This window comes from Azotobacter armeniacus, assembly GCF_054779355.1.
Window position 1 is genome coordinate 11,080 of record NZ_BAAGYK010000018.1, and the last position, 53,217, is coordinate 64,296.

General features: G+C 64.9%; 57 protein-coding genes, 1 other RNA gene and 3 pseudogenes (1 of these 61 only partly in view). 29 read left to right on the plus strand and 32 right to left on the minus strand.

From position 1 onward, the window contains the following. Positions 1-248 precede the first annotated feature (248 nt). Both apbC and ACYVD0_RS04175 read left to right on the plus strand, forming a co-directional pair. Complete coding sequence (gene apbC / locus ACYVD0_RS04170; RefSeq protein ID WP_460425635.1) at positions 249-1,343, plus strand: Mrp/NBP35 family ATP-binding protein; 1,095 nt, start codon at positions 249-251, stop codon at positions 1,341-1,343. 87 nt (positions 1,344-1,430) lie between these two features. After that, positions 1,431-1,912, plus strand: a pseudogene (locus ACYVD0_RS04175) (sterol desaturase family protein); the annotation flags it as partial. On the opposite strand, the gene ACYVD0_RS04180 reads toward ACYVD0_RS04175, so the two are convergent. Both ACYVD0_RS04180 and fni read right to left on the minus strand, forming a co-directional pair. Further along, positions 1,869-2,021, minus strand: coding sequence for a hypothetical protein (locus ACYVD0_RS04180; RefSeq protein ID WP_460425699.1), 153 nt, complete (start codon positions 2,019-2,021; stop codon positions 1,869-1,871). The pseudogene ACYVD0_RS04175 and the gene ACYVD0_RS04180 sit on opposite strands and share 44 nt — an antisense overlap. Positions 2,022-2,174: 153 nt before the next feature. Then, entirely contained in the window at positions 2,175-3,221 is a 1,047-nt protein-coding gene (gene fni, locus ACYVD0_RS04185; RefSeq protein ID WP_460425636.1) for an isopentenyl-diphosphate delta-isomerase, read from the minus strand. 266 nt (positions 3,222-3,487) lie between these two features. Between fni and ACYVD0_RS04190 the strand changes: the two genes are divergently transcribed. The 3 genes from ACYVD0_RS04190 (at position 3,488) to ACYVD0_RS04200 (ending at position 4,991) form a co-directional block, all read left to right on the plus strand. Further along, positions 3,488-4,096 carry a hypothetical protein gene (locus tag ACYVD0_RS04190; protein WP_460425637.1) on the plus strand — a complete coding sequence of 203 codons (609 nt, stop codon included), beginning with the start codon at positions 3,488-3,490 and terminating at the stop codon, positions 4,094-4,096. Further along, entirely contained in the window at positions 4,093-4,659 is a 567-nt protein-coding gene (dcd, locus tag ACYVD0_RS04195) for a dCTP deaminase (protein WP_460425638.1), read from the plus strand. The genes ACYVD0_RS04190 and dcd overlap by 4 nt, the downstream gene beginning before the upstream one ends. Positions 4,660-4,781: 122 nt before the next feature. After that, positions 4,782-4,991: a hypothetical protein gene (locus ACYVD0_RS04200; RefSeq protein WP_460425639.1), complete on the plus strand. Its 210-nt coding sequence runs from the start codon at positions 4,782-4,784 to the stop codon at positions 4,989-4,991. 28 nt (positions 4,992-5,019) lie between these two features. Here ACYVD0_RS04200 and ACYVD0_RS04205 read toward each other — a convergent pair whose 3' ends face one another. Continuing rightward, positions 5,020-5,688, minus strand: a complete 669-nt coding sequence (locus ACYVD0_RS04205) for a phosphoribosyltransferase (RefSeq protein ID WP_460425640.1) — start codon at positions 5,686-5,688, stop codon at positions 5,020-5,022. A gap of 4 nt (positions 5,689-5,692) precedes the next feature. After that, positions 5,693-7,030 (minus strand): erythromycin esterase family protein, encoded by a 1,338-nt coding sequence (locus tag ACYVD0_RS04210; protein WP_460425641.1) that lies wholly within the window; start codon positions 7,028-7,030, stop codon positions 5,693-5,695. Between the two features lie 169 nt (positions 7,031-7,199). Here ACYVD0_RS04210 and ACYVD0_RS04215 point away from each other — a divergent pair, with 169 nt between their 5' ends. Next, positions 7,200-7,445, plus strand: coding sequence for a hypothetical protein (locus ACYVD0_RS04215; protein WP_460425642.1), 246 nt, complete (start codon positions 7,200-7,202; stop codon positions 7,443-7,445). A gap of 126 nt (positions 7,446-7,571) precedes the next feature. Here the strand turns inward: ACYVD0_RS04215 and ACYVD0_RS04220 are convergent, their stop codons facing one another. From ACYVD0_RS04220 to ACYVD0_RS04230, 3 genes are all read right to left on the minus strand, one after another. Beyond that, positions 7,572-10,103 carry a penicillin acylase family protein gene (locus ACYVD0_RS04220; RefSeq protein WP_460425643.1) on the minus strand — a complete coding sequence of 844 codons (2,532 nt, stop codon included), beginning with the start codon at positions 10,101-10,103 and terminating at the stop codon, positions 7,572-7,574. Positions 10,104-10,223: 120 nt separating this feature from the next. Further along, a complete protein-coding gene (locus tag ACYVD0_RS04225; RefSeq protein WP_460425644.1) occupies positions 10,224-10,679 on the minus strand; it encodes a DUF2489 domain-containing protein in 456 nt (151 codons plus the stop codon). 6 nt (positions 10,680-10,685) lie between these two features. After that, on the minus strand, positions 10,686-11,183 hold the full coding sequence (locus ACYVD0_RS04230) for an LEA/WHy family protein (protein WP_460425645.1): 498 nt from the start codon (positions 11,181-11,183) through the stop codon (positions 10,686-10,688). 177 nt (positions 11,184-11,360) lie between these two features. On the opposite strand from ACYVD0_RS04230, the gene ACYVD0_RS04235 reads away from it, so the two are divergent. After that, a complete protein-coding gene (locus ACYVD0_RS04235; RefSeq protein WP_460425700.1) occupies positions 11,361-11,900 on the plus strand; it encodes a hypothetical protein in 540 nt (179 codons plus the stop codon). 194 nt (positions 11,901-12,094) lie between these two features. Here ACYVD0_RS04235 and ACYVD0_RS04240 read toward each other — a convergent pair whose 3' ends face one another. Beyond that, positions 12,095-12,613, minus strand: a complete 519-nt coding sequence (locus ACYVD0_RS04240) for a YchJ family protein (protein WP_460425646.1) — start codon at positions 12,611-12,613, stop codon at positions 12,095-12,097. A gap of 4 nt (positions 12,614-12,617) precedes the next feature. Continuing rightward, positions 12,618-13,115 carry a DUF6231 family protein gene (locus ACYVD0_RS04245; protein WP_460425647.1) on the minus strand — a complete coding sequence of 166 codons (498 nt, stop codon included), beginning with the start codon at positions 13,113-13,115 and terminating at the stop codon, positions 12,618-12,620. A gap of 118 nt (positions 13,116-13,233) precedes the next feature. On the opposite strand from ACYVD0_RS04245, the gene ACYVD0_RS04250 reads away from it, so the two are divergent. After that, a complete protein-coding gene (locus tag ACYVD0_RS04250; RefSeq protein WP_460425648.1) occupies positions 13,234-13,497 on the plus strand; it encodes a DUF1145 domain-containing protein in 264 nt (87 codons plus the stop codon). 20 nt (positions 13,498-13,517) lie between these two features. Here ACYVD0_RS04250 and ACYVD0_RS04255 read toward each other — a convergent pair whose 3' ends face one another. Next, positions 13,518-13,982, minus strand: a complete 465-nt coding sequence (locus tag ACYVD0_RS04255; RefSeq protein ID WP_460425649.1) for a CopD family protein — start codon at positions 13,980-13,982, stop codon at positions 13,518-13,520. A gap of 94 nt (positions 13,983-14,076) precedes the next feature. On the opposite strand from ACYVD0_RS04255, the gene dinG reads away from it, so the two are divergent. The 5 genes from dinG to pdxH all read left to right on the plus strand — a co-directional run bounded on the left by dinG (position 14,077) and on the right by pdxH (position 21,700). After that, a complete protein-coding gene (gene dinG / locus ACYVD0_RS04260) occupies positions 14,077-16,221 on the plus strand; it encodes an ATP-dependent DNA helicase DinG (RefSeq protein ID WP_460425650.1) in 2,145 nt (714 codons plus the stop codon). 362 nt (positions 16,222-16,583) lie between these two features. Next, on the plus strand, positions 16,584-18,998 hold the full coding sequence (locus tag ACYVD0_RS04265) for a beta-agarase (protein ID WP_460425701.1): 2,415 nt from the start codon (positions 16,584-16,586) through the stop codon (positions 18,996-18,998). A gap of 91 nt (positions 18,999-19,089) precedes the next feature. Further along, positions 19,090-20,241, plus strand: coding sequence for a serine hydrolase domain-containing protein (locus ACYVD0_RS04270; RefSeq protein ID WP_460425651.1), 1,152 nt, complete (start codon positions 19,090-19,092; stop codon positions 20,239-20,241). A gap of 133 nt (positions 20,242-20,374) precedes the next feature. Next, the gene (locus ACYVD0_RS04275) at positions 20,375-21,001 is read left to right on the plus strand and encodes an OmpA family protein (protein ID WP_460425652.1); all 627 of its coding nucleotides are present in this window, start codon (positions 20,375-20,377) and stop codon (positions 20,999-21,001) included. Between the two features lie 51 nt (positions 21,002-21,052). Next, complete coding sequence (gene pdxH, locus ACYVD0_RS04280) at positions 21,053-21,700, plus strand: pyridoxine/pyridoxamine 5'-phosphate oxidase (protein ID WP_460425653.1); 648 nt, start codon at positions 21,053-21,055, stop codon at positions 21,698-21,700. Positions 21,701-21,765: 65 nt separating this feature from the next. Here pdxH and ACYVD0_RS04285 read toward each other — a convergent pair whose 3' ends face one another. Next, entirely contained in the window at positions 21,766-22,002 is a 237-nt protein-coding gene (locus ACYVD0_RS04285) for a hypothetical protein (RefSeq protein ID WP_460425654.1), read from the minus strand. Between the two features lie 166 nt (positions 22,003-22,168). Between ACYVD0_RS04285 and ACYVD0_RS04290 the strand changes: the two genes are divergently transcribed. The 7 genes from ACYVD0_RS04290 to ACYVD0_RS04320 all read left to right on the plus strand — a co-directional run bounded on the left by ACYVD0_RS04290 (position 22,169) and on the right by ACYVD0_RS04320 (position 28,816). Continuing rightward, positions 22,169-22,633 carry an outer membrane lipoprotein gene (locus tag ACYVD0_RS04290; RefSeq protein WP_460425655.1) on the plus strand — a complete coding sequence of 155 codons (465 nt, stop codon included), beginning with the start codon at positions 22,169-22,171 and terminating at the stop codon, positions 22,631-22,633. A 469-nt stretch (positions 22,634-23,102) separates the two neighbouring features. Continuing rightward, positions 23,103-25,895, plus strand: coding sequence for a monovalent cation/H+ antiporter subunit A (locus ACYVD0_RS04295; protein ID WP_460425656.1), 2,793 nt, complete (start codon positions 23,103-23,105; stop codon positions 25,893-25,895). A gap of 1 nt (position 25,896) precedes the next feature. Further along, complete coding sequence (locus tag ACYVD0_RS04300; protein WP_460425657.1) at positions 25,897-26,226, plus strand: cation:proton antiporter subunit C; 330 nt, start codon at positions 25,897-25,899, stop codon at positions 26,224-26,226. Further along, a complete protein-coding gene (locus ACYVD0_RS04305; RefSeq protein ID WP_460425658.1) occupies positions 26,223-27,725 on the plus strand; it encodes a monovalent cation/H+ antiporter subunit D in 1,503 nt (500 codons plus the stop codon). Before ACYVD0_RS04300 ends, ACYVD0_RS04305 begins: the two co-directional genes overlap by 4 nt. Then, the gene (locus ACYVD0_RS04310) at positions 27,722-28,225 is read left to right on the plus strand and encodes a Na+/H+ antiporter subunit E (protein ID WP_460425659.1); all 504 of its coding nucleotides are present in this window, start codon (positions 27,722-27,724) and stop codon (positions 28,223-28,225) included. The genes ACYVD0_RS04305 and ACYVD0_RS04310 overlap by 4 nt, the downstream gene beginning before the upstream one ends. Beyond that, on the plus strand, positions 28,210-28,479 hold the full coding sequence (locus ACYVD0_RS04315) for a cation:proton antiporter subunit F (protein ID WP_460425660.1): 270 nt from the start codon (positions 28,210-28,212) through the stop codon (positions 28,477-28,479). Before ACYVD0_RS04310 ends, ACYVD0_RS04315 begins: the two co-directional genes overlap by 16 nt. Positions 28,480-28,489: 10 nt before the next feature. Beyond that, positions 28,490-28,816: a cation:proton antiporter gene (locus tag ACYVD0_RS04320; RefSeq protein ID WP_460425661.1), complete on the plus strand. Its 327-nt coding sequence runs from the start codon at positions 28,490-28,492 to the stop codon at positions 28,814-28,816. Between the two features lie 4 nt (positions 28,817-28,820). On the opposite strand, the gene ACYVD0_RS04325 is transcribed toward ACYVD0_RS04320, so the two are convergent. Next, complete coding sequence (locus ACYVD0_RS04325; protein ID WP_460425662.1) at positions 28,821-29,492, minus strand: COG3650 family protein; 672 nt, start codon at positions 29,490-29,492, stop codon at positions 28,821-28,823. A gap of 177 nt (positions 29,493-29,669) precedes the next feature. Here ACYVD0_RS04325 and ACYVD0_RS04330 point away from each other — a divergent pair, with 177 nt between their 5' ends. Further along, positions 29,670-30,032: a DUF5064 family protein gene (locus ACYVD0_RS04330; RefSeq protein ID WP_460425663.1), complete on the plus strand. Its 363-nt coding sequence runs from the start codon at positions 29,670-29,672 to the stop codon at positions 30,030-30,032. Positions 30,033-30,056: 24 nt separating this feature from the next. Here ACYVD0_RS04330 and ACYVD0_RS04335 read toward each other — a convergent pair whose 3' ends face one another. The 5 genes from ACYVD0_RS04335 to ACYVD0_RS04355 all read right to left on the minus strand — a co-directional run bounded on the left by ACYVD0_RS04335 (position 30,057) and on the right by ACYVD0_RS04355 (position 34,965). Further along, positions 30,057-30,758 (minus strand): ABC transporter ATP-binding protein, encoded by a 702-nt coding sequence (locus ACYVD0_RS04335; RefSeq protein ID WP_460425664.1) that lies wholly within the window; start codon positions 30,756-30,758, stop codon positions 30,057-30,059. Continuing rightward, positions 30,758-31,525: a high-affinity branched-chain amino acid ABC transporter ATP-binding protein LivG gene (gene livG / locus ACYVD0_RS04340; protein WP_460425702.1), complete on the minus strand. Its 768-nt coding sequence runs from the start codon at positions 31,523-31,525 to the stop codon at positions 30,758-30,760. Before livG ends, ACYVD0_RS04335 begins: the two co-directional genes overlap by 1 nt. 5 nt (positions 31,526-31,530) lie before the next feature. Then, positions 31,531-32,775: a high-affinity branched-chain amino acid ABC transporter permease LivM gene (locus ACYVD0_RS04345; RefSeq protein WP_460425665.1), complete on the minus strand. Its 1,245-nt coding sequence runs from the start codon at positions 32,773-32,775 to the stop codon at positions 31,531-31,533. Further along, complete coding sequence (livH, locus tag ACYVD0_RS04350) at positions 32,772-33,695, minus strand: ABC transporter permease (protein WP_460425666.1); 924 nt, start codon at positions 33,693-33,695, stop codon at positions 32,772-32,774. Before livH ends, ACYVD0_RS04345 begins: the two co-directional genes overlap by 4 nt. Before the next feature lie 148 nt (positions 33,696-33,843). Beyond that, positions 33,844-34,965, minus strand: a complete 1,122-nt coding sequence (locus ACYVD0_RS04355; RefSeq protein ID WP_460425667.1) for a branched-chain amino acid ABC transporter substrate-binding protein — start codon at positions 34,963-34,965, stop codon at positions 33,844-33,846. Between the two features lie 173 nt (positions 34,966-35,138). Here ACYVD0_RS04355 and ACYVD0_RS04360 point away from each other — a divergent pair, with 173 nt between their 5' ends. Further along, positions 35,139-35,456 carry a DUF2288 domain-containing protein gene (locus ACYVD0_RS04360; RefSeq protein ID WP_460425668.1) on the plus strand — a complete coding sequence of 106 codons (318 nt, stop codon included), beginning with the start codon at positions 35,139-35,141 and terminating at the stop codon, positions 35,454-35,456. A gap of 9 nt (positions 35,457-35,465) precedes the next feature. Here the strand turns inward: ACYVD0_RS04360 and phnE are convergent, their stop codons facing one another. The 5 genes from phnE to ACYVD0_RS04385 all read right to left on the minus strand — a co-directional run bounded on the left by phnE (position 35,466) and on the right by ACYVD0_RS04385 (position 39,315). Beyond that, positions 35,466-36,233 carry a PhnE/PtxC family ABC transporter permease gene (phnE, locus tag ACYVD0_RS04365; RefSeq protein ID WP_460425669.1) on the minus strand — a complete coding sequence of 256 codons (768 nt, stop codon included), beginning with the start codon at positions 36,231-36,233 and terminating at the stop codon, positions 35,466-35,468. After that, complete coding sequence (locus ACYVD0_RS04370; RefSeq protein ID WP_460425670.1) at positions 36,230-37,060, minus strand: PhnE/PtxC family ABC transporter permease; 831 nt, start codon at positions 37,058-37,060, stop codon at positions 36,230-36,232. The genes phnE and ACYVD0_RS04370 overlap by 4 nt, the downstream gene beginning before the upstream one ends. Continuing rightward, a complete protein-coding gene (locus tag ACYVD0_RS04375) occupies positions 37,054-37,854 on the minus strand; it encodes a phosphonate ABC transporter ATP-binding protein (protein WP_460425671.1) in 801 nt (266 codons plus the stop codon). Before ACYVD0_RS04375 ends, ACYVD0_RS04370 begins: the two co-directional genes overlap by 7 nt. Beyond that, positions 37,851-38,702 carry a phosphonate/selenate family ABC transporter substrate-binding protein gene (locus tag ACYVD0_RS04380; RefSeq protein ID WP_460425672.1) on the minus strand — a complete coding sequence of 284 codons (852 nt, stop codon included), beginning with the start codon at positions 38,700-38,702 and terminating at the stop codon, positions 37,851-37,853. Before ACYVD0_RS04380 ends, ACYVD0_RS04375 begins: the two co-directional genes overlap by 4 nt. Positions 38,703-38,931: 229 nt before the next feature. Beyond that, on the minus strand, positions 38,932-39,315 hold the full coding sequence (locus tag ACYVD0_RS04385; RefSeq protein WP_460425673.1) for a diacylglycerol kinase: 384 nt from the start codon (positions 39,313-39,315) through the stop codon (positions 38,932-38,934). A gap of 116 nt (positions 39,316-39,431) precedes the next feature. On the opposite strand from ACYVD0_RS04385, the gene ACYVD0_RS04390 reads away from it, so the two are divergent. Then, a complete protein-coding gene (locus tag ACYVD0_RS04390) occupies positions 39,432-40,220 on the plus strand; it encodes a hydroxypyruvate isomerase family protein (RefSeq protein ID WP_460425674.1) in 789 nt (262 codons plus the stop codon). Positions 40,221-40,369: 149 nt separating this feature from the next. On the opposite strand, the pseudogene ACYVD0_RS04395 reads toward ACYVD0_RS04390, so the two are convergent. Then, a pseudogene (locus ACYVD0_RS04395) lies at positions 40,370-40,501 on the minus strand (transposase); the annotation flags it as partial. On the opposite strand from ACYVD0_RS04395, the gene ACYVD0_RS04400 reads away from it, so the two are divergent. Beyond that, a complete protein-coding gene (locus tag ACYVD0_RS04400; protein WP_460425705.1) occupies positions 40,460-40,690 on the plus strand; it encodes a helix-turn-helix domain-containing protein in 231 nt (76 codons plus the stop codon). The pseudogene ACYVD0_RS04395 and the gene ACYVD0_RS04400 sit on opposite strands and share 42 nt — an antisense overlap. Continuing rightward, a complete protein-coding gene (locus ACYVD0_RS04405; protein WP_460425675.1) occupies positions 40,668-40,850 on the plus strand; it encodes a winged helix-turn-helix domain-containing protein in 183 nt (60 codons plus the stop codon). Before ACYVD0_RS04400 ends, ACYVD0_RS04405 begins: the two co-directional genes overlap by 23 nt. A 508-nt stretch (positions 40,851-41,358) precedes the next feature. On the opposite strand, the gene ACYVD0_RS04410 is transcribed toward ACYVD0_RS04405, so the two are convergent. Together ACYVD0_RS04410 and ACYVD0_RS04415 are read right to left on the minus strand one after the other, a co-directional pair. Then, a complete protein-coding gene (locus tag ACYVD0_RS04410) occupies positions 41,359-42,417 on the minus strand; it encodes an acyltransferase family protein (protein WP_460425676.1) in 1,059 nt (352 codons plus the stop codon). A 68-nt stretch (positions 42,418-42,485) separates the two neighbouring features. Beyond that, positions 42,486-42,831: pseudogene (locus ACYVD0_RS04415) on the minus strand (hypothetical protein); the annotation flags it as partial. Between the two features lie 621 nt (positions 42,832-43,452). On the opposite strand from ACYVD0_RS04415, the gene ffs reads away from it, so the two are divergent. The 4 genes from ffs (at position 43,453) to recR (ending at position 46,821) form a co-directional block, all read left to right on the plus strand. After that, positions 43,453-43,549: signal recognition particle sRNA small type (gene ffs, locus ACYVD0_RS04420), an RNA gene on the plus strand. 162 nt (positions 43,550-43,711) lie between these two features. Continuing rightward, entirely contained in the window at positions 43,712-45,766 is a 2,055-nt protein-coding gene (gene dnaX, locus ACYVD0_RS04425) for a DNA polymerase III subunit gamma/tau (RefSeq protein ID WP_460425677.1), read from the plus strand. A gap of 10 nt (positions 45,767-45,776) precedes the next feature. Next, positions 45,777-46,103, plus strand: a complete 327-nt coding sequence (locus ACYVD0_RS04430) for a YbaB/EbfC family nucleoid-associated protein (RefSeq protein ID WP_460425678.1) — start codon at positions 45,777-45,779, stop codon at positions 46,101-46,103. Between the two features lie 118 nt (positions 46,104-46,221). Continuing rightward, on the plus strand, positions 46,222-46,821 hold the full coding sequence (recR, locus tag ACYVD0_RS04435) for a recombination mediator RecR (protein WP_460425679.1): 600 nt from the start codon (positions 46,222-46,224) through the stop codon (positions 46,819-46,821). Positions 46,822-46,929: 108 nt separating this feature from the next. On the opposite strand, the gene ACYVD0_RS04440 is transcribed toward recR, so the two are convergent. The 7 genes from ACYVD0_RS04440 to hemN all read right to left on the minus strand — a co-directional run. Then, positions 46,930-47,247: a cyd operon YbgE family protein gene (locus ACYVD0_RS04440; RefSeq protein WP_460425680.1), complete on the minus strand. Its 318-nt coding sequence runs from the start codon at positions 47,245-47,247 to the stop codon at positions 46,930-46,932. Continuing rightward, positions 47,222-47,338: a cytochrome bd-I oxidase subunit CydX gene (cydX, locus tag ACYVD0_RS04445; RefSeq protein ID WP_460425681.1), complete on the minus strand. Its 117-nt coding sequence runs from the start codon at positions 47,336-47,338 to the stop codon at positions 47,222-47,224. The genes ACYVD0_RS04440 and cydX overlap by 26 nt, the downstream gene beginning before the upstream one ends. Positions 47,339-47,413: 75 nt before the next feature. Then, on the minus strand, positions 47,414-48,553 hold the full coding sequence (cydB, locus tag ACYVD0_RS04450; protein WP_460425682.1) for a cytochrome d ubiquinol oxidase subunit II: 1,140 nt from the start codon (positions 48,551-48,553) through the stop codon (positions 47,414-47,416). A 10-nt stretch (positions 48,554-48,563) separates the two neighbouring features. Next, positions 48,564-50,177, minus strand: coding sequence for a cytochrome ubiquinol oxidase subunit I (locus ACYVD0_RS04455; RefSeq protein ID WP_460425683.1), 1,614 nt, complete (start codon positions 50,175-50,177; stop codon positions 48,564-48,566). After that, positions 50,177-50,389 carry a cytochrome oxidase putative small subunit CydP gene (gene cydP, locus ACYVD0_RS04460; RefSeq protein WP_460425684.1) on the minus strand — a complete coding sequence of 71 codons (213 nt, stop codon included), beginning with the start codon at positions 50,387-50,389 and terminating at the stop codon, positions 50,177-50,179. The genes ACYVD0_RS04455 and cydP overlap by 1 nt, the downstream gene beginning before the upstream one ends. Before the next feature lie 604 nt (positions 50,390-50,993). Beyond that, complete coding sequence (gene fnr, locus ACYVD0_RS04465; protein WP_460425685.1) at positions 50,994-51,728, minus strand: FNR family transcription factor; 735 nt, start codon at positions 51,726-51,728, stop codon at positions 50,994-50,996. A 147-nt stretch (positions 51,729-51,875) separates the two neighbouring features. Beyond that, a protein-coding gene (gene hemN / locus ACYVD0_RS04470) for an oxygen-independent coproporphyrinogen III oxidase (protein ID WP_460425686.1) crosses the window boundary here: on the minus strand, positions 51,876-53,217 show its 3' portion. The gene runs 35 nt beyond the window's last position; only the last 1,342 of its 1,377 coding nucleotides appear in the window; its start codon lies beyond the right edge, outside the window; it ends in the stop codon at positions 51,876-51,878.

Below are 53,217 nucleotides of genomic sequence, written 5' to 3' on the forward strand. Positions count from 1 at the left end.
AGGGAGACGAATACGTCCGTGATGGGCATGGGAAGGGAAGGCATGCGCAGGTGCTCAAATATCCCATTGATACGCTCTTGCGATCACGGCTTCAAATGCGAGGCGTTCGCTTCATGCGATTGCCCTGGCACCGCGGGGAAGCCGGCAGACAGGCGTCTTTCGTTGCGGCCCCCGCCTGAGCATGGAGATCGGGCTAACCTCGATTATCATGGCCATCTGTTTTAGTCGGTTTTTCTCGGGAGTAGCCCATGTCCGTCACCCGCGAAGCGGTGGAAACCGCGCTGCGTCAGTACCTCGACCCGCATCTCAACCAGGACCCGGTCAGCGCCGGCTGCGTCCGCGACATCGCCATCCAGGGCGGCCAGGTCAGCGTGCGCCTGGAGCTCGGCTATGCCGCCGGACTGTTCAAGGACGGCTGGGCACAACTGCTCGAGGTTGGCCTGAACAATCTCGACGGCGTGCGCGAGGCCCGGGTGCGGGTAGACTGCATGATCGCTCCGCACAAGGCCCTGGAGCAGGTGCCGGGGCTGAGCGGGGTGAAGAACGTCATCGCCGTGGCCTCCGGCAAGGGCGGGGTGGGCAAGTCCACCACCGCGGCCAACCTGGCCCTGGCCCTGGCCCGCGAAGGCGCCCGGGTCGGCATGCTGGATGCGGACATCTATGGCCCCAGCCAGGGCATCATGTTCGGCATTCCCGAGGGCACCCGTCCGCAGGTCCGCGACCAGAAAGCCTTCGTGCCGCTGCAGGCCCACGGCGTGCAGCTGATGTCCATGGCCTTTCTCACCGACGACAACACGCCCATGGTCTGGCGCGGGCCGATGGTTTCCGGCGCGCTCCTGCAATTGGCCACCCAGACCGCCTGGGAGGACCTCGACTACTTGGTGGTGGACATGCCGCCCGGTACCGGCGACATCCAGCTGACCTTGGCGCAGAAGGTGCCGGTGGCCGGCGCGGTGATCGTCACCACGCCCCAGGACCTGGCCCTGCTGGATGCCAGGAAGGGCGTGGAGATGTTCCGCAAGGTGAACATCCCGGTGCTCGGTGTGGTGGAGAATATGGCCGTCCATATCTGCTCCAACTGCGGGCATGCCGAGCACCTGTTCGGCGAGGGCGGCGGCGAGAAGCTGGCGGCCCAGTACAACGTCGATCTGCTCGCCTCGCTGCCGCTGTCCATGGACATCCGCAGCCAGGCCGACGCCGGCCGGCCTACGGTGATCGCCGATCCGGACAGCCCGGCCACCTTGATCTACCAGCAAATGGCTCGCACCGTCGGCGCGCGCATCGCCCAGAGCGGGCAGATCATCGCCCAGTCGATGCCGAAGATCGTGATCAGCGAGGACTGAAGCCCGAAGCTGTCTCGAGCTGTGAGGCGGATGATGGGCGGCCGGCGTCTTCTAGACTGAAGGTCATCCACTGCCCGAAGGCCCGCCATGCTCCTGCTGCTCGTCACGCTCCTCGTGCTCGCTACCGTCGCCGTGATGGAGGCGGTGGCCTGGGCCTCGCACAAGTACGTGATGCACGGCTGGGGCTGGGGTTGGCAACCGATCTCACCACGAACTGGGCGGCGGCTGGTTCGAGAAGAACGATCTCTATGTGCTGGTATTTGCCGCTCACGCCATTCTGCTGATCGCTCTGGGCAGCGCCGGCTTCTGGCCGCTGCAATGGATCGATGCCGGTATGGCCCTCTACGGATTCCTCTATGATTTCTTCGCCCACGACGGTCTGGTGCACCAGCGCTGGCGGCTGTGCTACGTATTGCGCAAGGGCTACCTCAAGCGGCTGTACTTGGCGCACTGGCTGCACCATGCGGGCAGGGTGCGACGGTTGTGTCTCCTTTGGCTTCCTGTACGCGCTCAGGGTGAAGACCTTCAAGACGCAGCTGCGACGCCTGCATGGTGGGCTGCTACAGCGCCCGGCCGCTGGGCGAGGCAAGCCTGGTCGGCACCGGGGGCACCGCTGCCGAACCCGTGGGATTGGCCGTCGACCACATCGTCGCAGTGACGGCACCAGGCATACAGCATCACCGTGCTGCGCCGGGTTGGCGGGTCGAGCAGCCGTGCGGGTGCGAGGCCTGGCCGCGCGCGATCAGCTGATCGGCCAGCGCCTCCAGCGCTCGGAAGTGGCTGGCGAAGTGCGGACGATGACGGCGACGTGGCTCATGTCGACCTCCGGGTTCAGCCCGTCGGCTGTGCCACCGGCCGCACGCGCGCCAGGCGTAGTGCCGCAAGGTCCGCCGAGCCGGTGCAGAAGCAGGCAATGCGCAGCTGCTCGATGATCACGGTGAAATGCTCGATTACCGCCTCGCTGGAGCGCAGCGCGCCGGGCAGTGCGGCAGCGGCCTGACCGACCAGATCGGCGCCCAGGCGGATCGCCTTGGCCACGTCCACGCCGTCGCGCACCCCGCCAGAGGCGATCAGCGGAATCCGCGGGCAGGCGTGGCGCACCTCGCGCAGCGCCTGGGCGGTGGGAATCCCCCAGTCGGCGAAGGCCAGTGCGACCCGCCGTTGAGCCGGGCTGCGCGCACGTTGCGCCTCGACCCCAACCCAGTTGGTGCCGCCGGTGCCGGCAACATCGATCACCGCGACGCCCGCCTCGACAAGGCGCAGGGCCACCGGGGCGCTGATTCCGGCGCCGACCTCCTTGACCACCAGCGGCACGCCTAGATGGGCAGCGAGTTGGCCGATGGCCTTCAGCACACCGCGCCACTCGCGGTCGCCTTCTGGTTGGACAGCTTCCTGCAAAGGATTGAGGTGCACGATCAAGGCATCGGCCTCAAGCATGTCCACCGCCCGCCGCGCCTCCTCCAGGCCGAAGCCGGCGACTAGCTGCGCCGCGCCGATGTTGGCCAGCAGCGGCACGTCTGGAGCCAGCTGGCGCAGCTGCCGGGTGAGGCCATGGTCGGCGCCGGTTTCCAGGGCAATGCGCTGGGAGCCGACGCCCAAGGCGATGCCGAGCACCTGCGCCGCTTCGGCCAGATGACGGTTGATCACCGCGGCCCGTGCGGGTCCGCCGGTCATGGAGCTGATCAGCAGGGGCGCGCGCAGGTGGCGACCAAGAAACTCGGTACCCAGGTTGATTTGTTGCAGATGCAACTCCGGGATCGCGCAATGCTCGAAGGCAAAAGTGGCGAAGCCTGTGTTGCCGCGTCCCCTGGCCCAAGATGGGGCGAGCACGATGTCCAGATGGTCGTTCTTGCGCGCCGCCAGTTCGTCTTCTGCCATCGCTGTTCCCTAATAGCCTGTTTGGTTGATTCGATGAGTCAGTTTCGGCGCCCGAGACTCCGATACGGCGTTGCCGTTCCTTGCCATAGCCCTGCCACGACTCGTCGCGGCGCCTTGTCTCGAAACCACCGGTTATCCGAACTTGAGTTAACCAATCAACCGCACAGGCTACTAGTTCGGTGGAGTGGGACTAGGGGTTGTGAAATATTTTTTAAGATTGTACAAGATGACAGTCTTGTACAAAATTTTAGCATTCATTTTTCCGCTTGCCTTTTCATTCCAGAAAATGGAGTTTCTGGGTCGGCGTGCTCTCCGACGCGATGGGCGCGCGAGGGCTGGTGCGCGGCCAGTATCAGGACCTGCGCGAAGGCAGCCGGGCGCGCAAAGCCAGCGAGATCGCCAAGATCAATCACCTGAAGACCGAGGGCGTTGTTCGGCGCGGCGCTGGAGATGGCGGCGCAGGTCGCGCATGCCAGCGACGCCGTGTGTACGACGCTGCGCGAGACGACGCTCGAGCTGAGCCAGGCCTTCCAATGTACGACGATCTGTGCGACGGCGAGCCGGACGCGCAGTTGTGCAAGAATCGGGGCAAGGATGCCGGCAAGTCGACCCTGGTCGCGTTACTCGGGCAGGAGGCGGCCAGGCATCGCCTGCACGGACACGTGCAGCGTATCGATACTCTGCCGGCGGGCGTGTACGGGGCGGGCGGCTGTTGCACCTGCTGTTTCCACGTCTGTGCTAAGCCGACGGCGTGTTGTCCGGGGAGGCAGGCCGGCCGCTGCGCAACGGCCGGATGCCCCGGCGGCGGGGCTTTGAAGGCGTCTGGACAGCCGGTAATATGCGCACCTCACTTTCTTCAGGACCTGCCGTCATGACCATCAAATCGGACAAGTGGATTCGCCGCATGGCCCGGGAGCAGGGCATGATCGAGCCCTTTGTCGAGCGCCAGGTGCGCACCGAGGGCAGCGAGCGGCTGATCTCCTACGGCGTGTCCAGCTACGGCTACGACGTGCGCTGTGCCGACGAATTCAAGGTGTTCACCAATATCCACTCGGCCACTGTCGACCCGAAGAGCTTCGACGAGAGAAGCTTCGTCGACGTCAAGGGAGATGTGTGCATTATTCCGCCGAATTCCTTCGCCCTGGCCCGTACCATCGAGTACTTCCGCATCCCGCGCAATGTGCTGACCATCTGCCTGGGCAAGAGCACCTATGCCCGCTGCGGCATCATCGTCAATGTCACCCCGCTGGAGCCGGAATGGGAAGGCCACGTGACCCTGGAGTTCTCCAACACCACCACTCTGCCGGCGAAGATCTACGCCAACGAGGGCGTGGCGCAGATGCTCTTCCTCGAGTCCGACGAGCCCTGCGAGGTGTCCTACAAGGACCGTGGCGGCAAATATCAGGGACAGACCGGGGTGACCCTGCCGAAGGCGTGAGCGGCATCCATCGCTGTCACCAGGCTCTCTGTTGAATTGCGGGAATTACTCCTGTCCGGCGGACTCTACCAACTGTAACCATCGGGTTGGCACCTCGCCGTCCCTCACAGTCGGAGGTCGTCATGAATATCCGCCATCACAGCGAAACCCTTCACAAGCCCTCAATGCCGCTGCTGGCTCTGCGCGGCCGGCCTTGGCTGGCCGGGAATCCTTCAGGCGATCCGGAGCCGGACGTGCCGACGCAGCCCACCGAGCCCGGCGTGCCGACCCAGCCGACCGAGCCGGGAGAGCCGACCAGGCCAGACCAGCCGCCGCCGGCTCCGGTGGTCTGATCTCTTGATTGAATGCGGCGTCTGCTCATCAGGCGCCGTGCCGCGCCTCCGCCAGCAGGTCGACGACCTCTTGGTCGGTGGTTTCGTTGAAGTCGGCATAGTGCTGCCTGATCGAGCCGAAAGGCTCGGGCATGGCCAGACAGACCAGTTCGTCGACCAGCGGCTGCAGATCCTTGACGATCTCCCGCGGGGCGACCGGCACGGCCAGGATCAGTCGCCCGGGAGCGGACTTGGCCAGGCCCTTCAGGGCCGCCCGCACACTGCCGCCAGTGTCGACGCCGTCGTCCACCAGGATCACGCAGCGGCTGGCCACCGGGACCGGGGGCTCGCTGCAATACAGCCGCCGGGCGCGCTCCAGTTCCTGCAGTTGGCGCTGCATTTCCGCCTCGAACCAGCCGGACGGCGGACGGACCTGGTGCATCACTTTCTCGTTGACGACGAACTGCGGATTGGCACCGTCGATCACGGCGCCTAGAGCGAGTCCGCTGTGCCCGGGCGCGCCGATTCTGCGTACCAGCAGGATGTCCAGCTCGGCGCGCAGCGTCCTGGCAACCTCGAAGGCAACCGGGACACCGCCGCGGGGCAGGGCGAGCACCAGCGGCCGATCGGCCGCATGGGGCGTCAGCGCTTCGGCCAGTTCCAGGCCGGCGCTGCGGCGGTCGAGGAACAGGTGGGGAGCATGGCTGGTTCCGTGCATGGGCTCATTCTCCGAACGGGTAGGTTTCGGACTGCCCCGCTTGCGGCTGGCGGGGCCCCAGGGGCGTGACAGCGTGGGTTTCCTCCAGCCAGATCCAGGCATCGAACTGCTCGGCCAGCACGGCTTCGAAATAATGGCTCTGGCGCTCGCTCTCCGGCCGGTAGATCACGCCGATGGCGCGTTCCAGCAGGGTTTCGGACAGGGTCGCACGCAGCTCGGCAGGCCCGCCGCCACGCCAGTCGGTGAGGGAGGCGGGGATGCCTGTATGCAGGAACAGCCATTCCCAGCTGTCCGGGCGTGAGGGGCGGACCTGCTTGATGCGCATCGGCTCGTCCCAGTCGTTGGCGCACGCCACCTCGCCGCGGTCGGTGCCCATGCCGATCAGCACGGCATCCTGTCCCCAGGCGGTGCGGCACAGCTCGCCGATGTTGAACTCGCCGGCCCAGCCCATAGCCGTTGCATCAGCATTGCCGATGTGCGAGTTGTGCGCCCAGACCACAGCCCTGGCCTCGGGACCGCGGTGCTCCAGCAGGCTGCGCAGGGTGTCGAACATGTGCCGGTCGCGCAGATTCCATGAGGTGCTCGAGCCGTGGTACATGATCCGGTAGTAGTGCTCGGCAGCGCGCACCACGCGGGCGTTCTGGGTGGCGTCGAAGAAGTCCTCGCCATCCTGGCCGAGTGCCTCCAGGCGCAGCTCCAGCAGGCTGCGCAACTGTTCGACCACCTTCTCCTCGCAGGACTGGCGGCCGTAGAGGACATCGTATCCGTAGCGGGCGGGTGCATCCTGCCAGGGCGTCAGGCAGCCGTAGCGCTGGCGGGCGTCCCGGGCGGCCTGGGCGTCGGTTCTGTCCAGGTAGTCCAGCACTGCGCCGATCGAGGCCCTCAGGCTGTAGACGTCCAAGCCGCGGAACTCGACGCGCCGCTCGTACGGCAGATCCCAGTTGAAGCGACTCAGCCAGTCGCAGAACTCGGCGACCTCCAGGTTGCGCCACATCCAGGTGGGAAAGCGCTGGAAGGCCTGGCGCTCCCAGTCGGGAGGCTGCTGCCGGCGCACCTGGCGATCAATTTGGGTGGCGTCCGGCCAGTCCGCCTCGACGGCGACAATATTGAAGCCGTGCCGTTCGATCAGCCGTCGGGTGATCGCCGCGCGAGTACGGTAGAACTCGGAGGTGCCGTGGCTGGCCTCGCCGATCAGTACCACTCGGGCATCGCCGTAACGGTCGAACAGCGCGGCGAATGCCTCGCTGTCGAGCGCGGGCAGGCAAATGGCATGGCGGCGCAGCAGCTCCACATGTTCCCGGAGCTCCGGCGAGGCGGATCGGGCATCGAAAAGCTTTCTCATGCAAGCCTCCTGAAGGCCTGGCCTCGCCGGGCGGACCCGGAGGCAGGCGTTGGCAGGATCCTTCAGAAAGCCTAGTCACATTTGGCCGACTGGCGAACTGCGCCGAGGGCGTCTAATCTGACTTTTAGCCTGGACGCGAATGTCTACCCGCATTTAGGGGATAAATAAAATGGAGGAGCAAGACATGGCTATATGGTCGATTACATTCAACAAGGACGGTAACACGGTCAAGATGGTGACCGAGTCAGTGGCCACGCCAACCGTGGAGGAAGCTAGCCAGAAAGTGCTGGAACTGGCGCGGCGCGAGGGGTTCGAGTGTCAAGACAGTGAAGGCGGCAATGGAGCGAAGGAGCCGGCGGTGCAATTGCTCGAACGTTATGGCATCACCCTGAGCGGTATCCTGAAGACGGGCTGAGGCATACGGCGTTTCCCAAGGAGACAGTCCGGCGCCTGTTGGGCCGGTAAGCAAACTCACCCCGGCCACCAGCAATGGCGGCCGGTTTCATTTGTTGCGGCCTCTTTGGGCCAATTCACCTCAAGTCTACGGCACCAGCAGCAAGCGCTGGCTGTCGTAGGTCTTGTCCAGATTCTCTGCCTTGAAGGGGAAACTCATGTATCGCCCTTCGAGCCAGGCGTCGATACCGTCCTTGTAGTGCGGGCTGGCCGGGTTGCCGGACTGGCCGGTGCTGTTCAGCCCGAGCATGGGTTCCTCGCGGGCGAAGTCGACGACGATACGCATGGCCGGAATCAACCAGCTATCGAAATCCTGCCCCCAGCGATAGGCGGAAACGTTCAGCGTGGCATGATCGCCGCCGGCGGGATGGGGGGCACGGTTCAGGTAATCGCCGAGCGCGTGGATGGTGGTGCGCTGGCGGGCGCTGAGGTAGGGCGCCAGCCGAGTGCTGTCGCTGATCCAGTGATAGCGGTGCAGCTTGCCCCATTGCCAGGCACCTCGGTCACTGCCGAGCCGACTTTCCAGGTGGCTTACCGCGGCCGCCAGGCTGCGCGCAAGGATGACTGGCTTGTCCTCGGTCTGCGTAGTGGCAATGTCGTCCCAGAACGGACTGTCCTCGCGGCCGAGTAGGTGGTCGGCCTGGGCCGAGTAGGAGAGGCTGGCCATCTGCAGCAGGGCTTGCCAGGCGGGACTGTTGTCCGGTCCGAGTTCGTCGAGGAAGGTCTGTCGCGCGCCCTCCTGCAGGAAGGCGCCGTACAGGGCTGCATCCGCCGAGTCGGCGGCGAGCCGGCCGTCGAAGGCAAGCAGCCGGGTCAGGGCCTCGCGGGCCTTCTCGCGCTCGGCCGGTGGCAGAGCGTCGATGGCTTGGCGCAGCGGCCCGGCCATGCCCGGCGCTTCGAGCATGGCCTTGAGCTTGGCGGCGAAGGGCGTGGTCTGGTCGTACTGCATGGCGATCATGCTCTGCGCGTCATGGCGACCGCGGCCGGCCAGTTCGGCGATGCGCTCGGCGCGCTCCGGGTAGTACCAGGTGCTGGACAGCTGCATGCCATAGCCGCGCGGCACCGTGCGCTGGTTGGCGGTGCCCAGCCAGCCATTCGCCGGGTCCTGATCATAGGGATGAAGCATGGGGTCGGCAAAGCCGTCCCAGTCGTAGGCGCCGTCCCAGCCGGGGGAGGGCAGCAGGCCAAGACCAGCGCGGCGATTGGGATAGCGTCCGGTCACCTGCCAGCCGATGTGCTCGGCGTCGGCAAACACCAGGTTCACTGCCATGGCGCGCAGCTCGCCGGTCGCCGTGAAGGCTTCATCCACCGAGCGGGCGCGGGACAGCTGGATGAAGGCGTCCAGGCTCCGGTCGTCGTCGAACGGCAGAGTCTGTAGTGCCAGGCCATAGCCGCTGGTCACCGACAACGGCTGCAGCGGATGCTTGCGCTCGCCGAGTACACTGTTCAGCAGCGGACCGTGGCGGGTTTCGTAGAGGGTTTCGCGGACCGGTTGTGCGCCCTTGACGAGGAAGGTCTCTTGACGCTCGCGGGCCGGCAGCCACTTGCCGTCGGCGAGGTAGTGGACGCGCCCGCCCTCGCTCCTGATCCGCTCGAGGAACAGGTCCTGGGTGTCGGCCATGACCATGGTCATACCCCAGGCCAGCTTGCCGTTGAAGCCAATGATCACCGCCGGGATTCCGGCGACGGAGACCCCGGCGGTCTGGCGTTGCGGCGTGCGGATATGCACGAAGCTCCACAGCGAGGGCAGGGCCAGCGGCAGGTGGGTGTCGTTGGCCAGCAGGCTCTTGCCGAGCCGGCTGCTACGCGGCGCGATGGCCCAGTTGTTGGAGGCGGCGACGCCCAGCATGTTCAATGCGGCGACCTGTCCGGCAGCCTGGTCCAGCGCGGCGAGGCCGGGGATCTGCCCGTCGAGATCAAGGCCCTTGAGCTTGTCCGCTTCCTCGATCGGCAGGGGCTCGTCGGGGTAGATCGGCGTCAGCCAAGCCAGTCGCTCCACACCGATCTTCTGCGCCAGCTGCAGGGCGGCGATCTCCTCCTGCAGGTTGGTCGACAGGCCGAAATTCAGCAGGCAGAACAGCAGCACCGAGTCCTCGGAGCTCCAGTACGGCGGCTGGTAGCCGGACTCGGCCAGGTCCATGGGCAGCCGCTCGCGGTGGCGGAACAGGAAGGCGTTGATCCCCCGAGCATAGACCTCGAAGTCTTTCTTCAGTTGCGGCGAGGCGTTCCGATAGAGCGTTTCGGCGTGGTGCCGCAGGTTCATCGCGCGCATGAAGCGGTCGATATCGAGGACGCCTGGACCAAGCATTTCGGCCAGCCGTCCTTCGGCCATCAGGCGCAGGCCGAGCATCTGACTGAGGCGATCGCTGGCATGTACATAGCCGAGGGCGAACAGGGCGTCATGCTCGTTGCGGGTTTCGATCAGCGGCATGCTGAGGGTGTTGCGCCGCACCACCGCGCTGTCCGCCAGCCCCTGGATGTGCAGGACACCCTGTGCGGGTGGCAGGCTGTCCGCATAGCGCTTGTCGAGCATCGGTTGGCAGCCGGCGAGCGCAAGCAGAGACGCGAGTCCGGCGCCGAGGCTCAGGCGGGCCAGGTGACGAAACAGGCGCGATCGCATGCGGCTGGCTCCTTCAAGCACAGGGTAGCGGAGAGGTGGGGAGATGGCGGCCCCGGGTGTACGGGATGGGCGCCTAAGGTAGGGAGCCGGTCTGCGGCTTGCAAGCTGGTCGCGCCTTTTTCATCGACGCGCTGCCAGCCCTTCCTCCAGCAGCCAGCGCGCCGTGCTGCGGGCGGCAGCCTTGTGCTGCAGTTCGAGGCTGGTGAACAGCGCTTCGTAATGCCTCCGCTCTGTTCTGCTCAAGGATTTCCAGGCCGCATGTGTGGGAATGTGGGCGGTAACCTCGCAGAGCTCGCGGAAAACCCGGCAGCGTTCGCTCTGGTTCAGCTGCGGGTCGTAGTGCTCGAGCAGGGCCTTGATGCGAATGGCGCCTTCGACCAGTGGTAGCTGGCCGTCGAGCAGGCTGCCGGCGAGGATGCGCAGATGCTCGGCGAACTGTGCATGGCGTTCTGCTTCGGCCGCTTTGCGGGCTTTCTGGCGGAGCCATACCCGCCGCCAGAGGACGAAGGCCACGCCACTCAGGGCAAGCACTATCAGCAGGGCGGCCAGCAGCAGGCCAACGATCAACGGACTCATGGGCGGTCAGTCCCGGATGTAGTCGCCAGGGGTTATCTCGCCATAGCGGGAAACCAGGACCCGGCGTCCGAACAGCAGCCCCGTCTTGGCTTTGCCCTGCAACTGGTACTGGATCGGCCGCTCGGGCTCTTCCAGCAGCTTGACGATGCGCTTCATGTGTCGCCAAAGGTTGGTCGTGACCAGGACGTCGAATTCTTCGCGACCGCGGGCGGGCACGGTGAACCACTTGTGCGACTCCCCCTTGGCCAGGCGGATGTCGTTCAGGAACACCTCATAGTCCAGGCCGCGGATCGGCAGGCTCGCCCAGTTGGGGTTGTCGATGCGAAAGCGCAGGACGAACTGCTGCTCCAGCAGGCGAGCCTTGACGACATCGATCTTGACCAGCTGGACATCGGGATCCTTGAAGGCGCCGGTCACCCAAGTGGAGCAGCCAGCAAGACCGGAGAGCAGACCGAGCAACCCCAACAGGCCTAGAATTCTTGTGGTTTGTGCCTGGAAAAACATGCTGAACTCCAAAGGGGGCCTCAGTGTAACAAGCAGCTATCTGGCTGCAACCTTTGCCGGGCCGGGCGGGGGGCTGGATGATCTGCCTTGCAGACGTTCCTTTTGCCTAGTTCCCGCGCTTGTTGGCCGAAAAAAAACTGCGCCATACTGCCCGAAGATTGGGACATGAGTATGACCATGAGCCGCTATCAGATCGTTTTTTCCGGCCAGCTGGTGCACGGAACCTCTCTGGAGCAGGTGCAGGCCAATCTGACCAGGCTGTTCCGCGCGGATGCCGCACGCATCGCCACCCTGTTTTCCGGCCGGCGTGTGCCCCTCAAGAGCAATCTGGATGCCGCCGAGGCTGAGAAGTACCGGGCCACTCTGGAGCGGGCTGGTGCCCGGGTGGACATTCTGCCGATGGAGGAGGCGGTGCAGCTTGCTCCAAGGCAAGAAACCGGCTTTCCTGCCGATCGGCCCGAACCTGCCCGCAAGCCTCTCCTTGTAGTGGCGCCACGGGATGCCTACATGGCGGCCTTTACTGCGGTGGAGGCACCGGATTTCGGGGTAGCTCCGGCGGGTGCCGATTTGCAGGAGCCCAGACCCGAATCGGTGCCGCCGCGCCTGAATCTGAGTGGCCTGAGCCTGGCGCCGGTCGGCAGCGACATGGGACAGGCTCCGGCACGGCCGGCTGGCCCGCTGCCCGATATCTCCCATCTTCGCCTGGAGACGCCCTGATTCGGGGGCGTCTGTACCCCGGTCAGACAGGGAGCACGCAGCTCTTCTTTGAATCGTCACCGTATACACCCGATTTCTGGGGGGGGGTTGGGGGGGGTGACGAGTGTACTCCAATTATTAAGAATTATTCTCAGATATCAGGGCTGCTGCCGCTGCATGAGCCCGGCAGAGGCTCGGAACCTCTCGAAAAGAGGCTACCCGTCCAACCCTCTTGATGTTTGACGCAAGGCATTGGCGCAGCACTTCTTGAATTTTAGTCCGCTACCACAGGGGCAGGGATCGTTGCGCCCCCCGTGCAGCGGGACGGTCGGGTCGATGAAGTACCAACGGCCATCATGCTGCACGAAGGCGGAGCGTTCGCGATGGGCGTGTTCGCCCGAGGCATCGTGCCAGCGCGCGCTGAAGGTGACGAAGGCATGCTTCGGCTGACCAGCAGGCAATTCTACCCTTTCCACCTTCAGTCCGAGCCAGGTGCTCTGCAGGCTCCAGGTGCGGATTGCCTCGCGGTCCAGGCCAGCCTGCTGGGCCGCCAGGGTGGTCTGCAGCAGATAGTCGAGATCGCCCAGCGCATAGGCGCTGTAGCGCGAGCGCATCAGGCTTTCGGCGCTGGGGGCGGGGACGCCGGCCAGATGGCGGCCGCAGCATTCATCGAGCCGGCTGCCGCTGCCGCAGGGGCAGCTCGGGCTCCGGGCTTGCATGGGATTGCTGGTCATCCGTTCACCACCAGTACTTGCCAAAGTTTTCCGGGTTGGCCCAGAACTTGGCATTCAGCCAGTCCGGTACCTGCTTGTAGTCGTAGAGATCGTAGGTGAATAGCGTAAGGATCTGGTCGTCGCGTCGGAAGCGCTCGCTGGCCTGCAGCGCCAGGGCAAAGAAATCGGTATCCTGCCAGCCGCATGCTGCCAGGTCGACCAATACGGCAAGGCGGTTGGCGTTCAGGTTGCGAATGCCGCCGAGCAGCTCCAGGCCGGTGCGCCGGGGCAGGTGTTCCAGACAGTCGACCACCACGGCCAGCTCGTAACGTTGGGTGGCGACTTCGGCCGGCAGCGGGCCGGCTGCGCAGTGAGTTACCTGGGCCTTGGGATGCGTACTGCGGAAGGCCTCGAGGGCGGGCAGATCGCTGGCACCGACCAGCAGCAGCCGGTCCGGGGCGTAGCGATCGAGCAGGGCGGCGAGGGCCTGCTGCGGCGTGCGGGAGGAAAAGCTGTCAGTCATCGAAGATCCTCGATCGGGAGTGCAGCTGACTTTCGGGAGCGAAAGCATAAAAGTTCCGTGCTGGCAGCGACGCCTGACGGATGTTCCGCCTGGACAAAGATCGCATGACGGGAGCGTGATGAAATTGTTGTTGACCCTGGTAAAGGCAGTGATCTTGACGCTGTGGCTGGCGCTTGCCGGCGCTCTTCTGCAACCGTTGAACAAGCCCTTCGATCTGCTGCTGCCGGTCTGTGGCGGGCTGCTCCTATTGGCTCACCTACTCGCGCTGGTGCTGTTCGAGCGCGCCCTCAAGGCCGACCCGCCGTGCTGGAAGAGCCGCCTGCAGATACTGCTGTTTGGCATCCTCCATCTGTGTACTCCGCGGAAGGATAGCCAGGCTTGACTCTGGTGGCTGGGGGAGTTTCAGAACGTCGGCCGGGCGGCGGCAATGGTGACCAGCGACAGACCGATCAGCAGGTTGAATCCCACCAGCCGGCGGATCCGTCCCAGCGCCGTGCCGCCAGCCGGCCAGTCGCGAACCTCCACGGCCCTGCGCAACTGCGGCAGTTGTAGCAATTGCACGCGCAGGAAGAGGGCGAGCATCACCAGGTACAGGCCCATCATGATGTGTACGTATGCGGGCGCCATTTTGAGGCTGGCGAAGCGCAGGTGCAGCAAGCCGACGCCGCTGATCGGCAGCAGCACCACCGCAGCCCAGACCCACTGGAAGAAGCGGCGGAACACCTCCGGCCAGAGCTTCAGCCGGGCCGGCGCATCCAACTCGCTGATGGTGGCGGGACGCAGGATCATCCAGGCGAAGAACATGCCGCCGACCCAGATCAGGGCGGGCAGCACATGCAGGGTGTAGGCGAGGGAATAGGGTGTCATTCGGCAATCTCCGGTGATGGTCCGCGCAACGCGCGCTATCATAGCCGCCCATTTACATACTGAAAATTTGTCCAGTTTCAATTCGGGAAGCGGAATGCTCAGCGCCGAACTCAAATTACAGATCCAGGGTGCCTACTCCCGCTTTCTCGAAGCCAAGGGACTTAAATCGCGCTACGGCCAGCGTTTGATGATCGCCGAGGTGGCCAGGGTCCTGGGGACCATTGCTACCGACGACGAAGGCCGGCGCCAGGGGGAGCCGGCGGTGGTCGCGGTGGAGGCCGGAACCGGCACCGGCAAGACCGTGGCCTACAGCCTGGCGGCGATTCCCGCGGCCAAGGCTGCCGGCAAGCGCCTGGTGATCGCCACCGCGACTGTCGCCCTGCAGGAGCAGATCGTCAACAAGGACCTGCCCGACCTGATGCGCAACAGCGGCCTGAGCTTCAGCTTCGCCCTGGCCAAGGGGCGTGGGCGCTATCTGTGTCTGTCCAGACTCGACCTGCTGCTGCAGGAGGGCCAGGCGCAGAGCGCCACTGCTCAGCTGTTCGAGGAGGAGGGCTTTCGCATCGACGTCGACGAGGCCAGCCAGAAGCTGTTCACCCAGATGATCGAGAAGCTCGCCGGCAACCGCTGGGACGGCGACCGCGACGCCTGGCCGCGGGCCATCGAGGACGACACCTGGTCGCGGCTGACCACCGATCACAGCCAGTGCACCGGCCGGCACTGCCCGAACTTCCAGCAGTGCGCCTTCTACAAAGCGCGCGAAGGCATGACCAAGGTCGACGTGATCGTCACCAACCACGACATGGTGCTCGCCGACCTCGCGCTGGGCGGCGGTGCCGTACTGCCCGATCCGCGCGAAACTCTCTACGTGTTCGACGAGGGCCACCACTTGCCGGACAAGGCCATCGGCCACTTCGCCCACTTTACCCGCCTGCGCTCGACCGCCGACTGGCTGGGGCAGGTGGAGAAGAACCTGACCCGGCTGCTTGCCCAGCATCCGCTGCCCGGCGAGCTGGGGCGGCTGATCGAGGGCGTGCCGGAGCTGGCCCGCGAACTGCGCACCCAGCAGCAGTTCATGTTCGCCGCCTGCGAGCAACTGGCCGACTTTCGCGCCGGCGAGGACATGGACGGCCGCGAGAGACCGCGCCACCGCTTCGTCGGCGGGGGGGTGCCGGAGCACTTGCGCGAGCTGGGCCTAGAGTTGAAGAGGGGCTTTTCCAGGTTGGTGGAGCTCTTCACCCGGCTCACCGAACTGCTCAAGGAGGCCATGGACGGCGAGCCCGGCACGGGCCTGGCCAGCCACCAGGCGGAGGAGTGGTACCCGCTGTTCGGCAGCCTGCTGGCGCGGGCCGAGGCCAACTGGCAGCTGTGGACCGCCTTCACCGCGGAGGACCCCGAGGACAGTCCGCCGATGGCGCGCTGGCTGACCCTGACCGAGAGCGGTGCCCTGCACGACATCGAGGTCGACGCCAGCCCGATCCTCGCCGCTGAAACCTTGCGTCGCAACCTGTGGAACGTCGCCCATGGCGCCCTGGTGACCTCCGCTACCCTGACCGCGCTGAACAGCTTCGAGCGCTTCCGTATGCGCGCCGGGCTGCCGAAAAGCGCCGTCACCGCGGTGGTGCCCAGTCCCTTCGCCCATGCCGAGGCGGGCCTGTTGCGGGTGCCTGACCTCAAGGCCGACCCGCGCGACGCCGCCGCGCACACTGCCGCCATCGTCCGCGAGCTGCCGTGCCTGGTGGAAGGCGCGCGCGGGGCCCTGGTGTTGTTCTCCTCGCGCCGGCAGATGCAGGACGTCTTCGACGGCCTCGAGCGGGACTGGCGCAGGTGCGTGCTGATCCAGGGCAACCTGTCCAAGCAGGAAACCCTGAACCGGCACAAGGCGCGGGTCGATGAGGGCGAATCCAGTGTGCTGTTCGGCCTGGCGAGCTTCGCCGAGGGCGTCGACCTGCCCGGGGCCTACTGCGAGCACGTGGTGATCGCCAAGATCCCCTTCGCCGTGCCCGACGATCCGGTGGAGGCGGCGCTGGCCGAGTGGATCGAAGCCCGCGGCGGCAATCCGTTCATGGAAATCGCCGTGCCCGACGCCTCGCTGCGCCTGGTCCAGGCTTGCGGCCGCCTGTTGCGCACCGAGGAGGACCGCGGCACCATCAGCTTGCTGGACCGCCGCGTGGTGACCCAGCGCTACGGCAAGGCGATCCTCGATGCGCTGCCACCGTTTCGCCGGGAGATCGGCTAGGCAGACGGCGCGCATCTTCCTCATAGCCAGCGGCACCGGAAAATCCGCCCCGGACGCGCATCCGCGCGCCGCTGGGGACCGGAGTGTGATGGAATAGGCCCTAGTGGCCTGTTTGGTTGATTCAATTAGTCAATTTCGGCGCCCGAGGCTCCGATGCAGCGTTGCCGCTCCTCGCCATAGCCCGGCTATGACTCGTCGCGGCGCCTTGTCTCAAAACCCCGGTCATCCCCGAACTTGAGTTAACCAATCAACCGCACAGGCCACTAGGTCAAAGCCGCTGCGCCTGCTTCACTGCCGCTGGGGCGGCTGTCATCATGCCTACTCCTGTTGTCCACCTCCCGTCCCTCTGGAGAGCGAGCTTGATGATCCGTCCCCTGGTTTCCCTGCTGTTCGCCTGCTATCTGGTGCCCATATCTGCACAGGCGGCCGGCGAGCAGGTGCTGTTCAGCTTTGTGCGCCCCACCGATGTGGTGCAGGTCAAGGGTGAGGGTGCCTTCCTGCCCGAGCTGACCGCGGAGAGCACGGCGGGAGGGGAGGTGCTTCGGCGGGTTACCTTCAATCCCCAGGAGGGGCCGAGCCTGCGCCTGACGCCACAGCAGGGCACCTGGGATTGGTCCACTGCCGGGGCGGTCAGCCTGCGCATCCAGAACGCCATGGACTGGGCGTTGACCCTGCAGGTGAGCATCGAGAGCGCCAATGGCAAGCTTCTGAAGGCGCTCGTCGCGCTGCCGGCCGGTCCGGCACAGACCCTGGTACTGCCACTGCACACCAGCTCGCCCAGGGCGCAGGGCATGCGTGCCGCACCGCCGATGCCCTGGATCCATGAAAATCAGCGCCTGCTCGTGGCGACCACCCTGGAGGGCGAGATCGATCCCCATCAGGTCCAGGCGGTGATCCTCTCCCTGGAGAGGCCAGATGTGCAGCAGAGCATCCTGCTCGGCCGCTTCGGCGTGCGCGAGGATCTCGAGCCGGCAGTCTACCGCGGCATCGTCGATGCCTACGGGCAGTACAGTCGAGGTGACTGGCCAGAGAAAGTCGCCAGCGACAAGCAGCTGAAGGCGGAGGCCGAACAGGAGAGGGCGCAACTCGGCCGCTGGCTGGCCGAACGGTCCCTGCTGGATCGCTTCGGCGGCTGGCTGAAGGGCCCGCAGCTGGAAGCCACGGGCTTCTTCCGCGTGGCCAAGCACGAGGGGCGCTGGTACCTGGTGACGCCGGAAGGTCACCCCTTCTTTTCCCTCGGCGTGAACACCGTTTCCTCCGGCAACAGCCGCACCTACGTCGAGGGGCGCGAGGAGATGTTCCTCGAGCTGCCCGGCAAGGACAACCCGCTGGCTGCCTTCTATGGTGCCGGCGACAGCCGCCAGACCATCGGTGCCAACGGCGGGCGGAAGTTTGCCCACGGGCGCTGGTACGACTTCTATCGGGCGAGTCTCTATCGGACCTACGGCCAGACCTGCGCGCCGGTCGAGACGCCAGCCACTGTCGAACCTGTGCTTGCCGAGCCGGAGGGGGCAGCGCCGGCAGCCCCCTCCAAGGAGGCTCCGGCCGCTCCGGCGGCTGCCCATGAGGCTGCACCGTCCGTCGCGCCGGTCGCCGGGCAGCCAGCCGCCGCGCCGCCGTGCGTCGCCCAGTTCTTCGACGCCCAGCGCTGGCGCGAGCACACCCTGGACCGGCTGCAGGCCTGGGGCTTCAATACCCTCGGCAACTGGAGCGATCTCGTCCTGGGGACGATGCGCCGGGTGCCCTACACGATTCCGCTGCTGATCCGTGGCGACTACGCCACCATCTCCACCGGCCACGACTGGTGGGGCGGCATGCCCGATCCCTTCGACCCGCGTTTCGCCATGGCCGCCGAGCGCGCCATCGCCATCGCCACGCGGGATCACCGGAACAATCCTTGGGTAGTCGGCTATTTCGCCGACAACGAGCTCAGCTGGGCCGCGCCGGGCACAGCTCCGAAGGCCCGCTACGCCCTGGCCTACGGCACCCTGCGGCAGACCACCGACGTGCCGGCCAAGCGTGCCTTCCTCAAGCTGCTGCGCGACCGCTACCGCAACCAGCAGGGCCTCTCCGTCGCCTGGGGCATCGAGCTGCCGGCCTGGGAGCTGATGGAGGACCCGGGTTTCGAGGCGCCTCTGCCGAGTCCCGAGCATCCGGCCATCGAGGAGGATCTGCAGCGTTTCCAGCAGCTCTTCGCGGACACCTATTTCAAGACCATCGCCGAGTCGTTGAAATGGCATGCCCCCGATCATCTGCTGCTCGGTGGCCGCTTCGCCATCTCCACCCCCGAGGCGGTCACCGCCTGTGCCAAGTATTGCGACGTGCTGAGCTTCAACTTCTATACCCGGGAGCCTCAGCATGGCCATGACTTCGAGGCCCTGCGCGTGCTGGACAAGCCGGTGCTGGTCAGCGAGTTCCATTTCGGCTCGCGGGATCGCGGTCCATTCTGGGGCGGCGTGGCCGAGGTGTACAAGGAGGAGGAGCGGGGGCCGGCCTATGTCCACTTCCTCGAGCGGGCCCTGGCCGAGCCGTCGATCGTCGGCGTGCACTGGTTCCAGTACCTCGACCAGCCGGTGACCGGACGTCTGCTGGACGGCGAAAACGGCCACATTGGTCTGGTCGGCGTCACCGACCGGCCGTTCGCCGGCTTCGTCGAGGCAGTGCGCAAGGCTAACCTGCAGGTGGGGAAAACCCTCGAGTCGGCCGCCGCGACTGCCGCCGGGAAGCCGGCGGCGGAAGGCGGCGCTCCGTCCGAGATGCCGGTCAAGGTGCAGTGACTGCGCCTCGACAAAGGTTTCGTGCAGGAGTTCACAAAACCCCGCTACGGCTGGAAGAATGACGAACAGTAGTGTTGCCAGGAGAGACAAAGTGCAGGTTCAAGGCTATTTTGACCTCAAGTTTGAGGCGTTGAAGGGCGCGTTCGCCGCGCTGTTCGAGGATGTCCATACCCGTGGTGCGGCAATTTGCATCCAGGTCGGCGGGGAAACCGTGGTGGATCTCTGGGCAGGGGTCGCCGGCCGGGATGGCAGCGAGGCCTGGCAGAGCGACACCATCGCCAACCTGTTTTCCTGCACTAAACCCTTCGCCACGGTCGCCGCCCTGCAACTGGTGGAGGAGGGCAAGCTGGACCTCGATGCTCCAGTAGCCCGGTTGTGGCCTGAATTCGCTGCTGCCGGCAAGACGCGCATCACCCTGCGCCAGCTGCTCTGCCACCAGGCGGGGTTGCCGGCGATCCGCGCGCCGCTGGCGGCGGAAGCGCTCTATGACTGGCAAACCATGATCGGAGTGCTGGCCGCCGAGGCACCCTGGTGGGAGCTGCACGACAAAGAACATGGCTATGCGCCAATCACCTTTGGCTGGCTGGTCGGCGAGCTGCTGCGGCGTGCCGACGGCCGCGAGCCCGGCGATTCGATTGCGGCGCGCATCGCCCGACCGCTCGGTCTGGATTTCCATGTCGGTCTGGACGACGCCGAATTCCACCGGGTCGCCCATATCGGGCGGAGCAAGGGCAATCTGGGCGATGCCGCCGCCCAGCGCCTGCTCAAGGTTACCCTGAGCGAGCCGGAGGCCCTGGCTACTCGCGCCTTCACCAACCCTCCGTCGATCCTGAACAGTAGCAACAAGCCTGAGTGGCGGCGCATGCATCAGCCGGCGGCGAATGGCCATGGAAACGCGCGCTCCCTGGCGGGCTTCTATACCGGGCTGCTCGACGGCCGTCTGCTGCCGGCCGAGCTGCTCAACGAAATGACTTGCGAGCACAGCTGCGGCGAAGACCGCACCCTGCTCACCCGGACCCGCTTCGGCCTTGGCTGCATGCTCGACCAGCCTGCGCTGGCCAATGCCACCTTCGGTCTTGGCCCCAAGGCCTTCGGTCATCCGGGGGCGGGCGGCTCCTGCGGTTTCGCCGACCCCGAACGCGAGCTGGCCTTCGGCTTCGTCACCAACAGCCTGGGACCTTATGTACTGATGGACCCGAGGGCGCAGAAGCTGGCTCGCCTGGCGGGAGAATGTCTAGGCTGACACCGCTCGTCCGCCTGTCACTGCAATGCCTTGCCTGCAGTGAGGTTGCAGCCAGACTCAAACTCGAACCCTGAGGCTTGCCGCCGTCATGCCTCATCATCCCATAGCATTTTCTCAACGACGGGACCTGTCGATGAAACTCTTCATTAAAAGCAGCACCCTGATCCTCTGCCTGGCCATCGCTGCCTGCAGCTCTTCCGGCAAGCCGGGGCGTTCCGTCGCCTCTGGTTCGCCGGCGGTCGAGTCCAAGGCGAGCCGGGCCTGGACTGCGGATCACGAGGCGAGCGTGCGCGAGGCCGTCAAGGGCAGCCAGTTCGAGGTGGAGCGCCGCGGCGATCTGCTGGTCGTGACTGCTCCGGTGGACAGCTCCTTCAACCCGGATCGGCCGAGCATGCTGCTGGTGGCGACCCTGGGACCGCTCAGCCGGGTAGCCAAGCTGGTGGCAAAGGACCGCGAGGTGGCCGTGCTGCTGCTGGGGCATGGTGACAGCAGTGGCTCGGCCGCGCTGACCCGCACGCTGAGCCAGGAGCGGGCGCAGTCGATGGCGTCGATCTTTCGCCTGAGCGGCCTCCACCATGACCGATTGATGTACAAGGGAATGGGCGCCGATGTTCCGCGTTCCAGCAATGCCAGCAAGGACGGGCGTTCCCTTAATCGCCGCGTGGAGATATTTCTGACCGCCCGCGGCAGTCTGTCCGCCGTGCTGGCCCAGTACGGTGCGCCAGGGGCGCGGGTGGTTGCCTCAGATCAAGCGAAGTGATGGTGGTCTGGTTAAACTTTGGTCGAGCTCAATCCATCAAAGGAACCTGCCATGCCCCAGACTCTGGCCGACATGCGCCGCGACTACACCCGTGCCGGCCTTTGCGAGGCGAATGCCCCGCTCGAACCCTTTTCCCTGTTCCACCAGTGGTTCGCCGAGGCGATGAGAACCGAGCAACTGCCGGTCGAGCCCAATGCCATGAGTCTGGCCACCGTGGACAGCAGCGGGCGCCCGCATTGCCGGGTCCTGTTGCTGAAGGGACTGGATGAGCGTGGCTTCACCTTCTTCAGCAACTACGACAGCGCCAAGGGGCAGCAGATGAGGGCACGGCCGTTCGCCGCCATGACCTTCTTCTGGCCCACCCTGGAGCGTCAGGTGCGCATCGAGGGACAGGTGGAGCGGGTGACGCCGCAGGAGTCCGACGCCTATTTCCAGGTGCGTCCGCTGGGCAGCCGCCTGGGTGCCTGGGCTTCGCCACAGAGCCAGGTGATTCGCGACCGTGCCGAGCTGGAAGAGCTGCTGGCGCTGACCGAAAAACGCTTCCTCGATCAGGCGCCGCATTGTCCCGGTCATTGGGGCGGCTATCGCCTGCTGCCCGAACGCATCGAGTTCTGGCAGGGACGTGCCAGTCGTCTGCACGACCGGCTCAACTACCGCCTGGAAAAGGGGGACTGGGTTCGCGAGCGCCTGGCTCCTTAGGTCGCCCCGGGCCTGCGGCATTTCGCTCGAGCCTCTCGTTGCCTCTTGCGGGTAGACCCGCACACTCAAGGCGCGAGATATTCCGCCGCCGCCCGTTCCAACCACTGCGCCAGATCGCGGCGCCTGATTCCCTTGGTCCTGGCCTCGGCGAGGCGCTCCAGCATATAGGTGCGCCTGGCTGCGTCCTGCCCTGCGAGGGACAGGGCCAGGTCGCGGTCCATCCAGCACTTGACGCGCACATACAGCCACCAGTGGAAATACAGCCCGGTCGCGGTGGTGATGAAGATGATGAAGTAGTCCATGATGATCCTCCGCCGCCACCCTAGCCGATCCGGCCACCGGCGGAAAGTGAGGGCCATGCTGGCTGGACATCTGGCGGTCATCGCTGGGTTGTCGGCATGAAAGCGCCGTGACAACAGGGGGAGGGGGGAGTTAAATAATTAACATGACTCATCCGGAGTAAATGCAATGCACAAGCCCGTTCTGTTGATCGCCTCTTTCACTGCCGTGACGCTGGCGTTGGGCGGCTGTGCCTCCAGCCTGACTGGTGAGGCCTATTCGAGAGGGGAGGCGCGTACCGTCCAGACCGTGCGCATGGGCAGTATTGTGTCGCTGCGCCCAGTGCGCATCGAGGGCACCAAGACGCCGATCGGCGCCGGCGCCGGCACCATCGTCGGCGGCGTGGCCGGCAGCGGCGTGGGCGAGGGCCGTGGCAGTGCCGTGGCGGCGGTGATCGGCGCAGTGGCCGGCGGCATGCTCGGTGCCGCGGCGGAGGAGGGCATCACCCGCACCCAGGGTGTGGAGATCACCGTGCGCGAGGACGACGGCAGCATGCGTGCCTATGTGCAGGAAGTGCAGCCGAACCAGGTCTTCAGGGTCGGCGAGCGGGTGCGCATCCTGACCGTCAACGGTACCAGCCGCGTCGCCCACTGACATTGCCCTTACCGGGTAACCGGGGCGGGCTCCTCTCGTTGCATGCCTGACGGTGCGCCGGTTTCTCGCTGCCCCAGGACAATCGCATCAAGAGTGCCGGCGAATTCATTCGCGATTGAGTGGGCAAAATTGCGAATGAATTCGCTCGCGGGAGCTTCGGCATAATACTATTCGCCCATGGCCATCAGCCTGTTCAGCGTCATGGGATTGCCCTGGCTGCCCTCTCCTGTGCCTTGCCTGCCGGCGGCTGGGCTTGACTCATGCCCAGAGCGGGCACGTCAAACCACCTTTTACAAAATAATTCAATCCATGTTGTTTCACCGATAGATATGGATAATCGGTGCGATCGGTTTCGTTTAGGTCTGGATATTGGGAAGATCTGCTCATGGCTGGAACTTGGTTCCGCCATGCAGGAGCCCATGGCGCCAAGGGTCCGGTTGCAAGCCGGGAGCATGAAAGGGGTTTGCCGATGACGCTTGCGTTGATTATTGCTTTGCCATTTCTCGGGGCCTGTCTGCCTTTGCTGGCAGGTCGCCACGGGCGTTCGCTGTGTGCAGGGGCGGCTGCACTGCCGCCGCTACTGGGGTTGATCCTGCTGTTCTCCCAAGGACCGGATGTGTTCGCGGGGGAGATCCTCAAGACCGGCTTCGCCTGGTTGCCCGGGCTGGGTTTGAACCTCAGCCTGCGCCTGGACGGCCTCGGTTTTCTCTTCGCCCTGCTGATCCTCGGCATCGGCATCCTGGTCATCCTCTATGCCCGCTATTATTTGGCCAAGCACGAGCCAATGGGGCGCTTCTTCGCCTTCCTGCTGCTGTTCATGGGCGCCATGCTGGGCCTGGTACTGTCGGAAAACCTGCTGCTGATGCTGATGTTCTGGGAGCTGACCAGCCTCTCCTCGTTCCTCCTGATCAGCTTCTGGCACCATCGCTCGGATGCCCGCCGCGGTGCGCGCATGGCCCTGACTGTGACCGGCGGGGGCGGTCTGGCGCTGCTCGCCGGGGTGCTGCTGGTCGGCCACATCACTGGCAGCTTCGAGTTGAGCGAGGTGCTCGCCGCTGGCGACACGATCCGCGCCCACGACCTCTATCCGCTGGCGCTGATTCTGGTACTGCTCGGCGTGTTCACCAAGTCGGCCCAGTTCCCCTTCCATTTCTGGCTGCCCCAGGCGATGGCGGCGCCGACTCCAGTATCGGCCTATCTGCATTCGGCGACTATGGTCAAGGCCGGGGTATTCCTCCTGGCCCGCCTGTATCCGGCCCTCTCCGGCAGCGACTGGTGGTTCTACCTGGTCAGTCTGAGCGGCCTGGCGACCCTTCTGCTGGGCGCGGTAATGGCCCTGTTCCAGCATGACCTCAAGGGCCTGCTGGCCTATTCGACCATCAGCCATTTGGGGCTGATCACCCTGCTGTTCGGTCTCGGTTCGGACCTGGCGACCGTGGCGGCAGTGTTTCACATCATCAACCACGCCATCTTCAAGGCCTCGCTGTTCATGGCCGCGGGGATTATCGACCACGAGACCGGCAGCCGCGACATGCGGCGCGTCAACGGCATGTGGAAATACATGCCGCACACCGCCGCGCTGGCCATGGTGGCCAGTGCGGCCATGGCCGGCGTACCCCTGCTCAACGGATTCCTGAGCAAGGAAATGTTCTTCAGCGAAACCCTTGTGCAGAACCTGCTGGGCAGCTTCCACTGGCTGCTGCCGGTGGTCGCCACTCTTGCCGCGGTGTTTTCGGTGGCCTATTCGCTGCGTTTTATCCACGACGTGTTCTTCAACGGCGAGCCCATCGACCTGCCCAAGACCACACCCCATGAGCCTCCGCGCTACATGAAAATTCCGGTCGAGGTGCTGGTGTTTCTCTGCCTGCTGGTGGGCATCCTGCCGGGCTGGACCGTGGCGCCGTTATTGGCCGCCGCGGCCTCGGCCAGCCTCGGCGGAGAGCTGCCGACCTACAGTCTGGCGATCTGGCACGGCTTCAACATGCCCCTGGCGATGAGTGCGATGGCCATGCTCGGCGGCGTTCTGGTCTACGTCTATCGGCAATCGCTGTTCCGCTGGTACGAGGGGCTGCCGGAGCTGGATTCGCAGGTGATCTTCCGCCGGGGAATCGCCGTTCTGGTGGATTTCTCCAGCGATCTTACCGCACAGCTGGAAAACGGCTCGCTGCAGCGCTATCTGATGCTAATGCTGGGTAGTACCCTGCTGTTGGCGATCTCTGCCCTGGCACCGCTGGCCAATCTGCGCGGTCCGTTGCCGCTGACCCCGCTGGACGGCATCACCGTGCTGGGGATGCTGATCCTCGCCGCCTCGGCGCTGCTCACCGCGGTCTTCCATCGCAGCAGCCTGGTCGCCCTGATAATCGTCGGCGTCAGCGGCCTGATGGTGGCCCTGGCCTTCGCCCGCTACTCGGCACCCGACCTGGCGTTGACCCAGCTGTCGGTGGAGGTGGTGACCATCGTCCTGCTGCTGCTGATCCTCTTCTTCCTGCCCGACCGCAGCCCGGCCGAGACCGGCAGCCTGCGCCTGGTCCGCGATCTGCTGCTGGCCGGCGCCAGCGGCGTACTGGTGGGGCTGCTGGCCTACGGGGTGATGACCCGTCCGTATGAGAGCATCGCCACCTTCTTCCTGGAGAACAGCTTGTCCGGCGGTGGCGGCAGCAACGTGGTCAACGTGATCCTGGTGGACTTCCGCGGCTTCGATACCCTGGGCGAGATCAGCGTGCTGGCGATCGCCGCGGTGGGCATCTACGCGCTGCTGCACGGCCTGCACCTGCCCCATCCGGCGCTCGACCACAATGGCCGGCCCTGGTCCACCGACAGCCACCCGATAATCCTCGACAACCTGTCGCGCGCGCTGCTGCCCATGGCGCTGCTGGTCTCGGCATTCATCTTCCTGCGCGGCCACAACCTGCCGGGCGGCGGCTTCATCGCCGGCCTCATCACCGCGGTGGCGCTGATCCTGCAGTACATCTCCCACGGTGTGACCTGGACCCAGGCCCGCCTGCCACTCAGCTATCACGCCGTGGCCGGCGCCGGGGTGCTGATCGCCGGGCTCACCGGACTCGGCAGCTGGCTCTTCGGTCGCCCCTATCTGACCACGGCGTTCGGCCATTTCTCGCTGCCCCTGGTCGGCGAGTTCGAACTGGCCACGGCGATGCTGTTCGATCTGGGGGTTTATCTGGTGGTGGTCGGTGCGACCCTGCTGATTCTTTCCAACATCGGCCACGTCAGTCAGGACGAGTCGAGCAAGGAGGTACTCTGATATGGAGGCACTGTTTGCCATCGCCCTCGGTGTGCTGACCGCCAGCGGCGTGTACCTGCTACTGCGGGCGCGGATCTTTCCGGTGGTGCTGGGGCTGACCCTGATTTCCTATGCGGTGAACCTGTTTCTTTTCGCCATGGGCCGGCTTGGCACCGGCATGGCTCCGGTGCTCGGCAGGAGCGCCGAGTACATCGACCCCCTGCCGCAGGCGCTGGTGCTCACCGCCATTGTCATCGGCTTCGCCATGACCGCCTTCGTGGTGGTGTTGGCGCTGCGTGGCTTGGGCGAGCTGCGCAGCGATCACGTCGACGGGGAGGAGCCTGGCCAATGAATCATGCGCTGATCCTGCCGATCCTCCTGCCGCTGTTCGCCGGTAGCCTGCTGCTCTTCGGTCACAGCCTGGACTTGGCGCGCAAGCGGCTGTTCTCCCTGGTCGCCACCTGGGCACTGCTGCCGCTGGCCCTGTGGCTGCTCGTCCTGGCCAGCGACGACCAGTTGCGCGTCTATGCGCTGGGCGACTGGCGACCACCGTTCGGCATCATTCTCATGCTCGACCGGCTGAGCGCGCTGATGCTGCTGGTCACGGCGCTGCTGGCCGGTTGTGCGGTGCTCTACGCAGTGCGCGGCGACGACGAGCGCGGGCCGAACTTCCATGCCCTGTTCCAGTTCCAGCTGCTAGGCATCAACGGCGCCTTTCTCACCGCCGACCTGTTCAATCTGTTCGTATTCTTCGAGATCCTGCTGATCGCCTCCTACGCGCTGCTGCTGCACGGCAACGGTCCGGCACGGGTGCGCTCAGGGATGCACTACGTGCTGCTCAACCTGCTCGGCTCGTCGTTCTTCTTGATCGGTGTGGGCACCCTCTACGGCCTGACCGGCACCCTGAATATGGCCGACCTGGCCCGCCAGGTGGCTGCCGCCGACCCGGAGCAGGCGCCGCTGCTGGCGACTGCCGGCTATCTGCTGCTGGTGGTGTTCGGTCTCAAGGCAGCCGTCCTGCCGCTGTATTTCTGGCTACCGCGCGCCTATGCCGCGGCCAGCGCACCGGTGGCGGCGCTGTTCGCGATCATGACCAAGGTCGGCTTGTATGCCATCCTGCGGATATTCACCCTGATCTTCGGCACCGAAGCCGGTGCGCTGGCCAATCTGGCGCAGCCCTGGCTCTGGCCGATAGCCGCCATGACCCTCGCCGCCGGAGTGTTCGGCGCCTTGGCGGCGCGCAACCTGCAGATACAGCTGGCCTATCTGGTGGTGGTCTCGGTCGGCACCCTGCTGGCCGGCATCGCGCTGGGCAGTGCCGAAGGTTTTGCCGCGGCACTCTACTACCTGCTACACAGCACCCTGATCGCCGGTGGGCTGTTTCTCCTCGCCGATCTGATCGCCCGCCAGCGCGGCGAGCTGGGCTGCGAACTGCAGCATGGGCCGACCCTGCGTCAGCCGCTGCTGCTGGGTGGGCTGTTCTTCTTCGCAGCGATCTCGGTGGCCGGTCTACCGCCGCTCTCAGGCTTCCTCGGCAAGCTGATGCTGCTGCGTGCGGTGCCGACCGGTTATCCGGCGTTGCTGATATGGCCGGTGATCCTGATCGGCGGGCTGGGCCTGATGATAGCCCTCAGCCGTTCCGGCAGCACCCTGTTCTGGCGCACCTCGGGGGCGCCGGTGGCCGATGCCGATGCCGACCGCCTGCGCACCCTGGCCTGCGCCGGCCTGCTGCTCGGCGGCCTGCTGCTGGTCTTGGCGGCCGCGCCGGTGCAGGCTTACGTGCAGGCCACGGCGCGGCAGTTGCTGGATCTTTCGCCCTATTTGCAGATCGGCATGGGAGGTGCCGCATGAAGGCGCTGCGCTGGTTGCCGCATCCGGCCCTGAGCCTGTTGCTGACATTCATCTGGCTGATGCTGGTGAACACCCTGAACCTCGGCCATCTGCTGCTGGGCGCCTTTCTCGGCTGGGCGATCCCGCTGCTCTGCCGTGACTTCCTGATCCAGGTGCCACGGGTGCGCCAGCCGCTCAAGCTGGGCCTTTTCGTCCTCAAGGTGTTCGCCGACATCCTGGTCGCCAACCTGCTTGTGGCGAAGCTGGTGCTGGGGCCGAAGGAGAGCCTGCATCCGGCCTTCGTTGAAGTGCCCATGGCCATTGAGGACCAATTCCTCCTCTCGGTGCTGACCAGCATCATTTCCCTGACGCCCGGCACCGTTTCCGCCGCCCTCAGCCCTGACCGCCGGACGCTGCTGCTGCACGCCCTGGACGCGTCGGACACTGAGGCCCTTGTCGCCGAGGTGAAGAGTCGCTATGAAGCGCCCCTGCTGGAGATATTCCAATGCTCGCCTACGTGATCCCCTTCTGCCTGGTCATCATCGGTGTGGCGGTGGTCCTCAACCTGCTGCGCCTGTTAGAGGGACCCAGCCTGCCGGACCGGGTGCTGGCGCTGGACACCTTGTACATCAACGCCCTGGCCCTGCTCGTGCTGTTCGGCATCTGGCTCGGCTCGGACCTGTTCTTCGAGGCGGCGCTGCTGATCGCAGTGATGGGCTTCGTCGGTACCGTAGCGGTGGGCAAGTATCTGCTGCACGGCGATATCATTGATTGAGAGGTTGCCCATGCCATTCTGGATCGAAGCCTTGATTTCCCTCTTCCTGGTCATCGGCAGCCTGTTCGCGCTGATCGGCGCCATCGGCCTGTATCGCCTGCCGGACTTCTTCACCCGCTTGCACGGCCCGACCAAGGCCACCACCCTGGGGGTGGGTGGCATGGTGATTGCCTCGATGATCTTCTTCGGCAGCCGTTCGGAAGGGCTGAGCCTGCACGAGCTGCTGATCACTCTGTTCCTCTTCATCACCGCGCCGGTCAGCGCACACATGCTGGCCAAGGCGGCGATGCAGAAGAAGCTGCCGCTGACCGAGCGGACCCGCGGCAGGCCTTGGTAGCGGCTCAGTCTTCGCGGCCGCCGCCGAAATAGGCACAGCCGCGCTGCACTTCGCCATGAAGGCGCAGTTCGGCGCTCAGGTGATGAACCGCGCCGCTCATGGAGTCGACGCAGCGCTGTGGCGCCACCCAGAGCTGCAGGCTCCGTCCATCGGCTTCGCTGGTCAGGTTCAGTGCGCCGCCGGGCAGTCGCTCCTCCAGATAGGGCAGGGCCAGGGGCGGCTGATCGGGACGCTGCAGCAAGAGCCCACGGGTGCCGACACTGACGCTCCAGAACGGCTCGTTGCCCGTCGCGCGGAGGATCACCCGGCGGAAATCGGGATCTTGGCAGCCGCGCCCGCCAAGTTCCAGGCGATAGAGCCGATTTAGTTCGAAGCGTCCGTCGACGGCTGGTTTATCGCTGGCGCCGAGGATACCGCGCAGGTCGGCGAACAGTGGATCGCTACCGCCACCCTGCAGCCCGCGGACCTCCTCGGCCAGGCCGAGGTCGCCAGCGTCGACCAGGACGAAGCGGCGCTGCTCGTCGCACGGGCGCAGCAGCAGATCGCCGTCGCGCACGCTCAACTCGCCCTGCAGACGGACCTGTTCGACCTTGGGAGCGCGGTTTTCTCCGGCGAACAGTTGGCAACCTGTAAGCAACGGCAGAAGGCAATACAAGAGGGTACGGACAAGGCGCATTGGCGGTCTCCTGGAAGGGGCGCCCACGTTAACCAGAGGCCCTGCCAATCACAAGCCTGGCGACGAGCCGGCGGGGGCCTGTAGCCGTGCGCTGTCTACACTGAGCGCAGGCGAGGTCCTGCCGATCCTTGGCACGGGGCTTCAGTGTTCGGTTTTCCACCCTGCGAGGAGGCTCCCATGTTCAAACCGGGTCACCTGCATCGCGAGCAGCTGCCGGATGAGTCCAACCGGCAGACATTCATCTACGACGTGTATTACGAGGTGCGTGAAGAGCCCGGGAAGGGCCGGGTGCTGCACATGCGCATGGAGGGCGAGATCGACGGCAAGTCCTTTGCGGAGGAATGCGAGCTGCCCCGCGACATGGCCTTCGACTTCATGAACGAGCTTACCCGGATCGCTGTGCGCAACGGCCTGCATCCGCGCTTTGGTCCGATCCTGCGCGAGCATAATGAATACGACGCCGTGTTCCAGGACATACGCAACAAGCTGGGGCTGCATCCGGGGGACCCGATCGATCTCAGCCACCTCCCCGGGCGGTAATACCGTCCCGCTGGTCGCCGCGGCTCAGCCGCCCAGATAGGCCTCGCACACCCGCGCGTCGCCGAGCAACTGCTCGCCGCTGCCCTGCATGACGATCCGCCCGTTCTCCAGCACGTAGCCGCGGTCGGCCAGCTTCAGCGCCTGGTTGGCGTTCTGCTCGACCAGAAAGACCGTCACACCTTCCGCGCGCAACTGCTCGATAATCGCGAAGATCTGCTGGATGACCAGCGGCGCCAGGCCCAGGGAGGGTTCGTCGAGCAGCAGCAGGCGTGGCCGGCCCATCAGCGCGCGGCCGATGGCGAGCATCTGCTGCTCGCCGCCGGACAGGGTGCCGCCGCGCTGGGCATAGCGCTCCTTCAGCCGCGGGAAGAGTTCCAGTACCCGCTCGAGCTGTTCCTCGAAGGTGTCCTGGGCGGTGAAGAAGCCGCCCATGGCGAGGTTTTCCTCCACCGTCAGACGGGCGAAGATGCGCCGGCCCTCGGGGACCACGGCGATGCCCTTGCGCATGATCGCGCTGGTGTCCTGGCCGACCAACTCCTCGCCGCGGTAGCGGATGCTCCCGGCACTGGCCCGCGGCGTGCCGCAGAGGGTCATCAGGAGGGTCGACTTGCCGGCGCCGTTGGCGCCGATCAGGGTGACGATTTCGCCCTCGCGGACCTCCAGGCTCACTCCGTGGAGCGCCTGGATCTTGCCGTAGCAGGTGGAGACGTTGTCGAAAGTCAGCATCAGGCTTCTCCCAGATAGGCCTTGATCACCTCGGGATGGCAGCGGATCTGTGCCGGCGTGCCCTCGGCCAGCGGGCGGCCCTGGTTGATCGCCACGATCCGGTCGGAAATGCCCATCACCAGCGGCATGTCGTGCTCGATCAGCAGCACGCCGAGACCGTGCTCGTCGCGCAAGAGGCCGATCAGCGCCTTGAGGTCTTCGGTTTCCCGCGGGTTGAGGCCGGCCGCCGGCTCGTCGAGCATCAGCAGGCGCGGGCGGGTCATCATGCAGCGGGCGATTTCCAGGCGGCGCTGCTGGCCGTAGGCGAGGATGCCGGCGAGGCGGTTGGCGCAGTCCGCCAGCCCGACCCGCTCCAGCCAGTCGTGGGCGAGCTCCAGGGCCTGGCGTTCGCTGCGGCGGAAGGCCGGGGTCTTCAGCAGTCCGGCGAAGAAGTTGGTGTTCAGGTGGCGGTGCTGGGCCACCAGCAGATTCTCCAGCGCGGTCATCTCCCTGAACAGGCGGACGTTCTGGAAGGTCCGCACCACGCCTTTGCGGGCGATCCGGTGGCCCGGCAGGCCGTGGATCGGCTCGCCGTCAAGGAGGATCTTTCCGGCGCTGGGCCTGTAGAAGCCGGTCAGGCAGTTGAACACCGTGGTCTTGCCGGCGCCGTTTGGGCCGATCATCGAAACGACCTGCCGCTCGCCGAGGCTCAGGCCCACGCCGTCGACCGCCAGCAGGCCGCCGAAGCGCATGGCCAGATCGCGCACTTCCAGCAGCGGGCGCAGCAGCGCGCTCATGGCTTGAGCTCCAGGTGCGGGCGCTGCATGGGCAGCAGGCCCTGGGGCCGCCAGATCATCATCAGCACCAGCAGGGCGCCGAACAGCAGCATGCGGTACTCGCTGAACTCGCGCATCAGCTCGGGGAGCAGGATCATCACCACCGCGGCGAGGATCACCCCCAGCTGCGAGCCCATGCCGCCCAGCACGACGATGGCGAGGATCACCGCCGACTCGATGAAGGTGAAGGATTCGGGCGTCACCAGCCCCTGGCGGGCGGCGAAGAAGCTGCCGGCGAAACCGGCGAAGCAGGCACCCAGGGTGAAGGCGGAGAGCTTGATGACGGTGGGGTTGAGGCCCAGGGCGCGGCAGGCGATCTCGTCCTCGCGCAGGGCTTCCCAGGCGCGGCCGATGGGCATGCGCAGCAGGCGGTTGATGACGAACAGGGTGAGCAGCACCAGCATGAGGGCAATCAGGTAGAGGAAGATCACCTTGTTCGCCGACTCGTAGGGCAGGCCGAAGAAGCCGTGGAAGGTCTGCAGGCCTTCGGGGGCGCGGCGCTCGAAGGTCAGGCCGAAGAGGGTCGGCTTGTCGATGCCACCGATGCCGTTGGGGCCGCCGGTGATCTCTGTGAGGTTGCGCAAAAGGATGCGGATGATTTCGCCGAAGCCCAGGGTGACGATGGCCAGGTAGTCGCCGCGCAGGCGCAGCACCGGAAAGCCGAGCAGGAAGCCGAACAGCGCGGCCATCGCCCCGGCGATCGGCAGGCAGGTCCAGAAGCCCAGGCCGAAATAGTGGGAGAGCAGGGCGTAGCTGTAGGCTCCGACCGCGTAGAAGCCGACGTAGCCGAGATCGAGCAGGCCGGCCAGGCCGACCACGATGTTCAGGCCGAGGCCGAGCATCGCGTAGATGAGGATCAGGGTGGCCAGGTCCACCGCGCCGCGCGAGGCGAAGAACGGCCAGGCCAGGGCCAGCACCAGCAGGGCGAGCAGGCCCCAGCGCTGGGTCGAGGGCAGGGTGAGGAAGTTTTTCACGCGGCCCGGCACGCCGGGCAGCGACGGCGCTCCGGCCCAGAGGGCGGCGAGGCGGTCGCGCCAGAGCTGCCAGCAGAACATGCCGATAGCCGCGGCGGCGATGCTCCAGAGCACCGTCGGGCTGGCGTTGTGTACTTCCAGCTTGATGCCCACGGTGGTGAGCTTCAGGCCGAGCACCGGCCAAGCTACGGCGAGCACCAGCAAGGCGCTGAAGACGGCGGTTTTCATACCTTTTCCACCTCTGGATGGCCGAGGATGCCGGTCGGCCGGAACAGCAGCACCAGTACCAGCAGGCTGAAGGCCACCACGTCCTTGTACGGATCGCCGAACAGGTCGGCGCCGAACGCCTCGGCGACGCCCAGCAGCAGGCCGCCGAGCATGGCGCCGGGAATGCTGCCGATGCCGCCGAGCACCGCGGCGGTAAAGGCCTTGATTCCGGCAAGAAAGCCCATCTGCGGGTTGATCACCCCGTACTGCAGGCCCAGCAGCACCGCCGCCACCGCGGCCAGGGCGGCGCCGATGATGAAGGTCAGGGCGATGATCCGGTGGGTGTCGATGCCGAGCAGGCTGGCCATCTTCAGATCCTCGGCGCAGGCGCGGCAGGCGCGGCCGAGGCGTGAGCGGGAGATGAACAGGCTGAGGCCGAGCATGACCAGCAGGGTGACGACGAAGATGAGGATCTGCATCCAGGAGATCACTACACCATGCATGGCGCTCTCGCCGATGACGAAGTTGCCCGGCAGCAGGCTGGGGATCGCCTTGTCGCGAGAGTTCTGGGCCAGCAGGACCTCGTTCTGCAAGAAGATCGACATGCCGATCGCCGAGATCAACGGAATCAGTCGGCCGCTGCCGCGTAGCGGGCGATAGGCGATGCGCTCGATGCTGTAGCCGTAGGCGCTGGCGACCACGATGCTCGCGGCGAAGGCGGCGACCATCAGCAGCGGCAGGCTATCCAGACCGAGCATGGATAGTCCGGCAATGGCGATGAAGGCCACGTAGGAGGCGATCATGTATACCTCGCCGTGGGCGAAGTTGATCATCCCGATGATGCCATAGACCATGGTGTAGCCGATGGCGATCAGCGCATAGGTGCTGCCGACCGTCAGGCCGTTCACCAGCTGTTGCAGGTAGTGGTAGAGCTCGGGCATTGCCTGGTTCCTCGAAGCCCACGCCGGGCGCAGACACATTCACTCGTCGATTTTCGCGGCCTTGGGAATCGTAGGGTGGGTTAGGCCGCAGGCCGTAACCCACCAATGGCACCGCAGGTGCCGCCTTTGCAGACGGGGTGGGCTCGAGCTACTCGACCAGCGTTTTGGTTGCATCCTGATGCCACTCGTAGACCTCGAAGCCGAAGTCCTTCAGATCGCCCTTGGCGTCGAAGGCCAGGCTGCCGGTCACCGTGTCGAAGGTGTTGCCGTGCAGGGCTTGGGCTACCGCCTCGGGATCGCTGCTGCCGGCCTTGGCGATGCCCTGGGCGATCAGCTGCACGGCGGCGTAGGCGGGGAATACGAAGGGGCCGCTGGGATCCTGGTTCTTGGCCTTGAAGGCCTCGACCAGCGCCTGGTTCCGCGGGTCCCGGTCGAAGGCGCGCGGCAGGGTGAGCAGCAGCCCCTCGGAGGCCGCTCCGGCGATGGCGGAAAGCTCCTTGTTGCCGACCCCTTCCGGCCCCATGAAGCGCACCTTCAGGCCCTTTTCCGCGGACTGACGCAGCAGTAGGCCGAGTTCCGGGTGGTAGCCGCCGAAGTAGACGAAATCGACGCCGGCCTGCTTGAGCTTGGCGATCATCGACGAGAAGTCCTTGTCGCCGGCGTTGATGCCCTCGAACAGCGCCACCTCGACGCCCTTGTCCTGCAGGGTCTTCCTGACCGCGCTGGCGATGCCTTCGCCGTACTGCTGCTTGTCGTGCAGCACCGCGACGCGCTTAGGTCCGATCCGCTCGGCGATGAAGTTGCCGGCGGTCGGCCCCTGCAGGCTGTCCAGGCCGATGGTGCGGAAGATCAGCTGATAACCCTGGGCGGTGATCTGCGGGCTGGTCGCGGCGGGGGTGATCATCAGCACGCCCTCGTCCTCGTAGATGTCCGCGGCGGGCTGGGTCGAACTGGAGCAGAGGTGGCCGACGACGAAGGCGATGCTGTCGTTGACGATCTTGTTGGCCACCGCGACGGCCTGCTTGGGATCGCAGGCATCGTCGTAGACCACGCCCTCGAGGGGCTGGCCGTTCACCCCGCCGGCCTGGTTGATCCGCTCGATGGCCAGCTTCGCACCGATGAACTGCATGTCGCCGTACTGCGCCACGGGGCCGGTGACCGGTCCGGCCAGGGCGATGCGGACCGGCTCGGCGGCGGTTGCATGGACTGCGGCTCCCGCCAGCGTCAGGGCGGCGAACAGCCGGGAAAGATGTCGGGTGGCCTTGTGCATACTGCTCCTCGTTATTCTGTCGTTGCGGTGGACCGCTCTGGACCGGTCCCTTCTGCCAAGCGTTGCGGCACAGTGTAAGGTGACGCTTTGCCGCTTGGGAACCTTACCGGCCCGGGCTTGCCTGGCCCGACCGCGCCGCTATGATGGCGCCCCTTCCGCCCGGTGAATTTTCCATGACAGACACGACCAACCCCTTCTACGCCAAGCTGCTCGGCGAAACGGCTCGAATCAGCTGGGAGGAACTGCAACCCTTCTTCGCCCGTGGCGCTTTGCTCTGGGTGGCTGGCGAGGTGGATCTGGTGGCGGTGGCGCTGGCCGTCGCCGAGGACGATCAGGCCAGCGTGGCTGCCTGGCTGACCAGCGGCCAGCTGGCGAAGCTGGAAGAGACCCGCGCCGAAGACCTGCTCGCCCGAGACCCGCCGCTCTGGGCGGTGGTGGTGGCGCCCTGGGTGCTGGTGCAGGAGCGCAGCGGGGAGCCGGAGCGGCATTGAGCCGCCAGGCTATCCCTGTACCCAGCGCTGGCGGCCCCAGCCGCTCAGCGCGTCGACCCCCAGCACTAGCAGAAGCATGGCGAGGATCACCGTGGAGGCCTGGGCCTCCTGGAACAGGCTGAGGCTCAGGTAGAGCATCTGCCCCAGCCCGCCGGCGCCGACGAAACCCAGCACGCTGGCCATGCGGATGTTGTTCTCCCAGCGGTACAGCGTGTAGGCCAGGAGCTGCGGCCAGACACCCGGCAGAGTACCGTAGCAGAACGCCGTGATCCGCCCGCCGCCGGCCAGGCGCACGGCTTCGGCAGGTTCGCCGGGGGTGTTTTCCAGCGCTTCGGCGAACAGCCGGCCGAGCACCCCGGCGGTATGCAGGGCTAGCGCCAGGGTGCCGGCATTCGGGCCGAGGCCGGCAGCCAGCACCATCAGCGCGGCCCAGACCAGTTCCGGAATCGCCCGCAGGGCATTGAGCAGCAGACGGGCGGCGCTGGTCGCCAGCATCCCGCAGCGTCCGCTGGCGAGCAGCGCCAGCAGCAGGCCGAGGAGGGCGGCGAGCAGGGTGCCGATGGCCGACATGGCCAGTGTCTCCAGGGCGCCGCGGCCGATGGCCAGCAGGTGCGCCGGGGACAGGTCTGGGTGCAGGAAGCCGCCGGCGTAGTCGCCCATCTGCTGCAGACTGTTCGCTCCGAACAGCGCGCCAAGGTCTATCTCCAGGTAGCCGAAGGAGGCCGCGACGGCTGCCAGCAGTCCCAGCAGGAGGAGGGCGTTGCCCTGGCGCCTCATGTCAGCCTCCCGCGCAGCAGACGGCTCAGTTGATCGGCCAGCAGCACCAGCAGGAGGAAGGTCAGCAGCATGCTGGCCACCTCGCCGCCGGCGAACATGCGCATCGACAGGTCGATCTGCTGTCCCAGCCCGCCGGCGCCGACGAAACCCATCACCACCGAGGCGCGGATCGCGCATTCCCAGCGGTAGACGGTGTAGGAGAGCATCTCCGCTGCGGCGTTGGGCAGGATGCCGTAGAGGAAGGCGGCCAGCCGCGGAGTGCCGCTACCGAGCAGGGCGCGCGTCGGACGCGGATCGACCGACTCGAAGATCTCCGCGTAGACCTTGCCGAGCATGCCGGCATAGGTGATAGCGATGGCCAGCACCCCGGCGCTCGGACCGAGCCCCACAGCGCGCACGAAGAGCAGCGCCCAAACGATCTCCGGCACGCTGCGCAGGACGATCAGGAGGCCGCGCACCGGCCAGCGCAGCAGGGCGCCCCACCAGGCCGGACGGCCGCCGCGGTGCACGGCTGAGAGCGACAGGGCGCGGCTGGCGAGCAGCGCGGCGGGCAGGGCGATGAGCAGCGCCAGGCTCATGCCGGCGGTGGCGATGGCCAGGGTTTCCAGGGTCGCCCGGCCGAGCAGATCGAGAAACTCGCGGCCGTGCTCCGGCGGCCAGAAGGCGGCGACGAAACTGCCCATGGTGGCGGCGCTGTCGCCATGGAACAGCACGCCCAGGTCCAGCTCGCTGAGCGACAGCCCCGGCCACAGCAGGGCTAGCGCCAGCAGGGTGAGCAACAGGCGCGGCAGGGCGGCGGGGTCGCGGGGAGCGGCGCGGGTCAGCATCGGGGAGTCTGCACGTTGTGCGGGGTGGCCGGCGGGAAATACGGGGCCTGCAGCTGTTCGTTGGCGTAGAGCGCGTCCAACTCGGCCTGGGTGAGCGCCTCGGCCGGACGATCGAAGACCAGCCGTCCTTCGCGCACCCCCAGGATGCGCGGGAAATGCGCCAGCGCCAGGTCCACCGCATGCAGGCTGGCGAGCAGGGCGATGCCGCGGCGCCCGGCCTCCTCGTTCAGTACGGCCAGGGTATGTCCAGCGAGCACCGGGTCCATGGCCGAAACCGGCTCGTCGGCGAGGATCAGTTCCGGCTCCTGGTAGAGCACGCGGGCGATGCCGACCCGCTGCAGCTGGCCGCCGGAGAGTTGGTCGCAGTGCTCGAACAGCTTCTCGGCAAGGTCCAGACGCGCCAGGGCTGCGCTCGCACCGGCGGTATCCAGCGGATGCAGCAGGTTGAGCAGGCTCCTGCCCAGGGGCCACTGGCCGAGCCGGCCGGCCAGTACCGCCGTGACCACCCGCTGGCGCGGCGGCAGGGGCGGCGCCTGATGGATCAGGCCGATGCGTGCGCGCAGCCTCTGCCGGGCCGCAGCGGAGAGGCGCCAGGGATCTGTGCCGAGCACCTCGATCCGGCCGGCGGCGGGTTTCAGGGCAGTGGCGAGCAGGCGCAGCAGGCTGGTCTTGCCAGCGCCGGACGGCCCGATGATCGCTACCCGTTCGCCGGGGGCGACTTTCAGTTCGATATCGCTCAGCGCAACCTGGCCGTTGGCGTGGGTCAGACCCACGCCGGACAGGTTCAGCGTCACTTCAGCAGGCCTGCGGCGCGCGCCGCTTCCTCAATGCCCTCGTAGTTTTCCGGCTTGGTCTCGATAAAGCGGCTGGCCGCCTGCAGGTCGAGGATCTCCTTGTGCTCCGGCTTGGCCGGGTCGAGGGCGAGGAAGGCCTGCTTGATCTTCGCGGTCAGCTCGGGGTCGAGGGTGCCGCGCACCGTCCAGTTGTAGTCGTAGTAGGTCGGGGTGGTGGCGAACACCTTGACCTTGTTGGTATCGACCTTGCCGGCCGTGACCAGCTTGTCCCACACCGAGGCGTTGAGCACGCCGGCGTCGACCTTGCCGGACTGCACCCAGGCGACGGTGGCGTCGTGCGCGCCGGAGTAGGCCACACGGCTGAAGAACTCTTCCGGCTTGATCCCATCCTTGAGCATGAAGTAGCGCGGCATCAGGCTGCCTGAGGTGGAGGACACGGAGCCGAAGGCGAAGGTCTTGCCCTTGAGATCCTGCAGGGATTTCACCGCTGGATCGGCGCTGATGAACTTGCTGGTGAACTTCTCGTCCTGCTCGCGCTGCACCAGCGGGACGGCGTTGCCGGTCTTCAGGCGGGTCTGTACGAAGGTGAAGCCGCCCAGCCAGGCCAGGTCCACGCGGTCGGCGGCCAGCGCCTCGACCACTGCGGCATAGTCGGCCACCGGCACGAACTTCACCGGCATGCCCAGCTCTTGTTCCAGATAGGCGCCGAGCGGCTTGAACTTGCGCAGCAGCTCGGTGGGAGCCTCATCGGGAATCGCCGAGACGTTGAGCACGTCGGCAGCCTGGGAAAAAACGCTGGACAGGGACAGGGCAAAGCCGGCGGCGAGCGCCAGGGTACGCTTGAGCATGGGGTTCTCCGGTTCAATAGCGGAAAAAAGGCGGGCGGATTATAGAGGAAGCGTGTAGCTCGCGGGCGAGCGCTGTGTCGCGGCGTTCGAGGGTGCATGGATGGACATGTCAAAGGGTGGGAGCTACTCGCTGGGGAGTTACAGCAGTTTCGTAGGATGGATTACGCCGCCATGCGGCTAATCCACCAACGGCACCATAGGTGCCGCCTTAGGGGCTGCTCCTGGGGAGTTACAGCAGGATCGTTGCCCAGACCGCGGCGATCAGCACCAGCGCGAGCAGCTGGGCAGCGCTGCCCATGTCCTTGGCCCGCTTGGAGAGGGGGTGCAGTTCCAGCGAGATGCGGTCGACGGTGGCCTCGATGGCCGAGTTGAGCAGCTCGACGATCGGCGCCAGCAGCACCGCGGCTATCAGCAGGGCACGTTCGACCCGGCTCACATCGAGCAGGCAAGCGACGGGGATCAGCAGCAGGTTCAGCATCACCAGCTGGCGGAAGGCTGCCTCACCAACGAAGGCGGCCTTGAGGCCGGCGAGGGAATAGCTGGTGGCATTGAGAATCCGGCGGAATCCTCTCTGGCCCTTCAGGGCCCGGCTGTCAAGCAGATTGGATGGCATGGAGGCGTCTCTGTGGCGAATGGCAGACCGCAGCGCGGCCGGTTGAGAGTAACCAGAACGAAGTGAAAAAAGCGTAACGCCACTAGACTGCAAGTTTCGACCAAAGGAGAAGAAGCATGCAGATCGCCGCCAACCTTTCTCTGCTGTTCAGCGAAAAACCGCTGCTCGGGCGCATCGTTTCCGCCGCCGCGGCGGGTTTTGACGGCGTGGAAATCCAGTTTCCCTATGAGGTTCCGGCCATTCGCCTGAAGGAGGAACTGGAGCGGGCCGGGTTGCCGCTGGTGCTGATCAACCTGCCGGTTGCCGATCTCCTGCAGGGGGGGGCCGGACTGGCGGCGGTATCGCATCGGCAGGCTGAATTCGATGCCGCGCTGCAACTGGCGTTGAGCTATGCCGCGATGATTCGGCCGGACTGCGTCAACATCCTGCCGGGCCGCTTGGCCGAGGGCGTGACGCGGGAGCAGGCGCTGGCGACCCTGAAGGCCAACTTGGCAAAGGCCGCCGAGGCCTTCGAGGTGCTCGGGATTTCTGTAGTCTGCGAGGCGATCAACCCGCTGGACATGCCGGGCTTTTTGATCAACACCGCCGAACAGCTGGACGCGCTGCTGCGCAGCGTGGGTCACCCTAATTGCCTGGCGCAACTGGACCTCTACCACATGGCCCGCCAGGGGCTGGACATCCCCGAGTGCATCGCGCGCCTGGCCGGCCGCATCGGCCACGTGCAGTTCGCCGATTGTCCGGGGCGGGGCGAGCCGGGCAGCGGCCAGGTGGATTTCGCCGCGGCGCTGGCTGCCTTGCAGGCGAGCGGCTATCAGGGCTGGCTCGGCGCCGAATACCGCCCGGCCGGCGCGACCCTCGGCAGCCTGGCCTGGCTGGCGCGATGGCGGGCCGGGGATTATCGCTAGTAGCCTGTCGGACTTGAACTCATGAATAGGGAATCAATAGCGAAGGCGAAACGACTTGCTCACTATTCAGGCATTTCCAGGTATTTTGCTCCGAATTTCCTGAATTCGAGCGGGTTTAATCCATCTTTATGCACTTTGACGGATTTGTGGCGCAAAACGGCCATGCGTTTCAGGCTCCAGGCCAGGCACACTAGACGCCATTCACCGCTCACCTTGTCCTTGCCCCGCAGTAGGAAGTGATGAAAGTCCATGACCGATTTGATGATGCCGAACACCGGACGCAAGCTGACGATGGCGCAAGAGCGTTGGCGCAAGAGGTATGGCTGCAAGAGCAGATCGTGGGTTCGCTGCCAGGACAGTTGCAACTGCCGTTTGCGCTGTGGAGCCGTCCGCCCCTCAAGGTGCTGATCCGTCAGCAGTTTGGCGTAGAGGTGCAGGATCGCTTGCTTGGCAAGTACCTCAAAAGCTGAGGGCTATACGCCACAACGGCCTGTCAAGCGCGCCCTGAAGCAGAATCCGAAGGCGGTACGGGCGTGGTTGCAGGACATTTATCTCCGCCTTGCCGAGCGTGCCCGCACTGAAGGAGCGATCTATTGGGGCGACGAAACCGCCGTCAAGTATGCAGCTTAGCTAAGGTGTTTGAGGGCCTGGTTAATAAGCTTGCTAACGCCGGTCAGCGCGGTGTCCCTCGCAGTTGCCCCCTACAGGGAGGCAAGGAATGAAAAGGATCCCTCGTGGGCGTGGTCGGCCTTGCCGCGGCGCTCAGCGCCTGCTCGTCCAATGAGAAGGAGGGTCTCGGTGCGCCGCCTACAGTCGACCCACGGTGCCGCGCAGGCCAGGCCAGCGCCCAGGACGATCGGGCCAGCGCCTAGCAAGATCAGTCGAACGTGGACCAGTCCAGGCCGCACCGTCACAGCAGTGCGCCGCTGGCAAGATCGGCGAGTACGTCGGCCAGCGCGGCGACGCTGCACTCTATGCCAGGCTGCTCGAGGGCAGCGGCACGTGCCAGCAGCGCGTGCTGACTCTGCACACGGCGGCGACCATGGACATCGTGGTGACCGGCTCAGCATCTGGCTCGACGACAACGACATGATCACCGGATTCGACTGTGGCTGACCCCGGCTTCCACGCCGTCGTTTCAGGGGGAACACTCGGGTCCGGCCTTGGCGCTCGCCGGCGCCGGACGAGAGAGCCCGAGTCGGTGTTTGAGTCGGCGGGAGAGGCCCATCTCGATGTAGGTGAAGCTGAGCCAGGAGCCGAGGGCAATCACCGGCACGCAGAGCGCCAGGGTCAGGTAGGGGTCGAGGTCGAGCCGCTGGTTGAGTAGGTAGGCGCCGCACCACAGCACGATGACGTGCAGCAGGTAGACCGAATAGGACCAATCACCGAGGTTCTTGAGCAGCTGATTGCCACTGAACAGTCGCTCCATGCTGATCAAGGCTGCGACCAGCACCGCGCTGGGGACACCCCAGGTGAGCAAGCGGTAAGGATGCTGGTCGTCGAACCGGAGAATCATCGCGGTCGCGCCCGCTGCGATCAGCGCAGGTGCCAGCAGCACCCGGCCCGACAGCGCTGGCAGCCAGCCGCGGCGGTAGATCACCGCCAGGCCGATGCCGAGAAGGAATTCGTAGATCACCGAGTTGGTGTAGAAGCTCGACACGAACGGCTGATGAGCCAGCCAGCCGCCCAGCGTGACCACCAACAGGGCGGTGACCCATACCCGATGACGTTGACCGGCGAACAGCGACAGCGCGAACAGGGTGTAGAACATCATCTCGAAGTTCAGCGTCCAGCCCACCGGCAGGATCGGGTAGAAGCCGAAGCCGCCGGGATTCTGGGCCGGAATGAACAATAGCGACTTGAGCAGTGCGATCGGATCGACTGCATAGACTGGCATCACCCGGGCGTCGAAATAGATGATCGCGGCGGTGAGCAGAGTGAATATCCAGTAGGCGGGCACGATGCGGATCAAGCGATCGAGCATGAAGCGTTTCGAGGCGATCGGCTTGCCGGCGCTGGCAAGGTAGATGACGAAGCCGCTGATTACGAAGAAGATGTCGACGCCGACCTGGCCGCGGGTGGAGAGCAGGTGTCCGGTGAGGGTGTCGGCCTTGAAGTCGAAGAACACCTGCATGAAATGGTGGAAGACTACAAGCCACGCGGCGAAGGCTCGCAGTGCCTGGATCGATACCAGCATAGGCAAAAGGGTCCCTTGTCGTGCTGATCCCGAGTGATCATGCCAATGGACCACCCTGAGGAGTTGATCTATCCAGAAACCAGGGTTTTGCCTTGGTTTCTACGTTTTATGGGCGCGTCTCGTTCATACCCTAGTAGCTGTTTCCTGACCATCCACAAGTTCGACGGGGCGAACAGCGTGACCAACTGAGCCGTATTCTTCGCCAAGCCACGGAAGCGTACCTTCACGTAGCCAGACTGCCGCTTGATCACCTGGAACGGGGCTCCTGCTTGGCATGTACCTTTCCCGATCTTGCGTTTGGCTTTGTACAGGGCGCTACGCTTGCCCAGTTTCCTGTAAGTACCGCACCATGCGCCGATCTGCCAAATGACCCCTGCGTCCCTGATGCTCTTGGCACTTCTCCACACCGATATGCGCCTTCAGTCGGGTAAAGTAGGAATGTTACCACTCCTGCCTCCCCTGGGAGCCGTACATGAGAGTCGCCCCTCATACGGCTCAAGCTTCTCTGCAGCCGGATGACTGGCCTACCTGACGGTGTGCGCTCCTGTGCTCCTAAAGCGTCCATACGGGGTCGAACGGATTCGCCGCGCTGCATATCTTAACGTGTCGCACGATCGGAACACTGGCTGCGGCAAAAAGCCAGCCGGGCTGGCCAGGAGTTCTTCCGCATCGCCATCGAGCAGTCGCCGGCCCATTACGATGCTGCCTGGCAGAACCTCGACCGCCGTGCGCGACTTCGGCATCGGCCAGGCAGGGAGTAGCGGGGAGCTCATGCCGAGCAATTCTCTGGTGTAATGAAACTGTGAATTTCATGGCTGCGAGCCGCCGACGCCGGCACTTGCGTAACCGGTTTTGCGGCTTGCCCCAGGCCAGCTGGCTGACGATTCTTTGGGGCGCCCGCTGCGTGAGCGGCCACTCCCGTGGCAGCAAGTAACTGTCGTCAAACGCTTTCCTCTCATGCGACGGTTGTAACTTGCGAACAAGCCGGTACAATGGCGCTGGCTCGCCAGCTGGCGGGTGTCGTTATGGTGGTCCTGCCGGTCCCCCCGCAACGATCAGCCGTGAACCCGGTCAGACCCGGAAGGGAGCAGCCGTAGCGGTGACATCGTGTGCCGGGGTGTGGCTGGTGGGATCACCTCCAGTTTCCTGTCTTCCCCGCCTCTTTCCTTCCTTCTCAAAGCCAGACGAGTTTCTTTCCCGCGCCCTTGTCCTGCCTGAGTCGGCAGGGCGGATGCAATTTGCATTCTGCTCCGCTAGCATTGCTGCTCTCCGCTTTCCTGCTGCGACGGTATCGATGAGTTATCAGGTTCTTGCACGTAAATGGCGTCCCCGCTCGTTCCGCGAAATGGTCGGCCAGACTCATGTGCTCAAGGCGCTGATCAACGCCCTCGACAGTCAGCGGTTGCACCATGCCTATCTGTTCACCGGCACCCGCGGGGTGGGCAAGACCACCATCGCGCGGATCATCGCCAAGTGCCTGAACTGCGAGACCGGCATTAGCTCGACGCCCTGCGGGCAGTGTTCGGTCTGTCGGGAGATCGACGAGGGTCGCTTCGTCGATCTCATCGAAGTCGATGCCGCCAGCCGTACCAAGGTCGAGGATACCCGCGAGCTGCTCGATAACGTGCAGTACGCGCCGACCCGGGGGCGCTTCAAGGTCTACCTGATCGACGAAGTGCATATGCTGTCCAGTCACTCGTTCAACGCCTTGCTGAAGACTCTCGAAGAGCCACCGTCCCACGTCAAGTTCCTGCTGGCGACCACAGATCCGCAGAAGCTGCCGGTGACTATACTGTCGCGTTGCCTGCAGTTCGCCCTGAAGAGCATGCCGCCGGAGCGGGTGGTCGAGCATCTGACCCAAGTGCTCGGTGCGGAGGGCATTCCCTTCGAGGCGGATGCCCTGTGGCTGCTCGGCCGCGCCGCCGACGGCTCGATGCGCGACGCCATGAGCCTGACCGACCAGGCCATCGCTTTCGGCGAGGGCAGGGTGCTCGCCGCCGATGTGCGCGCCATGCTCGGCGCGCTCGATCACGGCCAGGTCTATGGCGTGCTGCAGGCTTTGTTGGAAGGCGATGCCCAGGCCATGCTCGAGGCTGTGCGCCAGCTGGCTGAGCAGGGACCGGACTGGAGCGGCGTGCTGGCGGAGATGCTCAATGTGCTACACCGGGTGGCCATCGCCCAGGCGTTGCCGGAGGCGGTGGACAACGGCCTGGGCGACCGCGAGCGGGTGCTGGCGCTCGCGCAGGTACTCCCGGCCGAGGACGTGCAGTTCTATTACCAGATGGGCCTGATCGGCCGCCGCGACCTGCCGCTGGCGCCGGATCCGCGCGGCGGTTTCGAGATGGTGCTGCTGCGCATGCTGGCGTTCCGTCCGGCCGATGTGGGCAGAGCGCCGGGTACGCGGTTAAAGGATCTGGGAATCGGCACGGCCACGGCTGATTCCTCACCCGATTCCGTGGCAGATGGCCGGGCGGTGGCGCCTGTCGCCGCCGTCGCTGCACAGGGCGAACATCGGGCCATGTCTCCTTCGCCAGCGGTCGCCGCATCGCCCGAGCCCATGCCGTCGCAGGAGCTACCCGCCTTGCCTGCCGGGGCTCCCGATCTGCCCTGGGAACCCGTGCAGGCCGCTGGCACTCCTGTTTCAGAGTCCGCCGCGATGCTGGTGGGAGGCACTGCTACGCCTCCTGCGCCGGATCAGAAAGAGAAGACGCTCGAAATCTCAGCGTCAGAGCGTCAGAGCGCACCGACTCGGCCAGCGATCCTGGTCGACGATTGTTCGCCGGCAAGGCCATCCGTGCTGGTCGTGGAGGAAGAGCCTCCCTTGGCTGGCGATGACTATTATGAGGTGGATGCCGACGAGGTGGATGTCGAGGCCTATGCCTATCTCGATGTCTTTTCCGTCGCGGAGCCGGCTCCGTCGAACTCCGAGCCTGAGGTCAAGCCTGCAGCGGTGCCGGCCACCGGCCTTGCGGCCGAATGGCTCGAGCTCTTCCAGCAGTTGGGACTGACCGGCATGACCGCCAATATCGCTGCCAACTGTACCTTGGCGAGGGTCGAGGGCGACCATTGGCTGCTGCACCTGGACCCGGCGCAGGCTGCACTGTTCAACAGCACCCAGCAGCGGCGCCTGAACGAAGCCCTGAACCAGTATCATGGCCGCACGCTCAAGCTGGACATCGAATTGCGCAAGCCGGAACAGGAAACCCCGGCCCAGGCGGCGGCACGGCGGCGTGCCGAGCGCCAGCACCAGGCTGAGGTGTCCATCCAGGCCGATCCGCTGGTCCGGCAGATGATCCAACAGTTCGCCGCGGTGATCCGCGACGGCACCATCGAACCCCTGAATACCTGAGGTGACTCCCATGATGAAAGGTGGCATGGCCGGCCTGATGAAGCAGGCCCAGCTGATGCAGGAAAAGATGCAGAAGATACAGGAGGAACTGGCCAACGCCGAGGTGACCGGTCAGTCCGGTGCCGGCCTGGTGAGCGTGGTGATGACCGGTCGACATGACGTCCGGCGCGTCACTCTGGACGACAGCCTGATGCAGGAGGACAAGGAGGTTCTCGAGGACCTGATCGCCGCCGCTATCAACGATGCGGTGCGCAAGATCGAGCAGAACAATCAGGAAAAGATGGCAGGGATGACTGCCGGCATGGGCCTGCCGCCTGGATTCAAAATGCCTTTCTGAGCGTTTTCCCGGTTTTTCTTCGCGCCGGCCCTCTCCCGCAAGCGGGAGAGGGCCCCGGCTGGCCGCCTTTCTCTCTGGCGGCCTATCCTGCTGTCTGCCCGTCCCGGTCCGTTCGCCCATGAGCTTCAGTCCGCTGATCCGCCAACTCATCGATGCCCTGCGTATCCTCCCCGGCGTGGGGCAGAAAACCGCCCAGCGTATGGCCTTGCATCTGCTCGAGCGCGATCGCAGCGGTGGTTTGCGTCTGGCCCAGACGCTCACCCATGCGCTGGAGCATGTCGGTCACTGTCAGCAGTGCCGAACCCTGAGCGAAGATGAGCTCTGTCCGCAGTGTGCCGATCCGAGCCGCGACGATGGCTTGCTCTGTGTCGTGCAGGGGCCTATGGATGTATTCGCCATCGAACAGACTGGCTATCGCGGCCGCTATTTCGTGCTCAAGGGGCATCTGTCTCCCCTGGATGGTCTCGGTCCGGAGGCCATCGGCATTCCTGAACTGCTGATGCGGGTCGAGCGGGGCGCCTTTGGGGAGGTGATCATTGCCACCAATCCGACGGTAGAGGGTGAGGCCACTGCCCACTATATCGCCCAGGTTCTAGCGCCCAGGGGTATCGTGGTTTCCCGTATCGCTCATGGCGTGCCGCTGGGCGGCGAGCTGGAACTGGTGGATGGTGGCACCCTGATCCACGCTTTGGCCGGGCGCAAGCCGATCAGTCTGTGAGTTTGACTGTGCGGAGCTGGTTGCCTGCCTGAGGCGACTGGCCTGTGTGCGAAGGTGATCGTGCGGGGGGAAAGCAGAAGGCCCCTTGCGGGACCTTCCTGGTGGGGATCAACCCATCTGCACCTTGTACAGAATCGCGTAACCCAATCCCATCAGAACCCACCCAACCACGGGGTGGAAGAGGATGCGCCAAGCCAGGCCGCGCGGATCGAAGCCGACGCCGTGGATGAAGCCGCTGGAGATTCCCAGCATCACCAGCATCAGCAGGCTGTGGCTGTAGCCGGCCTCGGGATCCACAATCAACGATGGATGAATCAGAAACACCAGCGTGATGGGCGTGGCCAGCAGCAGCGACAGGATGCGGAGCGGACGACGCTGCAGAAGCTGTAGAAGACGCTTCTCAGTCGTCACCCGCCGGACCCTCATCCATTTGCATGGTGGTTTCCAGCCACAGGGCGTTGATGACACCGAAGCCGCAGGCCAGCAGGATGCCGAGAATCCAACTGAAGTACCACATGTTGCCTCCTAGGCCCGCCATGGGACGGGCGATCTCAATTGGGGGTGGCGCGGACAGAGTCCGCGCCGGTTTCGGTCAGTACAGGCCGTGAGGATTGGCCTCGATGGTTTGGTTGTTCAGCTTGCCCCACATGCGCCAGTAGCACCACAGGGTGTAGCCCAGGATGATCGGCACGAAGATGATGGCTGCGATCAGCATGATCCCCAGGGTTTTCTGGCTGGACACGGCATCCCACACGGTCAGGCTGGAGACCGGGTCGATGGAGGACGGCATCACGAACGGGAACAGGGCAAAGCCTGCAGTAGTGATGGCGCCAACGATCGCCAGGCTGGTGCCCAGGAAGGCCATGCCATTGCGCTTGGTCTGTGCACCCATCAGGGCCAGTGCGCCGCCAATCAGGCCGAGCAGCGGAGCGAACTGGGTGAGGGGATAGCGCACATAGTTGGCCTGCCAGCCGCTGTTATCGAGGGTGATCTGCTTGGTCAGCGGGTTCGGCACGGCATTGGGATCGAAGTTGTCGACCAGGTTGAGCCCGTCGATGCCCAGCAGCAGCCAGATACCGCAGATGAAGAAGCCGCCCAGGAACACCATGGCGCACAGGCGAGTGGCCTTGCAGGCACGCTCGTACAGCTCGCCTTCGGTCCGCAGCATCAGCCAGGACCCGCCGTGGGCGCTGAGCATGCTCAGGCTCACGATGCCGGCCAGCAGGGCGAAGGGATGCAGCAGGTTGAAGAACGAGCCTTCAAAGTGGGAGCGCATCGTCTCGTCAAAGCGGAACGGCAGGCCGAGGAACAGGTTGCCGAACGCTACCCCGAACAGCAGGGCCGGCAGGGCACCGCCAGCAAACAGCGCCCAGTCCCAGAGGTCGCGCCACTTCTTGTTTTCCAGCTTGCTGCGGTAGTCGAAACCCACAGGGCGGCAGAACAGACCGAAGAGCACCAGCAGCAGGGCCCAGTACATGCCGGAGAAGGCCGTGGCGTAGACCAGCGGCCAGGCGGCGAACAGGGCGCCACCGGCGGTGATGAACCACACCTGGTTGCCGTCCCAGTGCGGGGCGATGGTGTTGATCGCGATGCGGCGCTCGTTGTCGGTCTTGGCGACGAAGGGCATGATCGCCATGGCCCCCATGTCGAAGCCGTCGGTCAGGGCGAAGCCGATCAGCAACACACCGATCAAGCCCCACCAGATCAATTTCAGTGTTTCGTAATCAAACATGGCGTTTTCCTTAGGCGCTGACTGGTTGTTGGGGTTCCGTCTGGCTCGGGCTGGCATGCTTAACAGCGGGCTGTTCGAGCTGTTCGAAGTGGTAGCGACCGGTATGCAGGCTGGATGGGCCAAGGCGGGCGAAACGGATCATCAGATACATCTCGACCACCAGCAGCAGGGTGTAGAACGCGATCAGAGCGAACAGTGAGCCCCAGAGATCGGCGGTGGTCAGGCTGGAGGCGGAGAGGTGAGTGGGCAGCACTCCACCAATGGTCCAGGGCTGACGGCCATGCTCGGCCACGAACCAGCCGGTCTGAGTGGCAATCCACGGCAGCGGCAGACTGTACAGAGCAAACTTGAGCAGCCAGGGCTTGCTTTCCTCGTTCTTGCGAGCCGAAGCCCAGAAGGCGCAGGCGAACAGGATGAGCATCACGAAGCCGGAGGCGACCATGGCGCGGAAGCTCCAGAACATGCTGGCCACGTTGGGAATGGTGTCCTTGGCAGCCTGTTTGATCTGCTCTTCGCTGGCATCGACCACGTTGGGCGTGTACTTCTTCAGCAGCAGGCCGTACCCGAGGTCACCCTTGACTTCATTGAAGGCCGCGATCTTTTCCGGGCTCTTGTCGCCAGCACGGAGCTCTTCCAGCAGGCCGTAGGCGATCATGCCGTTGCGGATGCGGGCTTCGTTCTCGATGATCAGGTCCTTGATGCCGATGACTTGTTCATCCAGCGAGCGGGTAGCGATGATGCCCAGGGCAAAGGGGATCCTGACTGCGAAGTCGGTGCGCTGCTCTTCCTCGTTCGGGAAGCCGAACAGAGTGAAGCTGGCCGGCGCCGGATGGGTCTCCCATTCGGCCTCGATGGCGGCAAGCTTGGTTTTCTGCACCTCGCCGACCTCATAGCCGGATTCGTCGCCGAGCACGAGGACCGAAAGGATGGAGGCCATGCCGAAAGCCGAGGCGATGGCGAAGGAGCGACGGGCAAAGCCCAGATCGCGTTTTTTCAGCAGGTAGTAGCTGGAGATGGCCAGTACGAACACGGCGCCGGTCACATAGCCGGAGGCGACGGTGTGAACGAACTTGACCTGAGCCACCGGGTTAAGGAGCAGAGCACCGAAATCCACCAGCTCCATCCGCATGGTTTCGAAATTGAACTCCGCGCCGACCGGGTGCTGCATCCAGCCGTTGGCCACCAGAATCCACAGGGCGGACAGGTTGGAGCCGAGTGCCACCAGCCAGGTCACTGCTAGGTGCTGGATCTTGGACAGGCGATCCCAGCCGAAGAAGAACAGGCCGATGAAGGTGGATTCCAGGAAGAAGGCCATCAGACCCTCGATGGCCAGCGGCGCACCGAAGATGTCACCCACATAGTGGGAGTAGTAGGCCCAGTTGGTGCCGAACTGGAATTCCATGGTCAGGCCAGTGGTGACACCGAGAGCAAAGTTGATACCGAACAACTTGCCCCAGAACTTCACCATATCCTTGTAGACCTGCTTGCCGGTCATTACATAGACCGACTCCATGATGGCAAGCAGGAAGGTCATCCCTAGGGTGAGTGGTACGAATAGGAAGTGGTACAGCGCCGTCATGGCGAACTGCAGACGCGATAGGTCTACGACGGATTCCGAGATCATCAGGGACTCTCCTCGGTCGGGGATTGATCTTGCACTGCCACACTGCCGAACAGTCGCTCGCTGACCTTCTCGGTACCGTTTTCAGGCACTGTTGGTTCAGTGAACCAGAGTGCCTTGATGCCGAGTATCACACTCAGCTTGATCGCGAGGATGACAACAAGCTCCCGAACCAGAGGAATACGCCAAGGCGAAGATTTGGATGGTTGAGACATGTGGGCAGCTCCAAAAGGCTGGATGGCCAACGGTCGACAGGGGGTCGGCACGTTGATCCAGGTCAAATAAATCAAGATTCGCTACCGGTCGGTAGTGACCAATTGACGCAGGTCAATGAAGTCTGCCCATTTTTGCTGTTCAGAGGAGGCTTTCGGAGGGGCGCTGAGGTATCGATCAGGTATCATAAGTATATGATATTTAAGATAAATATCTAATATTGACTTTTCTGTACTGGCGTGCATTTAAGCCTTTGGTAGGGGGACGATATAAGGCGGGATGGTGGCCTTTGTGTGCACGCATGTGCAAGGTGCAGCGGGCTCGCAGGAGTGCTCTCAGGGAAAAGGGGATAAGGCGATGTCGGGCAAGGGTTGCCGGGGCTGTCAAGCCGCTCGTCCCGCTGTGCTGTTTGAGTGGGTGAGAATGGCGTTGGGCATCATTGGCAGGGCGGGGTGGGGATGCGCGCTGGACACGGCTGTAGCTGGGGCAGGAGCTGCGGGGGAAAAGCCAAAGCCCATCTGCATTCGTGCCTGCGTGACTGCAAAGGGGCTGGACAAGGGCTTGTGAGGGGCGCTTACCGTTCGGGGGAGGGAGTTGCCCGCTGGATCAGGCTTCCATGTTTCCGCCCGCCAAGGAGCATAGTTCAATGGGGTTGAGAATGGTCACTTCCTTGCCTTCCGCAGCGATCAGCTCGTTCTGCTGGAAGCGGCTGAATACCCGTGACACGGTTTCGACGGCCAAGCCCAGATAGTTGCCGATCTCATTGCGCGACATCGCCAGGCGGAAGTGGTTGGCAGAGAAGCCGCGCGCCCGGAAGCGTGAGGAAAGATTGATCAGGAAAGTAGCGATGCGCTCGTCTGCGGTTTTTTTCGACAGCAGCAGCATCATCTGCTGGTCGTCGCGGATTTCCCGACTCATGACCCGCATCAGCTGGCGACGCAGCTGGGGCAGTTGCAGGGCAAGCTCGTCCAGACGCTCGAAGGGGATCTCGCAGACCGAGGTGGTTTCCAGTGCCTGTGCGGAAACCGGGCAGCTGTCGCTGTCCATGCCGGAAAGACCGACCAGCTCGCTGGGCAGGTGGAAGCCGGTGATCTGCTCCTCGCCGTTGTCGCTGACGCTGAAAGTCTTGAGCGAGCCCGAGCGTACGGCGAACACCGAGCCGAAGGCATCACCCTGGCGAAAGAGGAAGTCGCCTTTCTTGATCGGCTTGCCACGCTTGACGATCTCATTCAAGGCATCGATATCCTCGAAGTTGAGCGAAATCGGTAGGCACAAGGCCGCCAGACTGCACTCCTGACAGCGGATGTGATGCACGGGGCGTACCTTGGATTTATCCGACATAGGCAACTTTCTCTTACTTGTGATCCGCTCTGCCGGAGGATGATACCCCAGGCTTCAGTCAACTGACAAAAAGTCTTAAAACCGGGAAAAACTTCATCTCGAAACACTGCACCGGGATACCAACATGGCGTCCCGATGCGGTATGACTCAGATGATACGGGAGAAGCGCTGGCGGTTATGTTCGACCAGATAATAGTCGAAAAGCATGCAGATCGAGCGAGCTAGCAGGCGCCCGGCAGGCAGGACTTCGATGCCTTGCGGGGTCAGGGCGATCAGTCCGTCGCGGGTCATGCTCTGCAGCTGGGGCCAGACGTCGGTGAAGTAGTCCCGGAATACGATATCGAATTGCTGCTCTATGCTGGCGAAGTCCAGTTGAAAATCACAGATGAGCTTCTGGATGGTCGTACGGCGAATCCGGTCGTCGGCATTGCATTGCAGGCCGCGGGCGGTCGGCAACTGGTCGTTGTCGAGGCGACTTTGGTAGGCGTCGATGTCGCTCTCGTTCTGGCTGTAGAGATCGCCGATCTGGCTGATGGACGAAACCCCCAGGCCGATCAGGTCGCAATGGCCGTGCGTAGTGTAGCCTTGGAAGTTGCGTTGCAGCCTGCCATCCTCCTGGGCGATGGACAGCTCGTCGTCCGGAAGGGCGAAATGATCCATGCCGATGTACTGATAGCCGGCAGCGGTCAGTTGTTCGATGCTGTTGTGCAGCATGGTCAGCTTGTCGGCGGGCGCTGGCAGGTCGGTGGCATTGATTCGCCGTTGCGGCTTGAAGCGCTCCGGCAGGTGGGCATAGTTGAACATCGACAGCCGGTCGGGCTGCAGGGCCATGATTTCCTCGACGGTGCGGGCGAAGGTCTCCGGCGCCTGCTTGGGTAGACCATAGATGAGATCGATACTGATCGAGCGAAACTCCAGGGTCCGTGCGGCTTCGACGATGGCGCTGGTTTCCTCCAGGCTTTGCAGGCGGTTCACCGCGCGCTGGACTTCGGGGTCGAGGTCCTGCACGCCGAGGCTGATGCGGTTGAAGCCCAGTTCGCGCAGCAGTCCCATCGTCGACCAGTCTGCTTCGCGAGGATCGATCTCAATGCTGAAGTCGCCCTTTTCGGCGAAGTTGAAGCGCTGGCGTAGGAACTCCATCAGTCGCTGCAGTTCACCGTGGCTGAGGAAGGTCGGTGTACCGCCGCCCAGATGCAGTTGCTCGACCTGCTGTTGCGGGGACAGGTGGCGGCTGATGATGTCGATTTCCTTTTCCAGACGCTCGAGATAGGGCAGGGCGCGGCCGCGATCCTTGGTGATGACCTTGTTGCAGGCGCAGTAATAGCAGACGTGGGCGCAGAACGGGATGTGTATGTAGATCGAAAGCGGACGTTTGGCCTGGCGGCTTTCGTGCAGGGCGTTGAACAGCTTGAAGGAGCCCACGCCAGGCTGGAATTGCACTGCCGTGGGGTATGAGGTATAGCGCGGACCCGCCTGATCGTAGCGACGA

What these genes read in the sequence shown, in the direction of transcription:
- pdxH (WP_460425653.1), top strand. Translation starts at nt 21,053, where the DNA reads ATGCCCCAGACTCTGGCCGACATGCGCCGCGACTACACCCGTGCCGGC.
- dcd (WP_460425638.1), top strand. Translation starts at nt 4,093, where the DNA reads ATGACCATCAAATCGGACAAGTGGATTCGCCGCATGGCCCGGGAGCAG.
- ACYVD0_RS04220 (WP_460425643.1), bottom strand. Translation starts at nt 10,103, where the DNA reads ATGCGATCGCGCCTGTTTCGTCACCTGGCCCGCCTGAGCCTCGGCGCC.
- ACYVD0_RS04430 (WP_460425678.1), top strand. Translation starts at nt 45,777, where the DNA reads ATGATGAAAGGTGGCATGGCCGGCCTGATGAAGCAGGCCCAGCTGATG.
- ACYVD0_RS04235 (WP_460425700.1), top strand. Translation starts at nt 11,361, where the DNA reads ATGAGCCGCTATCAGATCGTTTTTTCCGGCCAGCTGGTGCACGGAACC.
- ACYVD0_RS04325 (WP_460425662.1), bottom strand. Translation starts at nt 29,492, where the DNA reads ATGCGCCTTGTCCGTACCCTCTTGTATTGCCTTCTGCCGTTGCTTACA.
- apbC (WP_460425635.1), top strand. Translation starts at nt 249, where the DNA reads ATGTCCGTCACCCGCGAAGCGGTGGAAACCGCGCTGCGTCAGTACCTC.
- ACYVD0_RS04300 (WP_460425657.1), top strand. Translation starts at nt 25,897, where the DNA reads ATGGAGGCACTGTTTGCCATCGCCCTCGGTGTGCTGACCGCCAGCGGC.
- ACYVD0_RS04360 (WP_460425668.1), top strand. Translation starts at nt 35,139, where the DNA reads ATGACAGACACGACCAACCCCTTCTACGCCAAGCTGCTCGGCGAAACG.
- ACYVD0_RS04240 (WP_460425646.1), bottom strand. Translation starts at nt 12,613, where the DNA reads ATGACCAGCAATCCCATGCAAGCCCGGAGCCCGAGCTGCCCCTGCGGC.
- ACYVD0_RS04210 (WP_460425641.1), bottom strand. Translation starts at nt 7,030, where the DNA reads ATGAGAAAGCTTTTCGATGCCCGATCCGCCTCGCCGGAGCTCCGGGAA.
- phnE (WP_460425669.1), bottom strand. Translation starts at nt 36,233, where the DNA reads ATGAGGCGCCAGGGCAACGCCCTCCTCCTGCTGGGACTGCTGGCAGCC.
- ACYVD0_RS04200 (WP_460425639.1), top strand. Translation starts at nt 4,782, where the DNA reads ATGAATATCCGCCATCACAGCGAAACCCTTCACAAGCCCTCAATGCCG.
- ACYVD0_RS04390 (WP_460425674.1), top strand. Translation starts at nt 39,432, where the DNA reads ATGCAGATCGCCGCCAACCTTTCTCTGCTGTTCAGCGAAAAACCGCTG.
- cydP (WP_460425684.1), bottom strand. Translation starts at nt 50,389, where the DNA reads ATGTCTCAACCATCCAAATCTTCGCCTTGGCGTATTCCTCTGGTTCGG.
- ACYVD0_RS04230 (WP_460425645.1), bottom strand. Translation starts at nt 11,183, where the DNA reads ATGTTTTTCCAGGCACAAACCACAAGAATTCTAGGCCTGTTGGGGTTG.
- ACYVD0_RS04180 (WP_460425699.1), bottom strand. Translation starts at nt 2,021, where the DNA reads ATGCTGTATGCCTGGTGCCGTCACTGCGACGATGTGGTCGACGGCCAA.
- ACYVD0_RS04285 (WP_460425654.1), bottom strand. Translation starts at nt 22,002, where the DNA reads ATGGACTACTTCATCATCTTCATCACCACCGCGACCGGGCTGTATTTC.
- recR (WP_460425679.1), top strand. Translation starts at nt 46,222, where the DNA reads ATGAGCTTCAGTCCGCTGATCCGCCAACTCATCGATGCCCTGCGTATC.
- ACYVD0_RS04320 (WP_460425661.1), top strand. Translation starts at nt 28,490, where the DNA reads ATGCCATTCTGGATCGAAGCCTTGATTTCCCTCTTCCTGGTCATCGGC.
- ACYVD0_RS04330 (WP_460425663.1), top strand. Translation starts at nt 29,670, where the DNA reads ATGTTCAAACCGGGTCACCTGCATCGCGAGCAGCTGCCGGATGAGTCC.
- ACYVD0_RS04305 (WP_460425658.1), top strand. Translation starts at nt 26,223, where the DNA reads ATGAATCATGCGCTGATCCTGCCGATCCTCCTGCCGCTGTTCGCCGGT.
- cydB (WP_460425682.1), bottom strand. Translation starts at nt 48,553, where the DNA reads ATGTTTGATTACGAAACACTGAAATTGATCTGGTGGGGCTTGATCGGT.
- livH (WP_460425666.1), bottom strand. Translation starts at nt 33,695, where the DNA reads ATGCCCGAGCTCTACCACTACCTGCAACAGCTGGTGAACGGCCTGACG.
- dinG (WP_460425650.1), top strand. Translation starts at nt 14,077, where the DNA reads ATGCTCAGCGCCGAACTCAAATTACAGATCCAGGGTGCCTACTCCCGC.
- ACYVD0_RS04275 (WP_460425652.1), top strand. Translation starts at nt 20,375, where the DNA reads ATGAAACTCTTCATTAAAAGCAGCACCCTGATCCTCTGCCTGGCCATC.
- cydX (WP_460425681.1), bottom strand. Translation starts at nt 47,338, where the DNA reads ATGTGGTACTTCAGTTGGATTCTCGGCATCCTGCTGGCCTGCGGCTTC.
- ACYVD0_RS04205 (WP_460425640.1), bottom strand. Translation starts at nt 5,688, where the DNA reads ATGCACGGAACCAGCCATGCTCCCCACCTGTTCCTCGACCGCCGCAGC.
- ACYVD0_RS04295 (WP_460425656.1), top strand. Translation starts at nt 23,103, where the DNA reads ATGACGCTTGCGTTGATTATTGCTTTGCCATTTCTCGGGGCCTGTCTG.
- ACYVD0_RS04380 (WP_460425672.1), bottom strand. Translation starts at nt 38,702, where the DNA reads ATGCTCAAGCGTACCCTGGCGCTCGCCGCCGGCTTTGCCCTGTCCCTG.
- ACYVD0_RS04245 (WP_460425647.1), bottom strand. Translation starts at nt 13,115, where the DNA reads ATGACTGACAGCTTTTCCTCCCGCACGCCGCAGCAGGCCCTCGCCGCC.
- ACYVD0_RS04440 (WP_460425680.1), bottom strand. Translation starts at nt 47,247, where the DNA reads ATGAGGGTCCGGCGGGTGACGACTGAGAAGCGTCTTCTACAGCTTCTG.
- ACYVD0_RS04215 (WP_460425642.1), top strand. Translation starts at nt 7,200, where the DNA reads ATGGAGGAGCAAGACATGGCTATATGGTCGATTACATTCAACAAGGAC.
- ACYVD0_RS04400 (WP_460425705.1), top strand. Translation starts at nt 40,460, where the DNA reads ATGAAAGTCCATGACCGATTTGATGATGCCGAACACCGGACGCAAGCT.
- ACYVD0_RS04310 (WP_460425659.1), top strand. Translation starts at nt 27,722, where the DNA reads ATGAAGGCGCTGCGCTGGTTGCCGCATCCGGCCCTGAGCCTGTTGCTG.
- ACYVD0_RS04455 (WP_460425683.1), bottom strand. Translation starts at nt 50,177, where the DNA reads ATGATCTCGGAATCCGTCGTAGACCTATCGCGTCTGCAGTTCGCCATG.
- ACYVD0_RS04335 (WP_460425664.1), bottom strand. Translation starts at nt 30,758, where the DNA reads ATGCTGACTTTCGACAACGTCTCCACCTGCTACGGCAAGATCCAGGCG.
- fnr (WP_460425685.1), bottom strand. Translation starts at nt 51,728, where the DNA reads ATGTCGGATAAATCCAAGGTACGCCCCGTGCATCACATCCGCTGTCAG.
- ACYVD0_RS04290 (WP_460425655.1), top strand. Translation starts at nt 22,169, where the DNA reads ATGCACAAGCCCGTTCTGTTGATCGCCTCTTTCACTGCCGTGACGCTG.
- ACYVD0_RS04315 (WP_460425660.1), top strand. Translation starts at nt 28,210, where the DNA reads ATGCTCGCCTACGTGATCCCCTTCTGCCTGGTCATCATCGGTGTGGCG.
- ACYVD0_RS04355 (WP_460425667.1), bottom strand. Translation starts at nt 34,965, where the DNA reads ATGCACAAGGCCACCCGACATCTTTCCCGGCTGTTCGCCGCCCTGACG.
- fni (WP_460425636.1), bottom strand. Translation starts at nt 3,221, where the DNA reads ATGGCAGAAGACGAACTGGCGGCGCGCAAGAACGACCATCTGGACATC.
- ACYVD0_RS04225 (WP_460425644.1), bottom strand. Translation starts at nt 10,679, where the DNA reads ATGAGTCCGTTGATCGTTGGCCTGCTGCTGGCCGCCCTGCTGATAGTG.
- dnaX (WP_460425677.1), top strand. Translation starts at nt 43,712, where the DNA reads ATGAGTTATCAGGTTCTTGCACGTAAATGGCGTCCCCGCTCGTTCCGC.
- ACYVD0_RS04255 (WP_460425649.1), bottom strand. Translation starts at nt 13,982, where the DNA reads ATGACACCCTATTCCCTCGCCTACACCCTGCATGTGCTGCCCGCCCTG.
- ACYVD0_RS04345 (WP_460425665.1), bottom strand. Translation starts at nt 32,775, where the DNA reads ATGAAAACCGCCGTCTTCAGCGCCTTGCTGGTGCTCGCCGTAGCTTGG.
- ACYVD0_RS04370 (WP_460425670.1), bottom strand. Translation starts at nt 37,060, where the DNA reads ATGCTGACCCGCGCCGCTCCCCGCGACCCCGCCGCCCTGCCGCGCCTG.
- ACYVD0_RS04250 (WP_460425648.1), top strand. Translation starts at nt 13,234, where the DNA reads ATGAAATTGTTGTTGACCCTGGTAAAGGCAGTGATCTTGACGCTGTGG.
- ACYVD0_RS04410 (WP_460425676.1), bottom strand. Translation starts at nt 42,417, where the DNA reads ATGCTGGTATCGATCCAGGCACTGCGAGCCTTCGCCGCGTGGCTTGTA.
- ACYVD0_RS04385 (WP_460425673.1), bottom strand. Translation starts at nt 39,315, where the DNA reads ATGCCATCCAATCTGCTTGACAGCCGGGCCCTGAAGGGCCAGAGAGGA.
- ACYVD0_RS04265 (WP_460425701.1), top strand. Translation starts at nt 16,584, where the DNA reads ATGATCCGTCCCCTGGTTTCCCTGCTGTTCGCCTGCTATCTGGTGCCC.